Genomic DNA, 57,289 nt, shown 5'->3' with positions numbered 1-57,289 from the left:
TCTCGGCAATGGAGGGTTCGACCACGTCGATCTTCTGGAAGCGCCGTGCCAGCGCGCGATCCTTCTCGAACACGCCACGGTATTCCTGGAAGGTGGTCGAGCCGATGCAGCGCAGCTCGCCGCTGGCGAGCACGGGCTTGATCAGATTGGACGCATCCATCGTGCCGCCCGAGGCGGATCCGGCGCCAATGATGGTGTGGATCTCGTCAATGAACAGGATCGCGCCCGGCTCCTTCTTGAGCTGGGCGATCACCGCCTTGAGACGCTTTTCGAAATCGCCGCGGTACTTGGTGCCGGCGACCAGTGCGCCCAGATCGAGCGCCCAGATCGTGCAGTCGGCCAGCACCTCGGGCACGTCGCCCTCGACGATGCGCTTGGCCAGCCCTTCGGCCAGCGCGGTCTTGCCCACGCCGGCCTCGCCGACGTAGAGCGGATTGTTCTTGCGCCGGCGGCACAGCACCTGGATGGTGCGCTCGACTTCTTCGTTGCGGCCGATCAGCGGATCGATCTTGCCCTGGCGTGCGAGCTCGTTGAGGTTGTTGGCGAATTCCTGCAGCGGATTGCCGCGCGCCTCCTCGCCGCCAGCCTCGCCTTCGGCCTTGCCTTCACCACTGGACGCTGCACTGGCACCGTCGTGGCCGATCTTGGCGATGCCGTGCGAGATGTAGTTGACGACATCCAGCCTTGACACGTCCTGCTGGCCGAGGAAATAAGCGGCGTGAGAGTCCTTTTCACCGAAGATCGCCACCAGCACATTGGCACCGGTGACTTCCTTGCGCCCCGAAGACTGCACATGATAGACGGCACGCTGCAAGACCCGCTGGAAGCCGAGCGTGGGCTGGGTGTCGCGCTCGTCATTGGCCGGCAACACCGGCACCGTTTCGGCGATGATCGAGCGCAAGTCGCGCGCAAGCCGCGCCAAATCGGCGCCGCATGCATTGATCACCGCCACCGCGGCGGTGTTGTCGAGCAATGAAAGCAACAGGTGCTCGACGGTCATGAACTCATGCCGTTGTTCGCGCGCCTGCTTGTAGCATTGGCCGATGCTGACCTCGAGATCCTTGCTGAACATGCCGAAACCTCTCCGCAATCTGTTGTGTAAGGATGTGGGGTTGGTGTGCTGGATATCCAGTCAGGCATCGGCCAAGGTCAGGACTTCTCCATCGTGCAGAGCAAGGGATGCTGGTGCGCCCGCGAGAACTCGTTGACCTGGGTGACCTTGGTCTCGGCCACTTCACGGGTGAACAGGCCGCACACACCCTTGCCGCGGGTATGCACGTGCATCATCACCTGGGTCGCGCGCTCGCGTTCCATGTTGAAGAAGGTTTCCAGCACGATGATCACGAAATCCATCGGCGTGAAATCGTCGTTGAGCAGCAACACCTGATAAAGCGGTGGCCGCTCGATTGCGGCCTCCGGCTTGGCTTCGTGGACTGCGAGGCCAAAGGTGTGTTCTTGTCCGGGTTCGTGCTTGCTTGCCATGTCCTGCTGCCATTCTGCCGCGGCCCGAGTATAGCGCGGCATCGTTCGCGCCAAGGTGGTGGCGGCGGACCCGCTGCGCAAGACCGCCCAAGGCCACGCGGACCGGACTGTTAGAATCCAGTGATGAATCAGCCCGCATTGTCCGGCCAGGACAGCCAGCCGATCTGGCATCCGCACGTTACCGTGGCCACCGTGGTCGCGCACGATGATCGCTTTCTCATGGTCGAGGAAATCGTTCAGGGTCGACGCGTGCTCAACCAGCCGGCCGGCCACCTCGAGCCCGGCGAATCGCTGCCGGCAGCGGCGCTGCGCGAGACGCTCGAGGAAACCGGCTGGCATGTCGAGCTCAGGCACTTTCTCGGCGTGAGCCAATGGACCAGCGGCACGCTGCACTTCCTGCGCTTCGCGTTTGCCGCGAGCGCGCTGCGGCATGAACCCGATCGCGCGCTCGACGAGGGCATCGTGGCAGCCCTTTGGCTGCGCCGCGACGAAATCGCCGCAGCGGGCAATCTGCGCAGCCCGATGGTGCTCGCCAACATCGATGCCTTTCTTGCTCGGCGCTGGTGGCCGCTCGATGCGCTGCAGTACCTGGATCGTCCACGATGAGCGTCGAGGTCATGGTCGGCCTCTCGGGTGGCGTGGATTCTTCGGTCGCCGCCCTGCTGCTGCAACGCGAAGGGGTGGCGATTGCCGGCATGTTCATGCAGAACTGGGAAGACGAGGAGCCGACCAGCGGTTGCAGCGTCGATGCCGATCGCAAGGATGCGGTGGCAGTCTGCGCGAGGCTGCACATCAACTTGCATCTTTGCAATTTCGCGGCGCAGTACCGCACCCAGGTGTTCGAGCATTTCCTTGCCGAACATCGTCGCGGCCGCACACCCAATCCCGATGTGCTGTGCAACCGCGAGATCAAGTTCAAGACCTTTCTCGAACACGCACAAGCGCTGGGTGCACGGCAAATCGCCACCGGCCATTACGCGCGCCTGGATTGCGTGGATGGACTCTGGCGCCTGCTGCGGGCACGCGATACCGACAAGGACCAGACCTACTTTCTGCATGCACTGGGCCAGCAAGCGCTCGCGGCCACGCGTTTTCCGCTCGGCGAGCTGGACAAGCCACAGGTACGCGCCCTCGCGCGCGAAGCCGGCTTGCCCACGCACGCGAAGAAGGACTCGACCGGCATTTGCTTCATCGGTGAGCGCAACTTCCGCAGCTTCCTCAGCCGCTACATCCCCGCCCAACCCGGCGTGATGTGCACGCCCGATGGCATCAGGATGGGCGAGCATGCCGGTGTGTTCCACTACACACTCGGCCAGCGCGGCGGACTGGGCATCGGTGGTCGCAAGGATGGCGATGGTGAGCCGTGGTATGTGGTCGGCAAGGATGTCGCGGCCAACATTCTTTATGTCGCGCAGGGCAATGCCAATCAGTTCCTGCAGTCGCATCGATTGGTTGCCGACGAATTGATCTGGATTGCCGGAGCGCCACCCGCGCAGGCCTTTCGCTGCACCGCGATGACGCGCTACCGGCAGCCGCCACAGGCCTGCAGCGTCAACCTGGTTGGCGATCAGGCACTGGTCGAATTCGACGCTGCACAGCGCGCCGTCACCCCCGGCCAGTCGGTGGTGTTCTACGATGGCCCCGTGTGCCTGGGCGGCGGCGTCATCGATCGCAGCGATGCGGCATTCGGAGGCTGGAGGACGCATGAAGCGTGAAGCACGCGTGATCGCATTCGCGGGCATCCTGCAAGGTTGCCGGCTGGTCCATGACCTCGCCACCCAGGGGCGCGCCGATGCGCACGCCGCGCAGATCAGCATCGCGAGCATTTTCCGCATCGACGCCGCCGATGCTGCCGCCGTGTTCGGTGGCATCGGCGGACTGCGCCTTGGCTTCGAGGCCCTGATCGAACAGGTCGAGGGAAACGGCCGCAATCTGCCGGTCACGCGACTGGTCCTGGGCGTGCTGCGCCTGCAAGGCAAACTCATGCGCAATGCGCGGATGCGCGATGCGCTGCGCACGGGCATCGAGAGCGCGCAGCGCCAAGCCGATCATTTTGGCTGTGGCCACCCGACCGTGCAGGCGCGACTGGCCGAAATCTACGTGGAAACGTTGTCGCAGCTGCGCCCACGCGTGATCGTGCACGGAAATCCGCAGCACCTGTCCAATCCGCAAGTGGTTGCGCAGATTCGTGCCTTGCTGCTGGCCGCGGTGCGCGCTGCCGTACTCTGGCGCCAAGTCGGCGGCAGCCAGTTGCGCCTCCTGGTTCGGCGCCGCGAATACGCGATGCTCGCGCGCGGCCTGCTCGCACGCAGCACGCTCGACAACGGCTGATGGCGCAGCAGCCAGTGGCCGCTCAGCGCCAATCGCCCAAGGCGAGAAACCCAGCCCAGTACCACGGGTGATCGCTCTGCCCGCTCTTGCGCCGCGCGGCGAGTACGGCCCGCTGCGCCGCCTGCATCGCTGCGGGTGTGTCGGCCCGCTCCGTCACCCGCGCGCGATAGAGCGCTTCGCTCCAGATTGAAGTCGCCTGATCCTCAACCGGCCACAGGCTCAGCAACACCGTTCGGGCGCCCGCCAGGCGAAAGGCGCGGCCCAGCCCGTAAATGCCTTCATAGTCGTGGCTTGCACCAGACGCGGTGGAACAGGCGGCAAGCACCGCCCATTGCACCCGCGACAGATCGAGAGAGAGCCGTATTTTCGTTGCCCGCAGTACGGCCGATGGCCAGCTCGACGCCGGCTTCGATGACGCCCTCCCGACGCCCTGCGGGCCATGACGCGCACGGCCCAGTCGGGGCCTGCGCGCACTCCGCGATCCATCTTTGCCATCGCCAGATTCCGTCCAGGTCGGGCAAGGGCCAGCGCCAGGCGCCGGCCCGAGCTTGCCCATGCCGGTCGGATCAGGCGTCGACCCCTGCCGCGGTATCGCGGTACTCCTCGATCTGGTCGAAGTTCATGTAACGGTAGATCTGTTCGCCCTGCGCATTGATCACGCCCATGTCGGCGAGATACTCCTCGCGGGTGGGAATGCGCCCAAGGCGTGAGCAGATCGCCGCCAGTTCCGCCGAGCCGAGATAGACATTGGCGTTGCGACCGAGGCGGTTGGGAAAGTTGCGCGTCGAGGTCGACATCACCGTCGCACCCTCGCGCACCTGCGCCTGATTGCCCATGCACAGCGAGCAGCCGGGCATTTCCATGCGTGCGCCCGCGGTGCCAAAGGTGCCGTAGTGGCCTTCCTTGGTCAGTTCGGCCGCATCCATCTTGGTGGGTGGCGCGACCCACAGTCGGGTCGGAATGTCGCGTTTGCCTTCGAGCAGCTTGGCCGCGGCACGGAAGTGGCCGATGTTGGTCATGCACGAGCCGATGAAGACTTCGTCGATCTTCGCGTTGGCCACGTCAGACAGCGTCCGGGCGTCGTCGGGGTCGTTGGGACAGCACACGATCGGCTCGACGATCTGGTCGAGATCGATCTCGATCACCGCGGCGTACTGCGCATCGGCATCGGCCTCAAGCAATCGCGGTGCCGCGAGCCAGGCTTCCATCTTCTGGATGCGGCGGCGGATGCTCCGCGCGTCTTCGTAGCCTTGCGCGATCATGTTCTTGAGCAGCACGATGTTGCTCTTGAGGTATTCGATGATCGGTTCCTTGTCGAGCTTGATCGTGCAGCCTGCGGCCGAGCGCTCGGCCGAAGCGTCGGCGAGTTCAAAAGCCTGTTCGAGCTTGAGTGTGGGCAGGCCCTCGATCTCGAGGATGCGGCCCGAGAAGACGTTCTTCTTGCCCTTCTTCTCGACCGTGAGCAGGCCCTGCCTGATCGCGTAGAGCGGAATCGCGTGGACGAGGTCACGCAAGGTCACGCCCGGCTGCAACGTGCCCTTGAAGCGCACCAGCACCGATTCGGGCATGTCCAGCGGCATTACGCCGGTGGCCGCGGCGAAGGCGACCAGACCGGAACCCGCAGGAAATGAAATGCCGATCGGAAAGCGCGTGTGCGAATCGCCACCGGTGCCGACGGTGTCGGGCAGCAGCATGCGGTTGAGCCAGGAATGGATGATGCCATCGCCCGGGCGCAGCGCGATGCCGCCGCGCGTGGCAATGAATTGCGGCAGGCTGTGATGGGTGTTGACGTCGACGGGTTTGGGATAGGCCGCGGTGTGGCAGAACGACTGCATGACCAGATCCGCCGAGAAACCCAGACAGGCGAGATCCTTGAGTTCGTCGCGCGTCATCGGCCCGGTGGTGTCCTGACTGCCGACCGAAGTCATCTTCGGTTCGCAATAGGTACCCGGACGCACGCCCTTGCCTTCCGGCAGACCGCAGGCACGCCCAACCATCTTCTGCGCGAGCGTGTAGCCCTTGCCGCTGTCGGCCGGTTGCTGCGGCTGGCGGAACAGCGTCGACGCCGGCAAGCCGAGTGACTCGCGCGCCTTGGCGGTGAGGCCGCGGCCGATGATCAGCGCGATGCGGCCGCCTGCTCGCACCTCGTCGAACAGTACCGGACTCTTGACCTCGAAGGTCGCGATCACCGCACCGTTCTTGAGCGCCTTGCCTTCATGCGGACGCAGCTCGATGACATCGCCATGCTCCATCTGCGAGACGTCGAGCTCGATCGGCAGCGCGCCGGCATCTTCCATCGTGTTGTAGAAGATCGGCGCGATCTTGCCGCCCAGACACACGCCGCCGAAGCGCTTGTTGGGGATGAAGGGGATGTCCTGCCCGGTCCACCACAGCACCGAGTTGGTCGCCGACTTGCGCGAGGAACCGGTGCCCACGACATCGCCAACATAGGCGACCGGATGGCCCTTGTCCTTGAGCTTGAGCAAGTCGCCAATCGGACCGCGCTTGCCGTCTTCCTCGGGCACGAAGGGCGCATCGGGGCGCTTGTTCTTGAGCATGGCCAGACCATGCAGCGGGATGTCCGGGCGCGTGGTCGCATCGGGTGCAGGCGAAAGATCATCGGTGTTGGTCTCGCCGGGCACCTTGAACACGGTGATCGTGAGCGACGCCGGCACTTCGGGCCTGCTGGTGAACCACTCGGCCTCGGCCCAGCTCTTGAGCACCGCCTGCGCATTGGCATTGCCGGCCCTGGCCTTTTCCTCGACATCGTGGAAGGCATCGAACATCAGCAAGGTGTGCTTGAGCGCAGTCGCCGCCTCGGTACCGACCTCGGCATCGTCGAGCAGGCGCACCAAGGGTGCGATGTTGTAGCCACCGAGCATCGTGCCCAGCCACTGCGTGGCGAGCGCGCGTGGAATCAGCGGATTGCGCTCGCCACCCAGCGCCAGTGCAGCCAGATAGGACGCCTTGACCTGGGCGGCCTCGTCGACACCGGCCGGCACGCGCTGGCTGAGCAGTTCAAGCAGGAACTCGGCCTCGCCCGTCGGTGGGTTCTTGAGCAGGGCGACGAGCTCGGTGGTCTGCTGCGCGCTCAGCGGCAGCGGCGGAATGCCGAGCGCGGCGCGTTCGGCGACATGTTGGCGATAGGCTTGCAGCATCGTTGCAACTCCGGAAGGCGGGAAAAGAGACAGCTTCATTTCGACTTGATCCCGACAACACGCCACGCGATCCCCATTGCGCGAGACGGGCTGCCGGGACGATTCGGGATCACTTCAACTGGCGGGCACGATCAATTTCAGTCCCTTGAAATACTGGCGATAGAAATCCCGATCGGCGGTGATCAGGCCATTGCACTGGAGCAGCGCATGCGCACCGATGAGAAAATCCGGCACCGCGCGCCATTGCGCATCGGTGCGCTGGCGATGGCGACGCTGCATCTCGCCGGCACGCAAGGCTGATTTGGCTTCGATCGGCGAAAAGCGCAGGCTCATGTCTTCGAGCGCGGCCAGCGCTTCGGCGCCATCGCGCAGTGCGCTGCAGACCTCGGCCAGCACCACTTCGCACACCACCACCGGGCCCGCGCCCAGGCATTGGCGCAGACAGGCCTCGGCGGCATCGGCCTGCGGCCCATCGGCAAGCAGGTCAACCAGCACCGAGGTGTCGATCGCGATCATTGCCTTCAGTCCTTGAGCGGATCACCCGGCGCACGTCCACGGATTGCGCGCAGGGCATGTGCGGTGGACTCAAACCCATCGAGCTTGAAGCGGCCGCGCGCACGCGAAATCGCGTCATCGACACTCTTGCGCAGCACGATGCGACTGCCTTCGAGCTCAACCTTGAGCGTACTGCCCTTGACCAGGCCCAGCGCGTCGCGCACTGCCTTGGGCAAGGTGATCTGGCCACGCTCGGCAACGCTGACTTCCATCGCTGACTCCACCGAGCCGAAAAAGTATGCATGGATCATACATACCCATCCATTCATACTCAAGATCGCATACTGTGACCGATCCCTGCCAGCAAGCGGTCGGCGGATAATGGCGCGTTGGCGCAGACGCCCCACGCAACCACCACCGCGCCGCCATCCGCGCCAGGCCAAGTCCATTCCAACCCATCCAAGGAGCCAGCCATGAGCCAATCCAGCACCTGTCAATCCGTGATCGAGGTCGATGGCAAGCGCTACCGGATTTCCAGCCTGCGCAAGCTCGGCGAGCGTTTCGACATCCAGCGCCTGCCCTACTCGATGAAGATCCTGCTCGAGAACCTCATGCGCAACGAGGATGGCGTCAACATCACCGCCAGGGAGATCGAGGCGGTGGCGCGTTGGGACGCCAGCAAGGAACCCGACACCGAAATCGCCTTCACGCCCGCGCGCGTGATCCTGCAGGACTTCACCGGCGTGCCCTGCGTGGTCGACCTCGCCGCCATGCGCGATGCGGTGGTCAAGCTCGGCGGGGATGCCACCCAGATCAATCCGGTGGTGCCGCTGGAACTGGTGATCGACCACTCGGTACAGGTCGACGTGTTCGGTTCGGCCGATGCGCTGGAGAAGAACGCGCAGATCGAATTCGAGCGCAACAAGGAGCGCTACACCTTCCTGCGCTGGGGCCAGAAGGCGTTCAGCAATTTCCGCGTGGTACCCCCCGATACCGGCATCGTGCATCAGGTCAATCTCGAGTATCTCTCGCGCGTGGTGATGACCGGCGAGCGCAACGGCGAACTGTGGGCATGGCCCGACACCCTGTTCGGCACCGACAGCCACACCACGATGGTCAACGGCCTGGGCATCCTCGGCTGGGGCGTGGGCGGTATCGAGGCCGAGGCGGCGATGCTCGGCCAGCCCTCGTCGATGCTGATTCCGCAGGTGGTCGGCGTGAAGCTACATGGCCGGCTCGGTGAAGGCGTCACGGCCACCGACCTCGTGCTCACCGTGGCCCAGGCGCTGCGCAAGCTCGGCGTGGTCGGCAAGTTCGTCGAATTCTTCGGCGATGGCCTCAAGCACCTGCCAATCGCCGATCGCGCCACCATCGGCAACATGTCGCCGGAATACGGCGCGACCTGCGCGATCTTCCCGATCGATGCCGAATCACTCAATTACCTGCGCCTGTCTGGCCGCAGCGAGGAGCACATCCGCCTGATCGAGGCCTATGCGAGGGAACAAGGTCTCTGGCACGACGACAGCGCGCCACAATCCGAATACTCGACCATCCTCGACCTCGACCTCGCCAGCGTGCGCCCATCGATGGCCGGCCCCAAGCGGCCGCAGGATCGGGTCGCACTCGAGGACGTCAAGCAGACCAGTCATGCCGTCATCGCGGCACTCACCGCGCACCGCAAGCCGCGTGACGCCGATGTCGCCGACTTCGCCAACGAAGGCGGCGCGGTCGCGATCGGCAACCAGGCCAACGACATCATCAACGGCGGCGTACGGGTCGAGCACAAGGGCCATCAATTCAGCCTCTACGACGGCGCCGTGGTGATCGCCGCGATCACCTCGTGCACCAACACCTCCAATCCCGCGGTGATGATCGGTGCGGGCCTGCTCGCGCGCAATGCCGCCGCGCGCGGCCTCAAGGCCAAGCCCTGGGTCAAGACTTCGCTCGCGCCCGGCTCCAAGGTCGTCACCGATTACCTGGAGAAGACGAACCTGCTGCGCGAGCTGGAGAAGGTCGGCTTCTATCTGGTCGGTTACGGCTGCACCACCTGCATCGGCAATTCCGGCCCCTTGTGGCACGAAATCAGCCGCGGCATCGGCGATGGCGATCTGGCGGTCGCCTCGGTGCTATCGGGCAACCGCAACTTCGAGGGCCGTATCCACCCCGAAGTGAAGATGAACTACCTCGCTTCGCCGCCGCTGGTGGTCGCTTACGCACTCGCCGGCACGCTCGATCTCGACCTCACGCGCGAACCACTGGGTATCGGCAGCGACGGCAAGCCGGTCTACCTCAGGGACATCTGGCCATCCAATCAGGAAATCGCCGACAGCATGCGCGGCGCGATCACGCCCGAAATGTTCAAGAAGACCTACGGCGAAGTCTTCAATGGCGACACGCGCTGGAACAGCCTGACACCGCCCAACGACGCGGTCTACCGCTGGACCGATTCGACCTACATCAAGAACCCGCCCTACTTCGACGGCATGACGATGGCCCTGGCCGCACAAGCCGACATCCACGGCGCACGCGTGCTCGGCCTGTTCGGTGATTCGATCACCACCGATCACATTTCCCCGGCTGGCTCGATCAAGAAGGACAGCCCGGCCGGACGCTTCCTCATGGGCAAGGGCGTGGAGCCCAAGGATTTCAATTCCTACGGCTCGCGCCGCGGCAACGACGACGTGATGGTGCGCGGCACCTTCGCCAACATCCGCATCAAGAACCAGTTGCTCGATGACGTCGAGGGCGGCTACACGCTGCACGTGCCCAGCGGAGAGCAAATGGCGATCTACGACGCGGCCATGAAGTACAAGGGTGATGGCACGCCACTGGTGGTGATTGCCGGCAAGGAATACGGCACCGGCTCCTCGCGTGACTGGGCGGCCAAGGGCACCTTGTTGCTCGGGGTCAAGGCGGTGATCGCCGAAAGTTTCGAGCGCATCCACCGCTCCAATCTGGTCGGCATGGGCGTGCTGCCACTGCAGTTCAAGGACGGTGAAAACGCCAGGTCAATCGGCCTCGACGGCAAGGAAACCTACGACATCAGCGGCCTCGAAGGCGGCAAGGCGAAACAGGTGCAAATCACCGCGACCGCCGCCGATGGCAGCAAGAAGCAGTTCACCGCCAAGGTGCTGCTGCTCACGCCCAAGGAGCGCGAGTTCTACCAGCACGGCGGCATCCTGCAATACGTGCTGCGTCAACTCGCCGGCCACAAGGCCGCCTGAAGCGACCGCACAAGGTCCGCCCTGCGCGCAGCCGCTCCGGCTCGGCGCAGGGCGGTTCCCGCGTCGACCGCCGGCGAGGCGCCACCTGCCCCGCGCAAGGCTACTCGTCGGCGCCCGACCACTTCGCGTTGTTGCACAACCACTCGCCGCCGCTGCGACGCCAGCCGGTGGTGAAATGCAAGGTGGTGGCGCGATCGGGAATCCAGCGTCCGCTGCTGTCGCTGATCAAGACATCAAAGCGCGCGGTTGCACGCTCGCCCCTGACCTCGACCTCGATGCCGCCGACCTGCACCGCGATCGCCCGCGCCACCACGAACTGGCCGCGCAGATGGTTGGCGAGCCCTGCGCGGTCGAGCTCATCATTGCCGATGAAATCATCGCTGACGAGCCCAGCCAGCTCGCCCGCATCACGCTCCTGGATTGCCTGCGCACCGCGTTCGATTGCGGCGCGGATCGCGTCTTCATCCGAAGTGCGTGCGCAGGCGCCAAGCAACAGCGTCACCGCCACGAAAAGCCAGCCCAATCGCCTCATTCGTCCCTCCCCGCGCTGCATCGCCGCTTGCCGCTGCGCGAAAGCTTGTGTTGCAATCGAAACCAGGCGCGCGCCAGACGCGCGCGCGCCTGACCGCTGCGGCGCCCGCCGCGCGACCACTCGCTGGGGGAGCATACATGGACAATTCACAACGCCCGTGGCTGGCCAATTATCCGGCAGGCGTGACTGCGGACATCGACCTCGATCAGTATCCGTCGGTGGCTGCGATGCTCGCCGAGGCCTGCAACCGCTTCCGTCACCGGCCGGCCTTCAGCAACATGGGGCGCACGCTGACCTATGCCGATCTCGACCGGCTGAGCGCAAGCTTTGCCGCATTCCTCGTCAACGACCTCAAGCTCGCCAAGGGCGATCGCGTCGCGATCATGATGCCCAACCTGCTGCAGTATCCAATCGCGATCATGGCGATCCTGCGTGCGGGTCTGGTGGTGGTCAACGTCAATCCACTCTACACGGCGCGCGAGCTCAAGCACCAGCTCGAGGATTCCGGCGCCAGTGCGATCATCGTGGTCGACAACTTTGCCCACACGGTCGCCGAGGTGATCGGCGGCACGCACTGCAAGCACGTGATCTGCACCGGCGTCGGCGACCTGCTCGGCTTCCCAAAATCCTTGCTCACCAACTTCGTGGTGCGCCACGTCAAGAAGATGGTGCCCGACTACTCGCTGCCCAACGCGCTGCGCTTCAACGAAGCGCTCGGTCGCGGCACGCGATCGACCCTGGGCAAGATTGAAATCGGCCCCGAAGATGCCGCCTTCCTGCAGTACACCGGTGGCACCACCGGCGTCGCCAAGGGCGCCGAGCTCACTCATCGCAACATGATCGCGAACATGTTGCAGGCATCGGCCTGGCTCGCGCCCGTGGTGCGCGAGGGCAGCGAAATCATCGTCACCGCGCTGCCGCTGTACCACATCTTCGCGCTCACGGCGAACTTCCTCACCTTTGCGCGCTCGGGCGGTTTCAACGTTCTCATCACCAATCCGCGCGACATGCCCGGCTTCGTCAAGACGATCAAGAACCTGCGCTTCACTGCGCTCACCGGCGTCAACACCCTGTTCGCGGGCCTGCTCAATACGCCAGGCTTCGATCAGGTCGATTTTTCGAATCTGCACCTCACCCTCGGTGGCGGCATGGCCGTGCAGCGCGCGGTCGCCGAGCGCTGGAAGAAGGCAACCGGCTGCACGCTCGCCGAAGCCTACGGCCTCACCGAAACCTCGCCGGCGGTTTGCATCAACCCGCTCGACCTGGCCGAATACAACGGCTCGATCGGACTGCCGGTGCCGTCCACCGTGGTCACGATCCGCGATGACGACGGCAAGATCCTGCCCAACGGTGAAGTCGGTGAACTGTGCGTGCAGGGACCACAGGTGATGAAGGGCTACTGGAATCGCCCCGAGGAAACCGCCAAGGTCATGACCGCCGATGGCGCCCTGCGCACTGGCGACATCGCGCGCATCGACGAGCGCGGCTACGTCTACATAGTCGACCGCAAGAAGGACATGATCCTGGTCTCCGGCTTCAACGTCTATCCCAACGAGATCGAGGATGTCGTTGCCCTGCTTCCTGGCGTGCTCGAAGTCGCCGCGGTCGGCGTGCCCGATGAAAAGTCAGGCGAGGCCGTCAAGCTGGTGATCGTCAAGAAGGATCCGGCGCTGACCGCAGAGGACGTGCTCAAACACTGCAAGGCCAACCTCACCGGCTACAAGCAGCCGCGCCACGTCGAGTTCCGCGACAGCCTGCCCAAGACCAACGTCGGCAAGATCCTCCGCCGCGAATTGCGTGACCCCTCACCCAAGAGCTGAATGCCCGCTCCAGCGCGAACGGGATCAAGCGTGCAAAATGAAATCCCGCCTCCGAGGCGGGATTTCTTTGGGTATCCGGAATCTGGTGTGGGTTCTGGCTCCTTGGGTCTTTGTAGCTATCACTTTCAAAGAATGGATTTTGGTGTTGGACGGCTGAGCGGATGTGCTAGAGTAAAAGTCGGATTTCAGTGTGGGTTCGCCCAAGGTGCTGAGTGACGGACTTTCTCCAGCTGCGAAGCCTGAAGACGCTTGAAATCCTGACCAGCGAGGACAGTTACGTCGTCAAGGCCGAAGGCGTCAATCAGTGGGTGACCTGCCCGCTGTGCAAGACCGGACGCCTGCATGGTCACGGCTCACAGGAACAGTCGTTTCAGGACACACCGACGCACGGCAAACCCGTCGTGATCTTCATCCAGCGCCGTCGCTATCGCTGTACAAGCTGCACCAAGACCTTGTTTGAGCCTGTGGCGGACCTTGATGGAAAACGCCAAGCCACGGCGCGTCTGGTGCGTTATATCCGCGACCAGTCCTTCTCCAAGACCTTTGCGGCCCTTGCCCGGGAAGTAGCCGTGGACGAAAAGACGGTCCGCCACGTCTTCGACGATTTCATCGAGGAGGTCGAGGCCAAGACCCAGTTCCGGACGCCGCGGGTGCTGGGTATCGACGAGCTCAAGATCATCGGCCAGTACCGGGCCATGATCACCAACGTCGAGCGCAAGACCGTGTTCGATATCCGCCCCAGCCGGGCCAAAGCCGAGTTGATGCCCTATTTCCGCGACCTGCGGGACAAGGACTCGGTCGAGTGGGTGGCGATGGACATGTACCACGTTTATCGGCAGGTGGTGCGCGCCACGCTGCCACAGGCCCGGATCGTGGTCGATCGATTCCATATCCAGCGCATGGCGAACGACGCGCTGGAGAAGCTGCGCAAGCGCATTCGCAAGGATTTGTCCACCCGGCAGCGCCTCAAACTCAAGGACGAGCGGTTCCTGCTGCTCAAGCGGCAGCACGACCTGACAGGGAGAGATATGGACCGGATGCGGGAATGGTTCCAACAGTTCCCGCTCCTAAGCGAAGCCCACGCGCTCAAGGAAGGATTTCTGTCGATCTGGGATCAGAAGACCCGCCCAGCAGCAGAAGCCGCCTGCGCGAAGTGGCAGGCCAATATTCCGACCGAATTGGCGGCCACGTTCAAGGACCTGACCACCGCCGTGCACAACTGGCACGACGAAATCTTCGCCTACTTCGAGCAGCCGATTACCAATGCCTATACTGAGTCAGTCAACCGAGTGGCCAAAGACATGAACCGCATGGGCAGGGGTTACAGCTTCGAGGTGCTTCGGGCGCGCATACTCTACGACAAGAAGGCGCGCAAGGATGGCTCGGTTATCGAAACCGTGTTGGTCGATGACGACGACCCAATGACCACGGACTTCGTGTTCCAGCGGATGACCACGGCGGCAACGCGCAAGAAGAAGATCACGCGCGTGGTCGAGTACGGCCCCTATCTCCCGACGCTGGCGCGGCTACTCGAAGAGGGGTATTTCGAATAGTCCTCAGCCCATTGTGCAAGAGGCGGCGCTTCAGCCTGAATTTGTGATTCAGCCGATGAAGCATAGGTAAGAGGCCCAGCCACTACCCCGCGCAACAGGACAGTTGCTTTACGTCCTTGGTGAAGGTTTGTGCCGCGAGTTTCAGCCCCTCGACCATCGTCAGGTAGGGGAATAACTGGTCGGCCAACTCTCGCACCGTCATGCGGTTGCGAATCGCCAGTACTGCGGTTTGGATCAGCTCGCCTGCTTCCGGGGCTACCGCTTGCACGCCGATCAGTCGTCCCGAACCGGCCTCCGAAACCAGCTTGATGAAACCGCGCGTGTCGAAGTTGACCAGCGCCCGGGGCACGTTGTCGAGCGTCAGCGTGCGGCTGTCGGTCTCGATACCGTCGTGGTGCGCTTCGGCTTCGCTGTAGCCCACGGTGGCGACCTGCGGGTCGGTGAACACCACCGCCGGCATCGCCGTCAGATCCAGCGTCGCGTTGCCACCCGTCATGTTGATTGCAGCGCGGGTGCCGGCCGCCGCCGCGACGTAGACGAACTGCGGCTGGTCAGTGCAGTCGCCGGCGGCATAGATGTGCGGCACGGTAGTGCGCATCGCGTGGTCGATGGTGATGGCGCCTTGCGCATTGACCACCACACCGGCCGCGTCGAGGTTGAGCGTGCGGGTGTTTGGGGTGCGGCCGGTGGCGAACAACAGCCGGTCGGCATGCAGTTCGCCGCGTTCGGTGGTGAGCACGAATTCCCCATCCTCATAGGCGACCTGGCTGGCCTGGGTGTGGTCCAGCACTTCGATGCCTTCGGCGCGGAACACGGCCGTGATGGCCTCGCCAATGGCGGGGTCTTCGCGAAAGAACAGTGTGCTGCGCGCCAGCATGGTCACCTTGCTGCCCAGCCGGGCAAAGGCCTGCGCGAGTTCGACGGCCACCACCGACGAGCCGATCACGGCCAGCCGATCGGGGATCGTGTCGCTGGCCAGCGCTTCGGTCGACGTCCAGAAGGGCGTGTCTTTCAAGCCCGGGATCGGTGGAATCGCCGGACTGGCCCCGGTGGCGATGAGGCAGCGGTCGAAACTCACCTCGCGCATCCCGTCGTCAGCGGTTGCCACGGTCAGCGTGTGCGCGTCCTTGAATCGGGCATCGCCGCGCAGCACGGTGATGGTCGGGGTGCTCGTCAGGATGCCTTCGTACTTGGCGTGGCGCAGTTCATCGACGCGCCCCTGCTGCTGAGCCAGCAAGCGCTTACGCAGAATCTTCGGCGAGGCGGCGGCAATGCCGTCATCGAACGGACTCTCGCGACGCAGATGCGCAATGTGGGCAGCGCGGATCATGATCTTGGACGGCACACATCCGACGTTGACGCAGGTGCCGCCGAGAGTGCTGCGCTCGATCAGCGTCACACGCGCCCCTTGCTCGACGGCCTTCAACGCCGCCGCCATCGCCGCGCCGCCGCTGCCGATCACGGCCACGTGCAGTGCAGCTTCATCGTCCTCGCGCTTTGGTTCGCCGCCCAGCCGCTCTTGTGCATTGTTCAGCAGGTCGCTGGGTTGCCCCGGCGCATCGGCAAGCTGCGCTCGGTAACCGAGTGCGGATACCGCCGCGACCAGCGAGGTCACGTCCGCGGCGGTACCTACGCTGGCCTCAATCTCGGCCCGGCGCTGTGGGTAGGACACTGAGGCCGAACGCACGCCGGGCACCTTTTCCAAGGTCTGCTTGACGTGCTCGGCGCACGACCCGCAGGTCATGCCATCGATGTGCAGCGTGATCGCCTCGGTCATGAGCGTGTGCTCACTTCTTGACGGTAGACGGGTAGCCGGCGTTCTCGGTGGCTTTGGTCAACGCGGCCGGAGTGGTCTTGGCATCGTCGTAGGTTACCACCGCCTCCTTGGGCTCCCAGGTCACCTTGGCCTCGATGACGCCTTCGACCTTGGTCAGCGCCTTCTTGACCGTGATCGGACAGGTGGCGCAGGTCATGCTCGGCACCGACAGCGTGACGGTTTTGGTGGCGGCCCAGGCGGGAGCGCTGAGGGCAACGGTCAGAGCGAGCAATGCGACGAGTTTCTTCATGGCAATCTCCTTTCAGTAGAACAGGGGCATGAGGTAGGGGAACACGAGCGCGATCAGCACCAGGGCGGTGACGATCCAGAAGATCACCTTGTAGGCCGTCCGCACCTGGGGCACGGCGCATGCGTCGTCCGGCGCGCAGGCGCGAGCCGGCCGGAAGATGCGACGCCACGCGAAGAACAGCGCCACGAGCGCCACGCCAATGAAGATCGGCCGGTACGGTTCCAGCGCGGTCAAGTTGCCGATCCAGGCGCCGGAGAAACCCAGCGTGATCAGCACCAGCGGACCGAGGCAGCAGGTCGAGGCGAGGATGGCGGCGAGGCCACCGGCGGCCAGTGCACCGCGGCCGTTGCTGGGGTCTGCCATGTGAGGGATCTCCTTCCGAGACGTTGCGTGATGCGCTAAGGTTACTTCCGTAGTCAAGTACGGAGTCAAGCGCGATGGTGAACGATCCGCAAACACTGACCATCGGGGCTTTCGCCAAGGCCGCTGGGGTCAACGTGGAGACCATCCGGTTCTATCAGCGCAAGGGGTTATTGCCAGAACCAGGTCGGCCCGTCGGCAGTATTCGCCGCTACGGATCGGCGGACGTGGCGCGGGTGCGTTTCGTGAAATCCGCCCAGCGGCTGGGGTTCAACCTGGACGAAGTCGGCCAACTCCTACAGCTTGAGGACGGCACTCACTGCAGCGAAGCCGCCGAGCTGGCTGCGCTCCAGCTCACCGACGTGCGCACCAAGATGGCGGACCTGACGCGAATCGAAGCGGTGCTGTCACGGTTGGTCAACGAGTGCCATGCGCAGCGAGGCACTGTGTCGTGCCCGCTGATCGATTCTCTGCACGGGAGCTAGGCGCGTGGCTTAACCCGGTTTTCCGTTCCACTGCGCCTCAAACCCCAGTTCGAGCCGGGGGCAAGGTGACCTGCCACTGATTGTTTCCTTGCACCGACATGCGCCAGACAAAGCCCACACTGAAGGCTAAAAGCGCGTAAGCCTTGCGATACCAGAAACCTACCGAACGAGAGCTGTCAGACAAGAAGGGCTAGTGCGGTCTTCCCACACTAAAATCCGGATACCCATTTCTTTTGCCCTCGCGGCACGGATTGCTCAGGACGAATAGCCCTCGTCCGAGTCGGCATAGCTGCCCAGCAGGTTCCACAACGGGATCTGCTTGTCATCGGGAATGCGTGAGTAGGCAAAACCCAGCTCGTCGCCCTCGATGCGGGCCACGCGCGCAAGCACATGGATGTCGAGCGACTCACCAACCAGAATATCGACGTTGAAGGTGTCGCCGACCTTGCCGGTCCAGCCCGGTGGCCGCGTCGCGCACAAACCCGTCGCCGAAATGTCGAGGATTTCGCTGCTCCAGCTGTCGAGGCCTCGACTGATCAAGGCCGTCGACTGGATCGGCATGCGCGCCGATCGCTTGGGTTCCCGCATGTTCACGCTCATTCACCCCCCCGGGATGGCTTGCAACGGCCCAATTTGGTCGCCTCCGTCACGCTCGTCAACCCATCAAGGGTTCGTATTCCCTCCAGCCGCAACCCGTCGCCCTGCCGCGGCAACGAAGCCCATGCAAGATTCAGGCCTGCGGCCGCATGTAGGGGAACAGCAGCACATCGCGGATCGAGGGCACATCGACGAGCAGCATCACCAGCCGGTCGATGCCCACTCCCAAGCCGCCGGTCGGCGGCAAGCCGACCTCGAGCGCGCGGATGTAGTCGGCATCAAAATGCATCGCCTCGTCGTCGCCCGAGTCCATCGCCGCAACCTGGGCGCGAAAGCGCGCCGCCTGGTCCTCCGGATCGTTGAGCTCGGAGAAGCCATTGGCGATCTCCTTGCCGCCGATGAACAGCTCGAAGCGGTCGGTGACCCCGGGATCCTGATCGTTGGCACGCGCCAGCGGCGAGACCTCGGTCGGGTGGGTGGTGATGAAAGTCGGCTGGATCAGGGTCTGCTCGACCGTCTTCTCGAAGATCTCGAGCACGATCTTGCCCCAGCCGTAGCCGGGCTTGACGTGCACGCCGAGCTTTTCGGCATGCGCGGCGATGCGCGCGCGGTCGCGCAGATCGGAGCGGGCGATCTGCGGATTGTGCTCGAGCACCGCATCTTCCATCTTCCAGCGCCGGAACGCCGGTCCGACATCGATGGCCACGCCTTCCCAGTTCAGGGCCGCCGAGCCGATCACATCCTGCGCGGCGCTGCGGATCATCGCCTCGGTGATGTCCATGATCTCGTTGTAGGTGGCGTAGGCCTGATACAGCTCGAGCATGGTGAACTCGGGGTTGTGCCGGGTCGACACGCCCTCGTTGCGGAAGTTCCGGTTGATCTCGTAGACGCGTTCGAATCCGCCGACCACGAGGCGCTTGAGGTAGAGCTCGGGCGCGACGCGCAGGTAGAGATCGAGATCGAGCGCGTTGTGGTGGGTGATGAACGGGCGCGCAGTGGCGCCGCCCGGGATCACGTGCATCATCGGCGTTTCCACCTCGAGGAAACGTTGCGCGTCGAGGAAGGTACGAATGTGACGCACGATGCGTGATCGCAACTCGAACACGCGCCGCGACTCGGGAGTGACGATGAGATCGACGTAGCGCTGGCGATAGCGCTGCTCGATGTCGGCCATGCCATGCCACTTGTCGGGCAAGGGCCGCAAAGACTTGGTGAGCAGTTGCAACTGCTCCACGCGCACGCTCAATTCCCCGGTCTTGGTGCGCATGAGGCGACCCGTGGCACCGACGATGTCGCCGATGTCCCAGCCCTTGAAAGCTTCGAAGGCCTCGGCGCCGATCGCGTTGATCTGAATGAAGAGCTGGATGCGGCCGCTCATGTCCTGGATGTGGACGAAGGCGAGCTTGCCGGCATCGCGCTTGCTCATGATGCGGCCGGCAACACGCACCAGACGCTGCGCTGCCTCGACCTCCTCGGCGCTGTTGCCTTCGTACTGCGCATGCAGGTCGCCGGCAAATGCATCGGGCGCGAAATCGTTGGGGAAGGCAATGCCCTGCGCACGCAGCGCGCGCAGTTTCTCGCGGCGCTCGGCGATCAGGCGGTTTTCGTCGACTGGAAGAATGTCGGTCTGTTCGCCAAATCGCTCTCCCGCTTGCACGGACGGAACCGCTGTCGATTGTGTTGGCGGTATCTGCTTGCTCATTGCTTGCGTTCCTTCAATCAGGCATCGACGCGCCTGGCGCCGGCTTCCAGGCCCGCCTTGAGGCTGCCTTCGATGAACTCGTCGAGGTCGCCGTCGAGTACCTTCTGGGTGTCGCTGCGCTCGATCCCGGTGCGCAGATCCTTGATGCGCGACTGATCCAGCACGTAATTGCGGATCTGACTGCCCCAACCGATGTCGGACTTGCTCGCTTCCAGCTTGTCCTTTTCGGCGTTGCGCTTTTGTACCTCGATCTCGTAGAGCTTGGCCTTGAGCATCTTCATCGCGCGATCGCGGTTGGCGTGCTGGCTGCGTTCGGTCTGGCAGGCCACCACCACACCCGAGGGCACATGGGTGATGCGCACCGCCGATTCGGTCTTGTTGACGTGCTGTCCGCCGGCACCCGATGATCGATACACATCGGTCTTGAGATCGGCCGGATTGATCTCGATGTCGATGTCGTCATCGACTTCGGGCGAGACGAACACCGAGGTGAAACTGGTGTGGCGGCGGTTGTCCGAATCAAACGGCGACTTGCGCACGAGGCGATGCACGCCGATTTCGGTCTTGAGCCAGCCGTAAGCGTAATCGCCCTCGACGCGGAAGGTCGCGCTCTTGATGCCGGCCACTTCACCCGCGCTGGCTTCGAGCAGTTCGGTCTTCCAGCCCTTGGCCTCGGCCCAGCGCAGGTACATGCGCAGCAGCATTTCGGCCCAGTCCTGCGCCTCGGTGCCGCCGGCGCCGGCCTGAATGTCGACGAAGGCGTTCGCGCTGTCCATCTCGCCGGAAAACATGCGCTGGAACTCGAGTTGCTCAACCTGCCGCGCCAGTCCTTCGACATCGGCATCCACGGCCAGCGCGGTGCCCTCGTCTTCCTCGGCAATGGCAAGATCGAGCAGGTCGCCGGCCTCGCCGAGACTGTCGGTCAGGCTGCGGATGCCGCCGACGATGCGCTCGAGCGAGGCGCGTTCCTTGCCCAGATCCTGGGCGCGCTGCGGGTTGTTCCAGACATCGGGGCTTTCGAGTTCGCGACTGACTTCCTCGAGCCGCTCGGCCTTGGCCGGGTAGTCAAAGAAACCCCCTGAGCGAAGCCACGCGATCCTTGAGATCGGCGATGCGCGCGTGAATTGGATTGGTCTCGATCATGGCGGGGCTGGCGTGCGGAAAAAGATCGTGGAGCATAGCAAATCGGTCGCGCCTACTGCAGCGCAGCACCGAGCCTGCCCGTATGCGGAATCAGCGCCCGCTTCGCCTTGGATGCGGTTTTGCCGAACGCGCGCTCGGCCCACCCTGAACGCTGTTGGCGACATCCTCGCGCAGCGGCCGCGCCGGCAAGGCGCGCACGGTACGCAGCATCCAGGCTGCCATCCACCTCGGTCGCCACATCAAGACGAGCACCGGAATGCCAGCGCACAGCAAGAAGAACCACAGCAGCGGTGACAGCGCCGGATCGGCAATCGCCAGTCGCGGCGACGTCGGCAAGAAATGGACATCAACCCGTTCGGGAACTTCGTCAGCGCGACCCGGCCATGCTCGCTCCAGGCGGATGCGCGTGGCTTCATGCGAACGCCCATCGAGTTCGAACCGATAGCGCTGCGCAAGCAGTCGCAGGTCGAGACCCGGCACGTTGATGCGGCGCCTATGCACTGCATCGAAGCGGACACTGGCCCAAACCTCCGGTTCGCCGATCGCAAGACCCGGCGTCGACGGCAGCGCCGCCGCGATCAGCTGCACCAGTTGATGGGCCACGCAGGCGGCCATCAGCAACGCAAGCAGCGTTGCCGCGGTCAAACGCAGGCAACGCAAGACAGGCCTCATTGAACTGACCCCGATTCCGCTCGCGCGAGTATGGCCGCAGACATCGCGCTCACCCGCTCAGGCCGGCTCGATCTGACGCAGCAGGAGTTGCAGGCTCTCGCGCCCGTTCCATTCGTTGACCTCGAGCTGGAACAAGGCCTTGATGCGCGGCGGTGGTGGCATGCATTCGGCGGCGTCGAACAGGATGGCATCGAACACCGCATCGCCATCGCCTGCGCGCAGCGACAGTTTCAGATGGCGTTCGCCGATCGCACGCCAGGCCTCGACCGTGAACACGGAGTCGAACACCGGCTCGGCAAAGCCCTGCCCCCACGGCCCGCCATCGCGCAACGCCCGCGCGGCCGTGAGCGTGAAGTCATTGACCGCGGGCTCGCCATCGCTCCATACGAAGTGCTCGAGCGCCTGCGCATCGAGCCGCTCGCGCGCAACCGTGTCGAATTCGACCGCCAGTTGCCCGAGCCGCTCGATCGGCACGCTCAGGCCCGCAGCCATCGCGTGCCCGCCGAAGCGCGTGATCAGCCCCGGACAGCGCACATCGACTTCGGCCAGTGCGTCACGCAGATGGAAGCCCGCAATCGAACGCGCCGAGCCGCGCAATTCGCCGCTGCCGGATTCAGCGGGTGCACAGGCGATCACGGGGCGATGCAAGCGCTCCTTGAGCCTTGAAGCGACCAGGCCGACCACACCCGGATGCCAGTCGGGCTCGTGCAGCACGATCCCGCAAGGCAGGCCATCCTCGCCGTGGCGCGCGAGAAATTTCATCACCATTTCTTCTGCCTGCGCGACCATTGCCGCCTGCAACCCTTGTCGTTGGGCATTGATCGCCGACAGTTCTGCCGCCAGCGAGTGGGCACGCTGCGCGTCATCGCTGAGCAGACATTCGATGCCCAGGCTCATGTCTTCGAGTCGCCCCGCAGCGTTCACGCGCGGGCCGAGCGCAAAGCCGAGATCGGCGGCCACCACGCGCGCCGCATCACGCTTGGCTGCGCGCAACAGTGCCGCGATCCCGGCACACGCCCGACCGGCACGAATCCGGCGCAGCCCGGCGGCGACGAGGATGCGGTTGTTGGCATCCAGCGGGACCAGATCAGCGACCGTGCCCAGCGCCACCAGGTCGAGCAGTTGCGACAGATCCGGCCGCGGCGCCGACGCGCGCGCGCACTCCGGCGTGTCGCGCGGAAACAGGCGCGCTCGCAGGGCGAGCAGCAGATAGAACATCACGCCCACGCCGGCGAGATGGCGCAAGGGCGAGGGGCGGCCTTGCGCACGTGCTTCATCGAGCAGCGGATTGACGATCGCCGCAGCCGCTGGCAACTGCGGCCCGGGTAGATGGTGATCGGTGACTATCACCTCGACGCCGAGTGCCTTGGCCGCTGCGACTCCGTCGACACTGGCGATGCCGTTGTCGACGGTGAGGATCAAATCGGGGCGATCCGTGTCAAGCAGTGACTCGACCAGCGCGCGCGACAGGCCGTAGCCTTCACGCGCGCGGTTGGGTACGCGATAGCCGAGATTGCGCGCGCCGAGCAGGCGCAGGCCACGCAAGGCGAGCGCCGTTGCGGTCGCGCCGTCGGCATCGAAATCACCGACCACGCAGACGCGCGCATCGCGCTCGATTGCCGCGACCAGCAGATCGCAGGCTTGCCGGGTGCCCCCCAGCAAGCCGGGCGGCAGCAGATCGGCAAGTCCTGTGCGTTCAAGATCAGGCGGCCGCAAGCCGCGCAGCGCATAGATGCGCGCCAGCAGTGGATGCACGCTGGCCGGCCAGTGCGAGGCATCCACAATGGCACGGCGGCGGATCGCTGCGACCTTCATGCCGGCACGAGGAAGCGCATCGCGGCAGGCACCGCTCCGCGCTCAGGCTTCGTAACGCACCGCCACGATTTCGTAGTTGCGCGTGCCATTGGGCGCGGTGAACTCGAAGCTGTCGCCTTCGTTCTTGCCGATCAGCGCGCGCGCAAACGGCGAGGACACCGAGATCAGGCGCTGCTTGATGTCGGCTTCGAGGTCGCCGACGATCTGGTAGGTGATTTCCTCACCAGAATCCTCGTCGGCGAGTTCGACGATCGCACCGAACACGATGCGCTTGCCCGCATTCAGGCGCGCGACGTCGATCACCTCGGCGGTCGACAATGCCGCTTCGAGTTCCTTGATGCGCCCTTCGATGAAGCCCTGCAATTCACGCGCGGCATGGTATTCGGCGTTTTCCTTGAGATCGCCATGCGCGCGCGCCTCGGCGATCGCGGCGATGATGCGCGGACGCTCCTCGCTCTTGAGGCGCTCGAGTTCACCACGCAGGCGCTCGGCGCCCTTCCTGGTCATCGGCGGACGATTCATGCCAGTTCCTTGTGCAGTTCCTGCAGGCTGTTGACGCCCGGATTGTTGCGGAAATCGAGCGAATGCAACAGCGCCCGCGCGCCGCTGACCGTGGTCGAATAGGTCACGCGCTGCTGCAGGGCCTCGCGCCGGATCGAGAACGAATCGGCGATCGCCTGCTTGCCCTCGGTGGTGTTGACGATGAAGACGATCTCGCCGTTCTTGATCAGGTCGACGATGTGCGGACGGCCCTCGAGCACCTTGTTGATGCGCTCGCAGGCAATGCCGTGGCTGGTCAGATGATCGTGCGTGCCGCCGGTGGCAACGATGCTGAAGCCGCGCCGCAACAAGTCACGCGCGACTTCGAGCAGCAACGGTTTGTCGCCATCACGTACCGACAGGAAGGCCTTGCCTTGCTGCGGCGCCTTGATTCCGGCGGCCTCATGCGCGCGCGCGAAGGCCGCGCCAAAGCTGCGCCCCACGCCCATCACTTCGCCGGTCGAGCGCATCTCGGGGCCGAGAATCGGATCGACGTTCTGGAACTTGAGGAAGGGGAAGATCGCTTCCTTGACGCAGTAGTAAGCCGGCACCACTTCGCGCGTGGCGCCCTGCGCCGCAAGCGAGCGACCGACCATGCAGCGCGCGGCGATCTTGGCGAGCGCCACGCCGGTGGCCTTGGCCACGAACGGCACCGTGCGCGAGGCGCGCGGGTTGACCTCGAGGATGAACACCGTGTCGCCGTCCGCATCCGACTGGATCGCGAACTGGGTGTTCATGAGCCCGACGACGTTCAGCTCGCGCGCGAGCAGGCCGACCTGACGCCGCAATTCATCCTGCGTCGCCTTCGACAGTGAATACGGCGGCAGCGAACACGAGGAATCACCCGAATGCACGCCGGCTTCCTCGATGTGCTCCATGATGCCGCCGATGAGCACGTTGCCATCGGCATCGGCGACGATGTCGACATCGACCTCGCCGGCATGGTCGAGAAAACGGTCGAGCAGCACCGGCGAGGTTTCGGAGACGCGCACCGCATCGCGGATGTAGCGCGAAAGATCGGCATCGTCGTGGACGATTTCCATCGCCCGGCCACCCAGCACGTAACTCGGGCGCACCACCAGCGGATAGCCGATCTCGCGCGCGAGCGCGAGCGCTTCCTCGGCATTGCGCGCGGTGCGGTTGGGCGGCTGGCGCAGACCGAGCTTCTCGATGAGTTTCTGGAAACGCTCGCGATCCTCGGCGAGGTCGATCGAATCGGGGCTGGTGCCGATGATCGGCACGCCCGCGGCCTCGAGCGCGCGCGCGAGCTTGAGCGGCGTCTGCCCGCCGTACTGCACGATCACGCCGCGCGGTTTTTCCTTGTCGACGATTTCGAGCACGTCCTCGAGCGTGAGCGGCTCGAAGTAGAGGCGATCGGAGGTGTCGTAATCGGTCGATACGGTTTCGGGATTGCAGTTGACCATGATGGTCTCGAAACCATCCTCGCGCAGCGCCAAGGCGGCATGCACGCAGCAATAGTCGAACTCGATGCCCTGACCGATGCGATTGGGCCCGCCACCGAGCACGATGATCTTCTCGCGCGCGCTCGGCGCCGCCTCGCATTCTTCCTCGTAGGTCGAATACAGATAGGCGGTCGAGGTGGCGAATTCGGCCGCGCAGGAGTCCACGCGCTTGTATACCGGGCGCACGTTGAAGGCGCGGCGCAAGGCCCGTACGGCGGCTTCATCGGTGCCGACCAGATCGGCGATGCGCGCATCGGCAAAGCCCTTGCGCTTGAGTGCGAACATGCGCGCCGCGTCGATCGCAGCCAGGCCCTCGGCGCGGATCTCGCCTTCGCAGCGCACCAGATCCTCGACCTGGGCGAGGAACCACGGATCTATGTGGGTGAGCGCGAGCACGTCCGCCTGCGTGAGACCGGCACGGAAGGCGTCGGCGACGTGCAGCACCCGATCGGGGCCGGGCTCCTTGAGCTCGCGCTTGAGCGCGGCCATGCTCTCGGGCGTGGCACCATCGTGCTGCCGCGGATTGAGGCCATTGTTGCCGGTTTCCAGTCCGCGCAGCGCCTTTTGCAGCGATTCCTGGAAGGTGCGCCCGATCGCCATCACCTCGCCGACCGACTTCATCTGCGTGGTCAGGCGCGCATCGGTGGCGGGGAATTTCTCGAAGGCGAAGCGCGGGATCTTGGTCACGACGTAATCGATCGCCGGCTCGAACGAAGCGGGCGTCTTGCCGTCGGTGATCTCGTTGCGCAGTTCATCGAGCGTGTAGCCGATCGCGAGCTTGGCGGCGACCTTGGCAATCGGAAACCCGGTAGCCTTCGAAGCCAGCGCCGAGGAGCGCGACACGCGCGGATTCATTTCGATGACGACGACGCGGCCGTTCTCGGCGTTCACGCCAAACTGCACGTTGGAGCCGCCCGTGTCGACGCCGATCTTGCGCAGCACCGCGATCGAGGCATCGCGCAGGCGCTGATATTCCTTGTCGGTGAGCGTCTGCGCCGGTGCCACCGTGATCGAGTCGCCGGTGTGTACACCCATCGGATCGAGGTTCTCGATCGAGCAGACGATGATGCAGTTGTCCGCGCGGTCGCGGACCACTTCCATCTCGAATTCCTTCCAACCCAGGACCGACTCCTCGACCAACACCTCGTGGGTCGGCGAGAGGTCGAGGCCGCGCTTGACGATTTCCTCGAACTCCTCGCGGTTGTAGGCGATGCCGCCACCACTGCCGCCGAGCGTGAAACTCGGGCGGATGATCGTCGGATAGCCGACGCGGGCCTGGATTTCCACGGCCTGCTCGAAACTGCGCGCGACCTCGGCCTTGGGACAATCCAGACCGATTTGCGCCATCGCCTGCTTGAACAGTTCGCGATCCTCGGCCATGCGGATCGCATCACGCGAGGCACCGATCAGTTCGACGCCGAATTTTTCCAGCACCCCGTTGTCGGCGAGGTCGAGGGCACAATTGAGCGCGGTCTGCCCGCCCATCGTCGGCAACAAGGCATCGGGTCGCTCCTTTTCGATGATGCGGGCGACGGTCTGCCAGTTGATCGGTTCGATGTAGACCGCGTCGGCCATGCCCGGGTCGGTCATGATCGTGGCCGGGTTGGAATTGACCAACACGACGCGGTAGCCCTCTTCCTTGAGTGCCTTGCAGGCCTGCGCGCCCGAATAATCGAACTCGCAGGCCTGGCCGATGATGATCGGGCCGGCGCCGATGATGAGGATGGACTTGAGATCAGTTCTTCTTGGCACTGCCCGCATCCTGCTTGGCCGCGGCCGGCTGCTCTTCGGCCGTCTTGGCCGCGACGCTGACGTTGCGCACGGTTTCACGCGGAATGTCGAGTTCGATCGAGCCGTTTTCGGGACCGAGTTGCAGCGTGATCCCCACATTCGTGTACTTGATCAATTTGCCGCGGCGCACGGTATCGAAGGTCGTTTCGACGATCACGGTGTCGCCGACGCGCGTTTCGAGCTCGGGGTATTGGACCAATTTGGCGATCGGCTTGGCCGGCTCGGCGACAGCCAGCGTGTCTGCCGGCGCTTGCTTGCCATGCGCATCGATTTTTGCATCCGCCTTGACCGCGGCCTTGGCCTTGGTGGTACTGGCTGGCGCGGCGGCCTGAGTCTGTGCGGCCAACGCGAGCGGAGCGGTGGCAGCGAGGGCCACGGCAATCAGGATCGAATATGGAATACGGGCCATTGTCGTTTACGCCGCGGCAGCCGCGTGCGCCTCCATGAGTGCAATGAAACGATCGAACAGGCCGGCCACGTCATGCGGGCCGGGACTGGCTTCCGGGTGTCCCTGGAAGCCGAATGCAGGCGCATCGGAAAACGCGAGCCCCTGCAATGTACCGTCGAACAAGGAACGGTGCGTTGCCCGCACATTGGCTGGCAGCGTCGCCGCATCGACGGCAAATCCGTGGTTCTGGCTGGAAATCATCACCCTCCCACTGTCGAGGTCGATCACCGGATGGTTTGCGCCATGATGGCTGAACTTCATCTTGACGGTCTGCGCGCCACACGCCAATCCGAGCAGCTGGTGGCCGAGGCAGATTCCGAACAGTGGAATCCTCGCGCGCAGAAATTCACGTACCGCGGCGATCGCATAGTCGCATGCGGCCGGATCACCCGGGCCATTGGAAAGGAACACGCCATCAGGCCTGAGCGTGAGCACCTCGCTGGCGGGCGTCTGCGCCGGCACAAGGGTGATCTCGCAGCCGCGGTCGGCGAGCATGCGCAGGATGTTGCGCTTGACGCCGAAATCATAGGCGACGATCCGGTAGCGTGGCGCCACGGCGGCAAAACTGCCGCAATCGAGATCGTAGCTGCCATCGCGCCAGATCTGGCGCTCGCGAATCGACACGACCTTGGCGAGATCCGCGCCGGCGATGCCCGGAAACGCGCGCGCCGCTGCCAGCGCGGCCGCTTCGTCGATCTGCGTGCCGGCCACGATGCAGGCCGACTGCGCGCCGCCACTGCTGAGCAGGCGCGTGAGGCGCCGCGTATCGGTCTGTGCGATCGCCACGATGCCATTGCGCTCGAGGTAGGCGGCCAGCGTTTCCTCGCTGCGCCAGTTGCTGGTGGCCAGCGGCAGGTCGCGGATCACGAGGCCGGCGGCGTGCACGCGGTCGGATTCGGCATCCACCGCATTGCAGCCGGTGTTGCCGATGTGCGGATAGGTCAGTGTGACGATCTGCCGGGCATAGGACGGGTCGGTCAGGATTTCCTGATAGCCGGTCATCGCCGTGTTGAACACGATCTCGCCACAGGTCTGGCCGGGCGCGCCAATGGCCACGCCGCGGAACAGGCTGCCGTCGGCGAGTGCAAGCAATGCAGGAATGGTCATGCGTACGCCCGGGTTCAGGAACAAGGGCCGCCGATACCGCGTGCGGCAGAACCCGCGGGCTGGAAAATACCAGTCCGTGGGCCGTATGAAGGAGGAATCGAGGCGAGGCCGCATTTTAGAGACGTGGCGCCGCACTGTCCACCGTGCGCGTATGATCATCCTTGGCAAAAACCTGCGAGCTTGCCCCATGTCGACAGCCGCGCCCGAGATTGCGCCAATGCCCCTGATGGATGAACGCAAGCTGTTGCGCGAGGACAACCTGCTGCGCAGTGAACCGTTTGCATTCATGGTGGCCCAAGGGCAATTGCCGGCCAGCTCAGCCAACGCCCTTGCCAGGGATTTTCCGCACTATGCCGGCGCCGGATTCTTCCCCTGGGACCCGGCCGAGTGCGGGCCGGAGCTCAACCGACTCGTCGAAGAACTCGCTTCGCCGCGCATCGCCAACGCGATCGGTGCGCGCCTGGGCCTCGCCGACCTCGGCAAATCACCTTCGCTGGTGACGATCTGTCGATCGCTCAACAAGCGCCACGGCACCATCCACACCGACAGCAAGTCGAAAATCGTGACCGCCCTGCTCTACCTCAACGAACAATGGCCGGATACCGATGGCGGCTGCCTGCGCTTTCTCAGGCGCATCGACGACATCGACGACATGGTGGTACCGCAGGTGCGTCCGCTGTTCGGCACGCTCGCGGCATTCCGTCGCAGCGACAATTCCTTCCACGGCCACCTGCCCTACGAGGGCGAGCGCCGCGTGATCCAGATTGCCTGGTTGACCAGTGAAGAGGAAAAGCAGCGCAAGACCCGGCGCGGCCGGCTCTCGCGCCTGTTCAAGAAACTGTTCGGCCGCCTCGACCGGCGACTGGGCGCTGGCCGCGACCGCAATGCCGCGCACCGAGACTGAAATCCGCGCTGCGACAAAGCCAAGGATGCACAATCAAGGTTCGACCCCGGGCAGCCCGCTCCCGGATAACATGGAACAACGGACACCGACATTCCGATTCAATGGCTGCGCATGAACGGGCAAGCGGCCGCCCCATGTCAACGACAGGGCGCAGCAAAACTGCAACCGCGGCGATGCGATGCCGCGAAACGTCCACCCTGCGCACGCCAAGGGCAGCGCGACCACGATCTCCGCTTTCCATCCAGAGGCTGACCATGATCCGTTCCACGATTTCCGCTCTTCGCCTGCGCCATGGGCTCCTGTGCGCCCTCGCGCTGGCCTTGTGCATGTCTGCAGCACACGCACGCCAGGGTGAACCGCCGCTCACCCTGCGCGACCACGCCAAGCTCGGCGCAAACATTCCAGTCGAGACCGTGCGCGGCATCGATCCGCTGGCGCGGCGTGCTGAACTTGCCCGCGCAGAGAGTGCCAAGGGCATGCGCAGCAAGCGCGAGCGGGTTGCCGATTTGCAGAGTGTCGATTTCGACAGCGCCGAACACGGGCGCTGGGACGCGCTTGCCGACGGCCTGCGAGTCTGGCGCTTGAGCGTGCGCGCACCCGGGGCGACCGACCTGCGTCTGACGTTCGGCCATTTCGCACTGCCTCGCGGGGCACGGCTCTACGTGATCGGCGCGGACGGCTATTACCAAGGTCCGTACTCCCGCGCCGACGCCAGCGCCGACAGCTTCCATGCGCCACTCGTGCCCGGCGATACGGCGACGGTCGAATTGCAGGTCCCCGCGGCCATCGCCCAAGGCGACGACTACCTGCGCATCACCGCGGTTGGCGCAGGCTTCCGCGACCGCTTCGGCCGCAGCAAGGGCTCGACCGGTCCCGGAACCTCGGGCAGCTGCAACATCAATGTCGTATGTCCGCTCGGCCAGCCGTATCCGGACCAGATTCGCGCAGTCGGCCAGTACGAGTTCAATTCCGACGGCGGCACCTACATCTGCAGTGGCACCCTGCTCAACGACGTGCCCGGTGATCGGCGCAACTTCTTTCTTACCGCGGCGCACTGCATTTCCACCAGCGCCGAAGCGCAATCGATCACCGTCTTCTGGAACTACCAGTCAACCAGTTGCAGCAGCCTGATTCCGCCCAGCGGCGGCTACTTCAATGACGACCAGCACGGTGCGACCTTGCGCGCCACGCGCGAAGACGTGGATGCGACCCTGCTTGAACTCAGTGGTACACCCGAGGCCTCGTGGAATCTCCACTACGCAGGATGGGATGCCACCGGCGCCACGCCCAGCGGCACGGTCGGCATTCACCATCCAATGGGCGACGCCAAGAAGATCACCGCCGGCCCACAACCATCGACCACCAACAACTGCATTGGCGGCACCGGCAACAACACACATTGGCTCACCGGGCCCTATTCGCAAGGCACCACGGAAGGCGGCTCCTCGGGTTCGGCACTGTTTTCCAAGGCCGGCAATGCCAACGGCAGCGAGCGGCGCGTGATCGGCACGCTGTCGGGCGGCGACGCCCTGTGCAGCACCAGTGCGCCGACCCAACCCAACGACGGCCACGATTGCTATGGCAAGTTCTCGGTGGCCTGGTCGGGCAGCGGCAACTCGAGCGCAAACCGCTTGCGCGACTGGCTCGATCCGGGCAACACCAACACCTTGTCGATCAACGGTCTCGACCAAAACGCTACCAGCTCGTCATCGGACGGCCACTCGCGGCACGCAATGCCGCCGGACATCGGCGCGCGCATCGGCGGCCGCTGATTCGATGCTGGTCGATTCGCACTGTCATCTCGATGCGGCGGAATTCTCCGCCGATCGGGAGACCGTGCTCAAGCGCGCGCGCAAGGCCGGCGTGATCGCCCAGATCGTGCCGGCGATCCGGCTTGCCGATTTCGCCGACTTGCGTGAACTGTGTGCGCAGCATGCCGACCTGCATGCTGCCTACGGACTGCATCCGATGTACCTCGCAGATCACGCGCCAGCGCATCTGCAGGCACTGCGCGAATGGATCGAGCGCGAACGGCCGATTGCGATTGGCGAGTGTGGACTCGACTTCTACATCGACGGCCTCGACGCCACCAGCCAGCGCGACTACTTCAAGGCCCAGCTTGAGCTGGCGCGCGAGTTCGACTTGCCGGTAATCGTGCACGCCCGCCGCGCGGTCGAGGAAGTGATCGCCACAGTGCGAGCGACAGGCGGCCTGCGCGGCGTCGTGCACAGCTTTTCGGGCAGCGACGAGCAGGCGCGCCAGCTTTGGAATCTGGGATTTTCCATCGGTCTCGGCGGTCCGGTCACCTATGAGCGTGCCCGGCGTCTGCGTGCGCTTGCCAGCAGCATGCCGATCGAGTTCCTGCTGCTGGAAACCGACGCGCCCGACCAGCCCCTGGCGTCACAGCGCGGTCAGCGCAACGAACCCGCGGCCTTGCTTGAAGTGGCGCAGACGATTGCGCAATTGCGCGGCATCAGCCTCGAAGCCCTGGCTTTGGCAACCAGCACCAATGCGCGGCGGCTGTTCGCGTTTCACTGAACCAGGCTCAGTCAGGTGACGGCGCAAGCAGTTTCGCCAATGCGCGCGATACGGCCGCGAAAGCGAACGCGCCGGTCACATGGGTGGCCGCGCCGAGCCCCGCGCCACAATCGAGCTTGAGCGCATCGCCCTCGGCCGGACGCGTCCCGCAGACACTGCCATCGGCTTGTGGATAGCGCACGTTCTCGCGCGAGTACACGGCCTGCACACCGAAATAGCGCTTCGGGCCACGCGGAAAATTGAACTCCTCGCGCAGCTTCTTGCGCACCAACGCGAGCAGTGCATCGTGTTCGGTGCGCGACAGGTCGCGCACGCTGACCAAGGTCGGATCCGTGCGGCCGCCGGCCGAACCCACCGTCACCAGCGGCAGTTTGCGGCGTCGACACCAGGCGATCGTCACCACCTTGACGCGAAACGCGTCGCAGGCATCAATCACCAGCGCATAGCCACGATCAAGCAAGCGCTCGAGATTGGATGGCGTGAGGAACTCCTCGATCGCATCGACCTCGAGCGCGGGATTGATCGCCTGCAGGCGTCGCGCCATCACTGCGACCTTGGGCTTGCCGTATTCGCCATCGAGCGCATGCAATTGTCGATTGGTGTTGCTCAGGCAGATTTCATCGGCATCGATCAGGCTCAGACGACCGATGCCGCTGCGTGCGAGCGCCTCGGCAACCCAGGAGCCGACGCCGCCGATGCCGATCACGCAGACGTGGCTTTGCGCGAGCCGCGCAATGCTGCCGCGGCCGTACAGGCGGTCGATGCCGCCGAAGCGATCAAGGGCTGTGTGCTGGCTCATGCGGCGCGCAGGGTATCATCGACACCATCACGCGCCGAACCCGCGCATCCGGTGTGACCCCATGCGTTACCTGATCGTCCTTGCCATCGGCCTGCTCGCGGGCTTCCTTGCAGCGTCCTCGCTGAGCAATGCACTCGCCCACCGCAATGCCTGGCCGCGCGCGCTGATGCAGGTGATGAAGCACGATCTCGGCCAGTCGCGTGCCAGCGCCCGCGGCACACAGTGCGCAACCAGCCAGATGAACGATGCCGCCGCGCGCTTGCGCCTGATCGGCGGCGAATTGACTCCGGCGCTGATGCCCGCAGGAAGCAGCGACCGCGTGCTGGCCCAGTACATCGAACGTTTCCAGACCGAAGTTTCAGGCTGGAACACGCAGGCCGATTGCACGACTCAAGCCGCTGCACTCACCCGCATCGATGGCGCCTGCGACGCGTGTCATCGCGACTATCGCTAGTCGTTGGCCACGCCCGGCTCCGGCCCGGACCTGTGCCCGAGTCTGTTCGGCTTGCACCGTAGCTGGCACGAAAAAACGCTTGCACGCAATTACAAAACTACTTAGTATCCTAATTCACAAAGGGTAACGGCGGCGCGTGTTGCCGAGCCCTGTGCAAAGTTCCGAACTTCGCCCGCTGCCCAGCGGGCGTTTTGATTCCGCCACCTTGAGCGCCAGCCGATGAGTCGACCGATCCGCAGCCTCGCCGCCGTCGCCTGCAGCTGCGCGCTGCTGGTGGCCTGTGCCATTCCGCCCAAGGCGGACTTGCCTGCGCTGCGCAGTGAAGCGCCGCTGGCTGGTCTGGCCGTGCCCGCGCAAGGCCAGTGGCCCGATGCACACTGGTGGAAATCCTTTCACGACCCGCAACTCGACGCGTTGGAAGAACGCGCACTCGCTGCCTCGCCTGATCTCGCACAGGCGCAGCGCCGCCTCGAAACCATGCTGCAAACCGTCGAGAGCGCGCGAGCCGGTGCGGGTCTGGCTGCCCAGGGCACCCTGCAGGCACAACGTCAGCGCCTCAGTGAAAACGGCCTGATCCCGCCGCGCTTTCTCGGCTTCACCTGGTACAACCAGGCCGACCTCAATGCCCAGTTCCGTTACGACTTCGACTTCTTCGGCAAGACGCGTGCAGCGGTCGAAGGTGCGCTCGATCAGGCACGCGCCGCGGCCGCCGAGCGCAGCGCGGCGAGCGTGGCACTGACTGCTGCGGTCGCCGACACCTACTACGGTTGGCAAGCCGATCAGGCGCGTCTCGCCCTCGCCAAGGACAGTCAATCCCGCCTCGTGCGCCTGGGTGAGCTGGCCAAAAAACGCATTGCACGCGGCATCGATCGTCCTGATGCCCTGCATCAGACCGAGCAGAAGATCGCCGCCGCACGCGAGTTGCAGGCGGCCTATGCCGGCTCGGCGCAGTTGCGACTGGCTGCGCTCGCGGCCCTCCTGGGCGTTTCGCCGGCGCAATTGCCCGCGCTCGTCGCCCGCCCTTTGCCGAACATCGACCAGCACCTCCCCGATGCGGTCGGTATCGATCTGATCGCGCGCCGCCCCGACATCGCCGCGGCGCGCTGGCGCGTCGAAGCGGCCTTGCGCCAGACCGACCAGGTACGCGCGCAGTTCTATCCCGACATCAGCCTCGGCGGAATGATCGGCTTGCAGTCGCTCGATCTCGACAAACTGTTTTCGGCCGGCAGCCGCACGCTCGGCTTCGGGCCGGCGCTGCATCTGCCGCTGTTCGAACGTACCCAGCTCAAGGCCGCGTGGGGCGTGTCCAAGGCGCAGCTCGAAGCTGCCGCGGCACAATACGACGCGAGCGTCGTGAACGCCGCGCGCGACGTGGCCACACAGGCCTTGCTGCTCGAGCAGACCCGCGCCCGCCGCAGCGAGCGGCAAGGACAACTCGATGCCGCACGCAGCCTGCAACAACTTGCCGACGCGCGCAGTCGCGAGGGCGTGGCCGATGCGCGCGCCGAGTTCCTTGCCCAGATCGAAGTCCTGCAGCAGCGCGACGCGCTGGCGACGCTCGATGCGCAGGCGATCAGCAACCGGATCGGCCTGATCAAGGCACTCGGTGGCGGCTGGCAACGCGATGTCGACCCTGCAATCACGACCCTTCCGAACGCCTCCGCACAGGAACCCGCCCGATGAGCGATCCCATCTCCACCACGCCGGTCAATGACAAGAACGGCAACGGCAAGCGCCGCGCGATCCTCACCTTCATCGCCCTCGTGTTCGTGGCGATCGGTGTGGCGTGGTACCTGCTGTGGCTGTTCGTGCTCTCGCAGCGCGAGATCACCGATGATGCCTACGTCGGCGGCAACCAGGTCGTGGTTTCGGCACATGTGCCCGGCACGGTGATCGAAATCCTCGCCGACGACACCCAGCGCGTCGAGGCGGGTCAGGTGCTGGCCAGGCTCGATCCGGTCGATGCCCAGCTCACGCTCGCCAAGGCGCGCAGCGCGCTGGCCGGCGCCGTGCGCCAAGTGCGGCAACTCGGCGAATCAGCGGCGCAGGCCGATGCCGCCGTGGCGGTGCGCCGGCTCGACCTCGGCCGCGCCAGGGCCGATCTCGCGCGTCGCACGCCCCTGCTCGCCGACAAGGCGGTTGCGCCCGAGGAAGTTGCGCATGCACGCAGCGCCGTCGATGCGGCGCAGGCTGCACTCGAGCTCGCGCAGCGCCAGGCCGCCGCCGCGCACGCACCGATCGATGGCGTCGTGCTGGCCGAGAACCCCGCCGTGCTGCAGGCCAAGGCCGCGTTCCGCGAAGCCTGGATCAATGCTCGGCGCAACGCGATCCTCGCGCCCGCAAGCGGCTATGTCGCGCAGCGCAATGTGCAGGTCGGCAAGCGCGTGCAGCCGGGACAGCCGCTGCTGACGATCATCGGCCTGCATGACCTGTGGATCGACGCCAATTTCAAGGAAAGCCAGCTCGCCCACATCCGCATCGACCAGCCGGTGAAAATCGAAACCGACATCTACGGCGGCAAGGTCGAATTCGATGGCCGGGTGGTCGGGCTCGGCGCCGGCACCGGTGCTGCGTTCGCGTTGCTGCCGCCACAAAACGCCTCGGGCAACTGGATCAAGGTGGTGCAGCGCGTGCCGGTGCGCATCGCGCTCGATCCGCGCCAGCTGGAACAGCATCCGCTGCGCATCGGCCTGTCGACCACGGTCAAGGTCGACACCCACAAGCGCGATGGCCGCATGCTTGCCTCGGCGCCAGCCACTGCCGCGGTCGCGCAGACCGATGTCTACGCTGGCGACCTCGCCAAGGCCGACGCCGAAGCCGAAGCGATCATCAACGCCAACCTGCCTGCCGCACGCTGAGCCAGCCGATGGCCACCACGCCGCAAGATTCGGCCCCGCTGCCGCCGCTCCACGGCGCGCCGCTGGCGCTCTTGACCGTCGCGATCGCCTTCGCGACGTTCATGGAAGTGCTCGATATCACCATCGTCAACGTCTCGGTTCCGCACATCGCCGGCAGCCTCGGCGTGAGCCCGCAGGAAGGCACCTGGGCCATCAGTTCCTATTCGCTCGCCAGCGCGATCATGCAGCCATTGTCGGGCTGGATCGGGCGCCAGTTCGGCGAGGTACGCGCGTTCTGCATGTCGGCCTTCCTGTTCGTGTTGATGTCGATGCTGTGCGGCTTTGCCACCAGCATGCCGATGCTGGTGATCGGCCGCCTGCTGCAGGGCGCGGGCTCGGGCCCGATGGTGGCGTTGAGCCTGAGCCTGTTGCTCAACAACTATCCGAACGAGAAGAAGGGCCTGGCGCTCGCGCTGTGGGCAATGACGGTCGTGGTCGCGCCGATCTTCGGCCCGATCCTCGGCGGATACCTCACCGACAACTATTCCTGGCCGTGGATCTTCTACATCAATGCACCGGTCGGCCTGCTCGCCGTGATCGTCACCTGGTACCTGTTGCGCCGCCGCGAGTCGAAGATCGTCAAGACGCCAATCGACAAGGTCGGTCTGGCCCTGTTGGTGATCGGCGTCGGCTGCCTGCAATTCATGCTCGACAACGGCAACGACAAGGACTGGTTCTCCTCGCCGCTGATCACCACCCTGGCGATCATTGCCGTGGTCTGTCTCACCTTCCTGATCGCCTGGGAACTCACCGACAAGCACCCGATCGTCGACCTCAGCCTGTTCCGGAAACGCAACTTCGTGATCGGCGTGAGCGTGATGTCCTTCGGCATGGTCGGCTTCTTCGGCATCAACGTGGTCTATCCGCTGTGGCTGCAGGTGGTGCTCGGCTACACCGCGAGTTGGGCGGGCCTGGCCACCGCGCCGGTCGGCGTGCTCGCCTTCCTGCTCTCGCCACTGATCGGTCGCAACATCGACCGCCTCGAACTGCGCAGCGTGGTCACCTTCGCCTTCATCGTGTTTGCCGCCACGTCCTACTGGTTCTCGCTGTTCCCCGACAACGCCTCGTTCAACCAGCTGCTGTGGCCGCGCTTCATCATGGGCATGGCGATCCCGGCCTTCTTCATCCCGCTCAATCAGGTGTTCCTGTCCGGACTCAAGCCGCACGAGATCGCCTCGGCATCGGGTCTGGCCAACTTCTGCCGCACGATCGCGGCGAGCATCTCGACCGCGGTCACGGTGACGATGTGGCAACACCGCGGCGACTATCACCACGCCGTGCTGGCCGAACACATCACCGGCACCAGTGCGGCGACACAGAGCTGGGTGCAGGGTTTGGGTGGTGATGCGCGTGCCTGGCAGGTGATCGAAGACCTCATCGCCCAGCAATCGCTCACGCTCGCGGTCAACGACGTGTTCTGGGCCTGCGCGATCCTGTTCGTGCTGATGATTCCGCTGGTCTGGTTGGCCCGACCGCCGTTTGGCAATGTCGCCGCGGGCCCGGGCGCGCATTGATTGCGCGTTGCAGCACGAGCAGCTTCGTACCTTCGTACAAGTGGAACCGCCGCAGCACGGCGCTAAGGTGCGCGGGCAATGCGCAGCCCTGCCCGCTTCACCCACGCCCGGAGGACTTCGATGAAGACGATTGCGCTACTGGTGCTTGGCGGCCTGTTTGCATGCTCGACACCCCTGCATGCCACCTGCCGCGACAACGTGGTCCTCGTCCACGGCAATGCCGGCTCGCCGTCGGACTTCGACAACACGCGCGCCGAGCTGCTCGCGCGCGGCTACGGCGCCAGCCAGATCTTTGCTCCCGATTGGGGCAGCAAGTTCTGCCCCGCCTGCAACGATCATTCGGGTAGCGAGGAAGTCCCGGTCGAGAGCGCGATGATCGATGCGATCGCCTCCTCATGCACGGGCAAGATCGACGTGATCGGCCATTCCATGGGCGTGACGCTGGCCGCGCGCGAAATCGACCGCCTCGGCATGAAGCGCTACATCGACAGCTTCGTCGGCATCGCCGGCGCCTGGCGCGGTTTGCGTTCCTGCGGGGTCTATCCGTGGAACGTGATGACCACGACCTGCGGCGCGCAGGGCCTGTCGATCGGCAGTCCACTCATCACCAGCCTGGCCGGCAAGAAACCGGCGGCACGCGCGTACTCGATCAAGTCCTGGTACGACCAGATCGTCTGCTACGGCGGTTTGTGCACCGTCGGTGGCGTGCACAGCTCGACAATCCCGGGCGAGGACGCCAGCTACACCTACGTCACCGGCCACTTCGGTCTGCTCACCGGCACCGCGGTCAAGCAGGTCGATCTGATCCAGTAGCGATTCGGCAGCGGGGCGGCGGCATCAAATGCCCTATCCACGTGCAGCCATCGCCACCGCAACATCATCCCGGCCCCACCAACGTACCCAGCCTCGCGCAAGCCGGCGCCCCAATTCGATGCCGGGGCGCTCAACCCAGTGATGGACGAGCGTGGCCACGCCTGCCGCCAGCAAGGCGTTGGCGAACAGATAGACGCCAAGATGCTGATTGCGCCAGATCGAATCGGCAGGCAGTCGCAGCAGCCCCCACAGCATGATCATGAACACCACCGGATGGAACAGATAGAGCGAATAGCTCACGCGCCCAAGCCAGTCGGTCAGGCGTGAACGGATCCGCACCACACTGATGCCGACGACAAACAGCGCAACCCCCAACGCATAGGGAATCGCGGCATTGTTCCCCACGCCGATCACCACGCTTGTGCCCACCGGCAGGACAAGCAGATGCCAGAGCAGCAAGGCGATGACTCCCTTGCGCACCAGCGGGTCGTCGCCGGCTTCGATCCAATGGCTGCGCGCGAGCGCGCCAAGCAGCATCAAGGAAAGATTGAGCAGCTGAAAGGCCACGACGGAACCGATTCCTGCCACCCCACTTGCCCAGTGGTATAGCATTTCGGCGAACCAGGCGAGCATCAGCACCAGCGACAGCAGCAACCAGTGCCGCGGCTTGGCGAAACTGCCGACCAGCAACAGGATCACGCACAACAGATAGAACATCCACTCGACCAGCAACGTCCAGTACAGGCCCAAGGCACCGGGAACGCCGAACAGATCCTGCAGCAAGCTGAGGTTGACGAGAAACTCGCGGGCGCCGAATGCGCGTTGCCACAACCACCAGGTGGCGAACGCCCCCAGCGGTATCGACAGCCAGTAGGCGGGAAAAATACGCCAGAAGCGTTTGATCAGAAAGCTGCCGATCGGCGCCGGCCGTTCGGGGTGGATGCTGAAGGGAATCACGTAACCGCTGATCAGGAAGAACGTGACCACGCCGATGCGGCCAAAGTCCAGGTCCGCGCCGAGCTCGGAGATCCAGCGCCCGCAGACCCCGGGACCGAGCGTCACAAAGGCATCGGCGACGTGCCGCCAGAGCACGAGCAAGGCAGCAATCCCGCGCAGCGCGTCGATGTGACGCAAGCGCTGGTCGGGCGCCACGCCCATCGGCGCCGCTTGCGCGCTCATGCCTGCGGCCTCACCAGCGGATGCGGCCACGCAGGAAATCCACGTACATCACCCAATCACCGGCAAGGCTGTAGAACGGATGGCGAAACGTCGCCGGACGGTTCTTCTCGAACATGAAATGACCGATCCATGCGCAGCCGTAACCGACCACGGGCACGAGCCACAGCCAGCGCAGGTCACGACTTGCCAGTGCGACGGCAAGCACGATCAGCACCAGCGTGCTGCCGATGAAATGCGCGCGCCGGCAGTTGGGCGTGGCGTGCTCGGACAGGTAGTACGGATAGAACGTGCGGAAGCTCGAGAATGTCTGCATGGTCCGACCTCGACGCGCAGGATAGCCGAATCGTATCGGCCGCCCACGATGGACCGCACGTGGACGCGGCATCGATGCAAACCCCGTGCATCAATGCCACACCCGGCCCGTGCGACCCAGCTCAAGCCTTGACCATGAACGCGCTCGCAAGAGTCGCCTTGTCGAATCCCTGGCCCGCATCGCCGACGGTCGCATAGCGATACAGTGCGGCGGCATAGACCCCATGCAGCGCAGCCTGGACCAGGGCGAGCAACAGCAAGGCAACCACGACGGCAATGCCCAGGCTGATTGCAAGCACAACGGCACCGTTGATGGCGGCCATCACGACCAGACCGGCGCCAATCAACAGCGTCGCGGTGAAGATCAATCCGAACACCAGTCCGATGCCGCCGTTGCCGATGAGGTTCTGGCCCCAGGACTTCTTGAGCAGTTCCGCGCTGCGCTTGACCGCATCGAGTGGACCGATGTCCTGACTCACCAGCACCGGCACGACGAGGAAGGTGGCCACCGTCCAGGCCAGGCCGATGAGACCGACGACGAAGCGTCCGATGAAGCCGGCACGCTCCTGCAACGCGCGCAGCGCTACGCCCACAGTCGCCGAAATCACCGCGTAACCCAGGATCGCCGGCAGCTTCGACATCGCGATGCGAAAGCCATCGGCTACCGTGGGATCACCGCCTTCGAGGCGGATCAGGGCCGCACCGATCAACGCGGAATTGAAGAAGATGATGACGAAATATTGCACGATGTAGAACGCGAACATCAGCACGTATGCCATCGGACTGACATGATCGCGATCCCCGCCTTCGAACAGGCCGCCCATGATCGCCGGCACGAAGAAACTTGCCGCAACGATCATGCAGCTGATCGCCGAGATCAATGGGAACACCAGCAATTCCTTGTCGGAACGCAGCACCGATGCGCTGGCCTTGATCAACGCCCAGCTCTGCGAGAATTTTTCGAACATGTGGCAACCCTCATGGCGGTATGGCGCCGCCGGTGGCGGCGCGGGCGAAGTATAGGCGCAATCCCGGCGGCAACCGTGCAGGCGCCCCCGCCGGGCTCAGCTTTCAGGCAAGGGGATGAACTCGCTCTCGCCGGGCACCTGGCCCAAACGCTGCGCCAGCCAATCGGCCTTGGCACGCTCGATGCGCGCACGATCACTGGCGACGAAGTTCCACCACAACACGCGTTCACCGTCGAGCGGCGCACCACCGCACAGGAACAGGTGTACAGCGCTGCGCGCAGACAATTCGATCGCTGCGGCGTTATCGACGACCAGCATGCGTTGTGGCGGCAGCGGCGCGGCATCGACGTGCAACTCGCCATCCAGCACGTAGATCGCGCGCTCGGCATGCTCGGCCGGTACGCTCAAGCGTGTTCCCGCGCGCATGCGCACTTCGACATACAAGGTCGGCGCAAACACCCGCACCGGAGATTGCATGCCGAACGCACTGCCCGCAATCACGCGCAGTTGCACGCCGTCACGCTCGACCTGCGGCAAGCTGTCGGCTTCGTAGTGAAGAAACCCGGGTGGCACCTCGGCCTGCTCGCGCGGCAAGGCCACCCAGGTCTGCAGGCCATGCAGGCGATGACCGGCTGCGCGCTCGAGCGCCGGCGTGCGCTCGGAATGCACGATGCCGCGCCCCGCAGTCATCCAGTTGACGTCGCCGGGGCGGATCACGACATCGCTGCCGAGACTGTCGCGGTGCCGGATCGCACCGTCAAAGAGATAGGTCACCGTGGCCAATCCGATATGCGGATGCGGACGCACGTCCATGCCGCGACCGGGAGCGAGATCGACCGGGCCGATATGGTCGAAGAACACGAACGGACCGACATGGCGGCGCTGCCGGAACGGCAACACGCGACGCACAAGAAAACCGTCGCCAAGGTCGTGCAGGCGGGGTTCGATCTGCAGTTGGCCGTCACGATTCATCACGCACTCCTATCAGGCAACACCGGCCAAGCCTACGCCACGGCCGCACAAGGCTGCGGGTTGGGGCACTTGTGCGGCGGCGTGGAACTACGTACATTCGTACGCATGAACGATGCCACCCTCACTCCGAACCAGCGCCGCGTGCTGGTTTGCATCCAGTCCTGGCTGGCACAGCACGGCCGCGCGCCGACGCTCAGGGAAATTTCGCAGAATCTGGGGCTTGCAAGTCATTCTTCAGCGCAGGATTATGTAGAGGCGCTGGTTCGCAAGGGTGTGCTGGAGCGTCTACCACACCATCGCGGACTGCGGCTCCCGCATCAGTCACGGGCGTCGGCGGCGACCTTGCTTCCCCTCGTCGGGCGGGTCGCCGCCGGCAGCCCCATCCTCGCTGCCGAGAACGTCGAAGCACAGCACGCGGTCGATCCCGAACTGTTCCGTCCACGCGCCGACTATCTGTTGCGCGTGCAGGGCCTGAGCATGCGTGATGCCGGCATCCTCGACGGCGACCTCATCGCCGTGCATCGCAGCGCCACGGCCGAACACGGTCGCATCGTCGTCGCCCGCATCGACGACGAGGTCACTGTCAAACGCCTGCAACTGGATGGCGAACGCATCCGCCTGCTGCCGGCCAATCCCGACTTCGCACCGATCGAGGTCGATGCACAGCGCCACACGTTCGCGATCGAAGGCCTCTACGTCGGCCTGATCCGTCCCGATTCCTCATCCGCACGGAGATAGGCGGTCATGTTCAATGCCGTTCCCGCAACCTGCCTCGAGCCGGTCGATGCCGCGTCCGCGAGCTGGCCCGCGGCGCCGACATCCGGCGCAACGAATCCTGCGCACGCTCGCGATGTGATGTCACGCAACGAGGCCGCGCTCACCGACCTGCTGCGCCATCCCGGCATCTGGCGCCGTCGCAGCGCACCCGCAGCGACGATCGCCACGCAGCCGAGCGGGCATGCCGCGCTCGATACCCTGCTGCCCGGTGGCGGCTGGCCACAGGGCGCGCTGTGCGAACTGCTGGTCGAACACGATGGCCTGGGCGAATGCTCGCTGCTGCTGCCCACGCTCGCCGCACTGACGCAGGCAAGGCGGCGCGTCGTGCTGGTCGCGCCCCCCTTCATCGCCTATGCGCCGGCACTGGCTGCCGCCGGCATCGACCTGCGCCAGCTCGTGCAACTCGATGCCACCGGCAACGACACCCACTGGAGCATCGAGCAATGCCTGCGCTCGGGTTGCTGCGGCGCCGTGCTCGGTTGGCTGCCACGCACCGATTACCGCGAGCTGCGCCGCCTGCAACTGGCGGCGGAAACCGGCGGCACGCTCGGCTTCGTGTTTCGTCCGCTCGCCGCTGCCGACAGCGCCAGCCCGAGCGCACTGCGCCTGCGCATCGGCACCGTGCAGGGCGAACCACGACTGGAACTGCTCAAGTGTCGTGGCCGCGTCGGCGGCATGGTCGGCATGCGGCTGCGCGCATGATGCAACGGGCTGCGCATGTTGTGGCTCTGCCTGCGCTTTCCACGCCTGGCGCTCGATGCGCTGCAGACGGCCGCGCCCGCTGGCGATACCCGGCCCTGCGCGGTCATCGACGGCCCGATGCCGTCGCGCCACATCGTGCTGGCCGATGCCGCGGCGCAGGCAGCCGGCGTACGCGCGGGCCAGCCGCTCGCCAGCGCCCAGGCACTGTGCCCGCGACTGCGCACGCTCGCGCGTGACCGCGCCGCCGAACAGCAGTCGCTGCAGGCCCTGGCCACGCTCGCCTGGCGCTACAGCGCCGAGTTGTGCGTGCATGCACCTGATTCGATCCTGCTCGAGGTCGGCGCCAGCCTGAAACTCTTCGGCGGTTGGCCGGCGCTGCAACGTCGCCTGCGCAGCGAACTCGCGCACAGCGGCTTTGCCTGCCAGTTCGCCGCCGCACCGACCGCAAGTGCGGCACAGGTGCTGGCCTGCACACACGGCGACATCGCGGTGACCACGATGCCGGCATTGCACAGCGCGCTCACGGCCCTGCCGATCGCGCACAGCGGTCTCGATGACAAGACCATCGACGCACTGCAGGGCATGGGTCTGCGCCGACTCGGCGACTTGTTCCGCCTGCCGCGTGCGCAGCTTGGTCGTCGTCTGGGTGCGGCCCTGCTGGCCCGGCTCGATCGTCTGCGCGGGCTGCTCGCAAGCGATTGTGCACGCTGGCAGCCGCCCGCCTGTTTCCATCGCCGCATCGAGTTCGACAGCGAAGTCACCTCGACCACCGCCCTCGCCTTCGTGTTGCAACGCCTGATCCGCGAACTGGCGCTGTTCCTGCTCGCGCGCGACGGTGGCGTGCAGCGCTTCGAACTGGTGATCGGCCATGCGCGCGATGCCCGCACCCGCATCGACGTCGGCCTGCTTGCACCGCAGCGTGATGCCGCGAGTCTGTTCGAACTCGCACGCGCGCGCCTGGAACGCTGCGCATTGCCGGCGCCCGCGCTTTCGCTCGCCCTGCATGCCGATGACCTGCCGCCGCTGGTGCCGGCGCATCAGGATCTGTTCGAGGCGCACGCACGCAGCCTGCTCGACTGGCCCGCGCTCGCCGAGCGCCTGCGTGCGCGGCTCGGCGATGACGCCCTGCATGGTCTCACCTGCCACGCCGATCATCGGCCTGCGCGCGCCTGGCAGCGCAGCGCACCCGTGCTCGATACGCGCACGGAACCGCCGCGCAATTCGCGCAGCGACCCGTCAACCGGCGCAACGTCTTTCACCAGCGCGCCACGTCCGTTCTGGCTGCTGCAGCGGCCGCTTGCATTGCGACAGGCGCCGCAGCGCATCCTCGCCGGGCCCGAACGCATCGAAAGCGGCTGGTGGGATGGCCACGACCAGCGCCGCGACTACTACATCGTCGAACTGCGCAGCGGCCAGCGCGCCTGGGCCTTCGTCGAAGCCGGCACCCGCGCACCGTGGACCTTGCATGGCTGGTTCGCATGAGTCCCTCGCCACGCCTGCCCGCGGCGGCGCCCGCCGCATATGCGGAACTGCATTGTCTGTCCAGCTTCTCGTTCCTGCGCGGCGCTTCGAGCGCCGAGGAATTGTTCGCACGTGCGAAGAAACTCGGCTATGCCGCGCTCGCGATCACCGACGAGTGCTCGCTTGCCGGCGCCGTGCGCGCACTTGTCTCCGCCGAGGCGCATGACGTCAAGCTCATCGTCGGCAGCGAAGTGCTCCTCGACGACGGTCTCAAGCTCGTGCTGCTGGTATGCGATGCGAGCGGATACACCGATCTGTGCCGACTCATCACCCGCGCGCGCCGACGCGGCGCCAAGGGCAGCTACACACTCGAGCGCAGTGATCTCACCGAGCTCGGCGCCGGTGTGCTCGTGCTGTGGCTCGCCGATGCCCGTGCGCGCGACCAAACCGAGCGCCTCGACGAACAGGCGCAGTGGCTCGCCGAGCGGTTTCGTGGTCGCCTGTGGATCGCGGTCGAACTGCATCGCGGCAGCGACGATGCGGCGCGGCTGGCCGCACTCACGGCGCTGGGCGCGCGTCACGAGCTGCCGCTGGTCGCCACTGGCGACGTGCACATGCACCTGCGCCGGCGACGCGCCCTGCAGGACGTGCTCACCGCGACGCGCCTGCGCTGCACGCTTGCGCAGGCCGGCCATGCGCTGTTCGCCAACGGCGAGCGCCATCTGCGCCGCATCGAGGATCTGCACGCACTCTATCCAGCGGCGCTGCTTGCCGAAACACTGCGCATCGCCGCGGCGTGCCGCTTCAGTCTGCGCGGCCTCGATTACCGCTATCCGGATGAACTCGTACCCATCGGCCGCAGCGCGATCGAACACCTGCGCGAGCTGACCTGGCGGGGTGCACGTGCGTTGTGGCCGCAGGCCATTCCCGCGGCCGTGCATGCGCAGCTCGAGCGCGAACTACTCTTGATCGAGCAACTGCGCTACGAACACTTCTTCCTCACCGTCGAGGACATCGTACGCTGGGCGCGCACGCGCGAGCCGCCGATCCTGTGCCAGGGCCGCGGCTCCTCGGCCAATTCGGCAGTCTGCTATTGCCTGGGCATCACCGCGGTCACGCCCGAGAACGGCAATCTCTTGTTCGAGCGCTTCCTGTCGAAGGAGCGCGACGAGCCGCCCGACATCGATGTCGATTTCGAGCACGAGCGGCGCGAGGAGGTCATCCAGTACATCTACGCCAAATACGGCCGTGAACGCGCCGCGCTCGCCGCGACGGTGATCCGCTATCGCGGTCGCAGCGCGCTGCGCGACGTCGGCCGCGCGCTCGGTTTCGCCGACGAGCAGATCGCCCTGCTCACCGCGGCCCTGGTCCACGCACGCGGCGGCGGCGATCTCGCGGCCGCGCTGCGCGAGCGCGGTTTCGATCCAGACAGCCGCAACGTGCAGCGCTTGTTCGCGCTGGCCGACGAGTTGCGCGGCTTTCCGCGCCATCTCTCCCAGCATGTCGGCGGCTTCGTGATCTCGCAGGCGCCGCTGCACGAACTGGTGCCGGTCGAGAACGCGGCAATGCCCGCGCGCACGATCATCCAGTGGGACAAGGACGATCTCGAGGAAATGCGCCTGCTCAAGGTCGACGTGCTCGCGCTGGGCATGCTCAGCGCGCTGCGCAAATGCCTCACGCTCCTGCATGCGCACGAGCTGTGGACGCTGCCTTGCCATGGCGCACGGCCGGGCCTGCACGACATTCCCGCGCCGGGCGCCGAGCCATCCAATACCGCGGTGTTCGACATGATCTGCGCCGCCGACACCGTCGGCGTGTTCCAGATCGAATCCCGCGCGCAGATGTCGATGCTGCCGCGCCTGAAGCCGCGCAACTTCCACGATCTGGTCGTGCAGATCGCGATCGTGCGGCCCGGCCCGATCCAGGGCGACATGGTGCATCCCTACCTGCGCAGGCGTCAGGGTCTGGAAGCGGTGACTTACCCGCAGTCGCGCTTCGAACTCGAGGCCGGTCACGGCGAGTGCGCGATACGCGACGTGCTGGCACGCACGCTGGGCGTGCCGATTTTCCAGGAACAGGTGATGAAGCTGATGCAGGTCGTCGCCGGCTTCACGCCGGGCGAGGCCGACCAGTTGCGTCGCGCGATGGCGGCGTGGAAGCACGCGGGCGATCTGGAACCCTTCCGCGACAAGATCCGCGCCGGCATGCTCGAGCGCGGCTACGAGGAGGCGTATTTCGAGCGCCTGTTCGCGCAGATCAAGGGTTTTGGCGCGTATGGCTTCCCCGAATCGCATTCGGCGAGCTTCGCCAATCTCGCCTGGGCCTCGTGCTGGCTCAAGCATTTCCATCCGGCCGCCTGGACCTGTGCCCTGCTCAATTCGCAACCCATGGGTTTCTACGCGCCGGCGCAACTGGTGCAGGATGCGCGCCGGCACGGCGTGCGCGTGTTGCCGGTCGATGTGTGCGCGAGCCAGTGGGATTGCACCCTCGAATCCTTGCCGACGAAAGCCGGACATGCGCGTCACACCCATGCCCTGCGTCTTGGGCTGCGTCAGGTCAAGGGGATCGGCGAGGCGCTCGCGCAGCGCATCGTCGCCGCCCGCTCGCAAGCAGCCTTCGCCCATCTCGCCGACTTCTGCGCGCGTGCCTGCGTCAGCCCGGCCGAACGCGCACGTCTAGCCGATGCCAATGCATTGCGCTCGCTCAGCGGTCATCGCCACCGCGCGCGCTGGGACAGCGCCGGCATCGATCTGGCTGCGCCGCTGTTCGCCTCCCTGCCAGCGGATCAGGCCCGAGTCGTACTGCCTGTCCCGACACGCTGCGAGGACGTGCTCGGCGACTACGCCACGCTCGGCCTGTCACTGCAGGCCCACCCACTTGCCCTGATCCGCGCGCAACTGCGTCGGCGCCGCGTGCTGAGCGCAGCCGAGCTGATCCGCATCACCCAGACCGATCTGCCGCTGCGCTGCGCCGGGCTGGTCACCGTGCGCCAGCGCCCGCTCACCGCCAATGGCGTCACCTTCGTCACGCTCGAGGATGAAACCGGCACGGTCAACGTGGTGATCTGGCAGGCGCTCGCACAGCGCCAGACCCGTATCCTGCTCGAAGCCACGATCCTGCTGGTCGATGGCGTGCTGCAACTCAGCGGCGATGGCGTGCGCCATCTGGTCGCGCGCCGTCTGCACGACGGCAGTGCCTTGCTGCCGGCACTTGACTGCGCCGCCCGCGAGTTCCACTGAAAGCACTCATGACATCGCCCGTGGGACCCGCGCGCGGGCATCGACACTTCGGATCAGTTGCCGCACGCAACACCACCCACGCGCCCCATGAACGGCCGGTAGTAGCGCAGTTCAGCGATCGAATCGCGCACGTCGCTGAGCGCGGTGTGGGCCGATTCCTTGGTGAAGCCGTGCGCGACATCGGGCGCCCAGCGCCGCACGAGCTCCTTGACCGTCGACACATCGAGGTTGCGGTAATGGAAGAAGCGCTCCAACCGTGGCATCAGCCGATACAGGAAGCGCCGGTCCTGACAAATCGAGTTGCCGCACATCGGCGACTTGCCCGCCGGCAGCCACTTGACCAGAAATTCCATCGTCAAGGCCTCGGCGGTGGCGATGTCCACCTGCGAGTCGAGCACGCGTTGCCACAAGCCGGATTTGCCGTGCTGGTTGCGATTCCAGTCGTCCATTGCCTGGAGTCGCGCCAGGGGATGCGCAATCGCGAACTCGGGCCCTTCGGCCAGCAGGTTGAGGTCCTTGTCGGTGACGACGGTGGCGATTTCGAGGATCGAATCCCGATCGGGATCCAGCCCCGTCATTTCCAGGTCAATCCAGATCAGGTTGTGCTCATCAGGTTGTGTCATGGCGTCACGTGGCATCTGCGTCGACTCCGAGTCTAGCAGCCGACTTGATATGCTCAGGCGATGACCGCGAGCTTTCTCTGGCATGACTACGAAACCACCGGCACCGATCCACGCCGGGACCGCCCGGCGCAATTCGCGGCGCTGCGCACCAACGCCGAACTGGAGCCGGTCGGCGATGCCGTGACGCTGTTCTGCCAGCCTGCACCCGACATCCTGCCGCATCCGCAAGCCTGCCTGATCACCGGAATCACGCCGCAGCGCATGCAGCGCGAAGGCTTGATCGAGGCCGAATTCGCCGCGCGCGTGCACGAGCTCATGAGCACCCCGCAAACCTGCACGGTCGGCTACAACTCGATCCGCTTCGACGACGAATTCACGCGCAACCTGTTTTACCGCAATTTCCACGATCCGTACGAGCGTGAATACAAGGCCGGCAATTCACGCTGGGACCTGATCGATCTCGCGCGCATGTGTTACGCGCTGCGCCCTGCCGGCATCGAGTGGCCGCGACATGCAGACGGCAGCCCGAGCTTCCGGCTCGAAGATCTCGCTCGCAGCAACCAAATCGAACAGCAGCGCGCACACGATGCGCTGTCGGATGTGCTGGCCACGATCGGTCTGGCGCGACTGCTGCGCCGGGAGCAGCCGCGACTGTTCCAATTCCATTTCGAGCTGCGCAGAAAGCAGCGCGCGTTCGAACTGCTCGACGTGGCACGGATGACACCGCTGGTCCACGTGTCATCGCGCTACCCCGCGAGCCGCGGGTGTCTGGCGGTGATCGCGCCGATCGCCATGCATCCCTCGCAGACCAATGCCGTGATCGTCTGCGATCTCGATACCGATCCATCGATCCTGCTCGACCTTGCTGCCGACGAGATCGCCGACCGCGTGTTCACGCCACGCGTCGACCTGCCCGACGGCATCGAACGCATCCCGCTCAAGCTGATCCACGCCAACAAGTCACCCGCACTAGCGCCCTTGAGCGTGCTGCGCGATGTCGATCACGCCCGCATCGGCCTCGATCTGCCACGCGCACTCGCCCACGCCGCGCGCCTGCGCGCAATGGGCGGGGTTGCCGACAAGGTCCGCCAGGTATTCTCATTGGCCGATGGCCGCGCCGAACCCCCGGACCCGGAACTGGCGATCTATGCCGGATTTGCCAGTGACGCCGACAAACGCCTGTTCCGGCAGGTGCGCGGCACGCCGCCGACGCAGCTCGGCCAGCGCCGTTTCAGCTTTGCTGATCGGCGCTACGACGAGTTGCTGCTGCGCTATCGGGCACGCAATTGGCCGGCCACGCTCGATGCCCGGGAGGCGGCACGCTGGAGCGAATTCCGCACGCGCCGACTCGATACCCAGACCGATCTCACCACGCTCACGCGCGAGCAGTATCGCCAGACCATTGCGGCGCTGCGCGGCGCACCGCACACCACACCACAACAATGTGCCCTGCTCGACGAACTCGCGCAGTGGGAACTTGCCCTGGACTGACCCGTGCCATGTCGACCACTTATTTCTCGCCCGCGACTTTCAAGTTTCTGCGCGCACTCGCGCGCAACAACAATCGCACCTGGTTCACTGCCAACAAGGCCAGCTATGAACGCCATGTGCGCGAGCCCTATCTGCAACTGATTGCGGACCTGCAGGCGCCGCTGGCGAAGATCAGTCCGCATTACCGTGCCGATCCGCGCCGCCAGGGCGGATCGCTGTTTCGCATCCATCGTGACGTGCGCTACGGCAACGACAAGACGCCCTACAAGACCTGGGCCGGCGCGCGTTTCGCACACGAGCGTCGGCGCGAGATCCAGGCGCCGTCCTTCTACATGCAGCTGCAGCCAGGTGACTGCTTTGCGGGCGGCGGCATCTGGAGTCCGGAAAGCGCGACGCTGAAGAAGATCCGCGGTTTCCTCGCCGACAATCCTGCCGCCTGGAAGCGCGCCGTCCATACGCGCGCCTTCCGCGAGCGCTTCGAGTTCTGGGGTGAAAAGCTCAAGCGACCGCCACAGGGCTTCGATCCGGCTCACGAACTGATCGAGGACCTCAAGCGCAAGCACTTCGCCGCCGGCCACGGCTTTGCCGAAGCGCTCGCCTGTTCGGAAGAATTGCGGCCCAGCCTCGTCGACACCTTCAAGCGCATCGCGCCATTGATCGACTATCTGTGCGCGGCGGTCGATCTGGAGTTCTGAGCCGGACCACGAATGCCGCAATTTGCTGCAAGCGCAGATTGACACCGTTGCCGCCGCAGCCGCAGCATCCAATACGCTGCCGTACGGTGCGGGGAGACGACACCGTCGGCAAGCATGACCTTGATGCCCGAACCGATCGCCTTCGGCCGCAGGGATGTGTCCAGCGGACGCCCGGCACGGGCCCGAATCAGCCGCGCCTCCTGTGGCGCGTGCCTTTGGGAGAGAACATGCTGCGCATCGTCATGACGCTGCTGCTCGTGGCAGCGACTTCCACGGCCTTTGCGGCCACCGCCACCACCGGTGTCGCCTTCGTGCACGGCACCGGCAGCCAGACCAATGCCTACGCCGACTATTGGCAGGCACCAATGGTCGACACGGTACGCCAGGGCCTGGTCAATCGCTCCAACTACGTCGTCATCAACTGTGATTTCACCCAATACATGTGGGACAGCCGCGCGGCCGGCTGTCTGGCCGGCCAGCTCAAGAGCTTCATCGACAGCCGCGGCATCACCGACCTGGTCGTGATCACCCACTCCAACGGTGGCAACGTGATGCGCTGGATCATGTCCAACCCGACCTACGACAGCCGCTATCCCGCGATCATTTCCAGGATCCGCTGGGTAAACGCGTTGGCGCCATCGAGTGCGGGTACACCACTCGCCAATGCGGTGATCGCCGGCAATGTGTTCGAAAACGCACTGGGCTGGCTGCTTGGTTATCAAAGCGACGCGGTACGCCAGCAGCAGACCAGCTGGATGGCCTACTACAACCAGAACAACTTGTTCGGCACCAGCGGCCGCCCGGCCCTGCCCAAAGGCTTCTGGAGCGTCGTCGGTACCGACGTCGTGAGCGCGGTCTGGAACTCCGATGCCTATTGCGGTGGCTACTCGCAGAGCGTGGGTCTGGAAATCACGCAAAACTGGTTGTCCAGCTGTTCGGATGGCTTCATCGAATGCAGCAGCGCCCGCGCCGCAGGCAGTCTGTGGTTCAACGACAAGACGCGCACGGGCGGCAAGGTACTCAACCACAATCAGAGTCGCCGAGCCTGCTTTGGTTTGCAGAACATCCTGAAGAACGACCTGTGAGGAGCGCGCCAATGAATCCCTTCAAATTCCGACCGCTGCCCCTGCTTGTCGCCCTGTCGCTCACCGTTGCCGCCGCTCCTGCGGCAGCTGGCGACACACTGCAACTGCTCGCGGCCACGCCACAGGACCTTGTCGCATCACGTCTTGTCATGCCCAAGTCAACACCGGCGAGCGTCGCCACGCTCGAACGCGCACCGGTTGCGGTGAGCTGGCCGCTCGACGGTACGCGCGCCCTCGATGCGGAGCCGCAGATCAACGTCACGCAAAGCCGCGAGTACTGGATCGACGCGACGGAGGCCGAAATCCAGAACGGGGTCCGCCTGCCATTGAGCGCGACCGGTGCGCTCGTGCGTTTGAGTCCGCATGACGGCAAGTCGGCGATTGCCGAAGCCGACGTGCAGATCCGCGTGAACGGCAAACGCATCGACAACGCCAAGGCCATCGACACGCTCGCCAATTCCGACGACCTGCATGCCGCCGGCATGGATGTGCCCGGCGGCAGCGTGATCTTGCGCATGGGCAAGTCCGTGCGCGGCGATCTGCAACTGTCCGTACCAACTGCACGCGGCGCCTATCTGGTGCATGTGTTCGAGCCGGCAAGTCCGGTTGTGCTCGCACTCAAGGCCGAACGTGACAGCATCGTCGGCGGTGATCCTGTTGCTTTCCGCGCCACCATCGAAGGCGCCACGCTCGAGCGCATCGGCGGCCTGCTCAGCGCACCCGATGGCGCGAGTCAGAACGTCGACTTCACGCGCCAGGCCGATGGCAGTTACGTCGGCAGCGTCACACCCGATCTCGCCCACGCCGGCGCTGAAGGTTTGTGGGAAATCCATGCCTTCGGCGTCAGCACCGGCAAGGACGGCGTGCCGCGCGATGCCAGAAGCGCCTTCGCGGTCAGCGTGCCGGTGGCACGACTCGATGGCCGCGTGAGCCAGTCCAAATCGAACGCGCAGGGCGGCGCCTTGAGCTTGCGCATCGGCGTGGAGGCACGCACTGCAAGCCGTTACGCGCTGTCGGGCGTGCTCTACGGCACCGATGCCGACGGCAAGTTGCAGCCGGTGGCGATGGCGCAATCGGCGGCGTGGCTGCCGGCGGGTCGGGGCACGATCGACCTGCGCTATGACGCCGCTTCCTTGTCACTCGGCGCGCCGTGGGAAGTGCGCGATCTGCGTCTGCTCAATCAGGCTGATTTCAGCCTGCAGGAACGCCGCGCACGCGCGCTCGCCTGGCGCTGATCCGACGTGGCGGAGCCGCCGCAGCGGCGGCTCCGCCTCATCGCTGGCGGGCCGCACACGCTCAGGCCTGTGCAAATCCGAACGCGAGCACCTCGCGGATATCTTCCGTCCGCAAAAGGCTCATGAGCAGCCGCTCAACACCCAGGGCAACGCCCGCGCAGGCCGGCAAGTTCGGCAAGGCGGCAAGCAGGCGCTCGTCGATCGGCAATTCGTCTTGCCCACGCGCCCGGCGCCGCGCATTGTCGCGCTCGAATCGCTCGCGCTGTTCGACCGCATCGCCGAGTTCGTGATAGCCGTTGGCGAGTTCGTTGCGCCCAAGGTACAGCTCGAAGCGCTCGGCCAGCGGTACTTCGCCGGGGCGGATCCGCGCCAGCGCCGCCTGCGACGCCGGGAAATCGAAGATCACGCTGATGCGATCGGCCGGGAACTTCGCTTGCAGGCGATGGGTGATCAGCAGATCAAGCCAGTCATCGCGCGTGAGTCCCTCGGCGTCGATGCGCACGTCGGCCAGCGGCGCGGCAAGTTGCTCGAGCGTCGCAAGAAAGGGGTCGAGACCCAGTTCGTCGCGGAACCAGTCGCCGTAACTGCGCACGTCCACCGCAGCATGTCGGCCGACCAGTGACAGCGCGAGCTGCACGACCTCGACCGTCTCCTCGATCAAGCGGTGGTGATCCCAGCCGACGCGATACCACTCGAGCATCGTGAATTCCGGATTGTGCCGCTGGCCGGCCTCGCCGTTGCGGAACACGCGGCCCAATTCGTAGCAGTCGCCGACTCCGGCGGCGAGCAGGCGCTTGAGCGCATATTCGGGTGAGGTGCGCAACCAGCGCTCGCGCGCACCCGCATCGACATGACCGCGAAAGCGCGTGCTGAAACCCTCGATGTTCGGCTCGGTGTTGCCCGCCGCCGACAGGATCGGCGTCTCCACCTCGAGCACCCCGCGCTCGGCAAACCAGCTGCGCAGACTGGCGTTCAGGCGCGCACGCAGGTGCAGCGCAGGCAGGGAGGGCAGAGTCGGCAAAGGCATGTTGGACATCGAGCAATGCGCCGGCGAACCGGAAAGGAAGCAAAGTGTACGGGCAGGCGCCGCAGCGGGTAGCTGCCGTGAAAACAGCTACGCGGCCCTTTCCATAGGCATGCTCTATCGATTGTATTCCAACAATCAATTTTACCGAATCGACGACTTCCCCTACCCTGCCGATGTCGATTCCTTCCAACCCAAGCAGGAGATGCACCCATGTCACTCATCAACACCACGATCAAGCCGTTCAAGGCGCAGGCTTTCCACAACGGCAAGTTCGTCGAAGTTTCCGATGCCAGCATGAAGGGCAAGTGGGCGGTGGTCATCTTCATGCCCGCCGCATTCACCTTCAATTGCCCGACCGAAGTCGAGGACGCGGCCGAGCATTACGCCGAGTTCCAGAAGGCCGGCGCCGAAGTCTACGTTGTCACCACCGATACGCACTTCTCGCACAAGGTCTGGCACGAAACCTCGCCGGCCGTGGGCAAGGCGAAGTTCCCGCTGGTCGGTGATCCGACCCATCAGCTCACGCGCGCCTTCGACGTGCACATCGAGGAAGCCGGCCTCGCCTTGCGCGGCACCTTCATCATCAATCCCGAAGGCGTGATCAAGACGCTCGAGATCCACGACAACGCGATCGCGCGTGACGTCACCGAAACGCTGCGCAAGCTGCGCGCCGCGCAGTACGTGGCCGCACATCCGGGCGAAGTCTGTCCGGCCAAGTGGAAGGAAGGCAACAAGACGATCGCGCCGTCGATCGATCTGGTCGGCAAGATCTGAGGCCCTTGCGTCGCACGCCGCTTCCCGGAAACCCCGGGAAGCGGTGGGCGGCAGACCACAGTCCGCCATCGCGGCTTGTGCTCTGCCTCCCCATTTTTCCGCCTGCGCCTTGCGCGCACGCACCAATTCGCCCTTCGCGGAGATCGACGCCATGTTGGATGCCAATCTCAAGACTCAGCTCAAGAGCTATCTCGAACGACTGCAACAGCCGGTCCAGTTGATTGCGGCATTTGATGACAGCGAAACCAGCCAGCAGATGCAGGCCCTGCTTGCTGACATCGCAGCGCAGTCCGACCTCGTCAGCATCGTCGAAACCACTGAACCCGACGTGCGCCGTCCCTCGTTCGCGATCACACGCAGCGATGGCAGCGTGCACTTGCGTTTCGCCGGCCTGCCCCTCGGCCACGAATTCACTTCGCTGGTGCTCGCGCTGCTGCAGGTCGGTGGGCATCCGTCGAAGGAAGACCCGACCCTGCTCGACCAGGTGCGCGCGCTGCCGGGCGGCTACCGGTTCGAAACGTATTTCTCGCAGTCCTGCCAGAGCTGCCCCGACGTGGTGCAGGCGCTCAATCTCATGGCAGTCCTCAACCCGCGCATCGAACACGTTGCGATCGATGGCGCCGCCTTCACCGAGGAAGTCGAACGCCTGGGCATCATGGCGGTGCCGGCGATCTTCCTCAATGGCAAACCCTTCGGCAACGGCCGCATGGGCCTGACCGAAATCCTCGCCCAGCTCGATACCGGCGCGGCCGCACGTGAAACCGAGAAGCTCAAGACCAAGGCAACCTTCGATGTACTCGTCGTCGGCGGCGGCCCTGCCGGCGCAGCGGCGGCGATCTATGCCGCGCGCAAGGGCATCGCCACTGGCCTCGTCGCCGAGCGCTTCGGCGGCCAGGTGCTCGATACGCTCGCGATCGAGAACTTCATCTCGGTGCAGCACACCGAGGGTCCGCAGTTCGCCGCGGCGCTCGAGCGTCACGTGCGCGACTACGAGGTCGACGTGATGAATCTGCAGCGCGCCGAGCAACTGCTGCCTGCCGGCGACCATTTCGAGTTGAAACTCGCCAGTGGCGCTTCGCTCAAGGCGAAGTCGGTGGTGCTGGCAACCGGTGCGCGCTGGCGCCAGATGAACGTGCCTGGCGAGAACGAATACCGCAACAAGGGCGTGGCCTACTGCCCGCACTGCGATGGTCCGCTGTTCAAGGGCAAGCGCGTCGCGGTGATTGGCGGCGGCAACTCCGGCGTCGAAGCCGCGATCGACCTTGCCGGGATTGTCAGCCATGTCACCCTGATCGAATTCGACGCCAAATTGCGCGCCGACGAAGTCCTGCAGCGCAAGCTGCGCAGCCTGCCCAATGTCAGCGTGATCGTTTCGGCACAAACCACCGAAGTGCTCGGCGATGGCCAGCGCGTCAATGCCCTGCTCTACAAGGATCGCAGCAACGGCGAGAGCCACCGCATCGATCTGGAAGGCATCTTCGTGCAGATCGGCCTGTTGCCCAACACCGACTGGCTCAAGGGTACGCTCAAGCTCAGCAATCGCGGCGAGATCGAAGTCGATGCCCGCGGCGAAACCTCGCTGCCTGGCGTGTTCGCCGCGGGTGACTGCACCACGACACCCTACAAGCAGATCGTGATCGCGGTCGGCGAGGGTTCGAAGGCCGCGCTCAGCGCCTTCGATCATTTGATCCGCACATCCGCACCGGTGCAAGCGGCCGCCTGAAACAGGTCGCAGATCGTACCGCCGCGCGCCGGGGCGGCATGCGCAAGACCGTGGGTATTGCCTTGTCTTGATTCGCTGCGCGAGAACCGACTCGCGACCTGGCGTGTTCGTCTCGCATTCCTGCGGTCGGGGACTCGGCGCGCGCCGAAGTTTTGTGTTGTCCTGAACGTGTTCGGCTGCGCGAGAACCGACTCACGTCCGTATGGGTTCGTCCCGCATCCCTGCGGTTGGGAATTTCGGCTTGCGCCGAAAGTTGGCCTCGGTAGCCTCCGCTGCGCCGACGCGAGAACCGACTCACGTCCGTATGGGTTCGTCCCGCATCC

General features: G+C 65.1%; 51 protein-coding genes (1 of these 51 cut by a window edge). 25 read left to right on the top strand and 26 right to left on the bottom strand.

Features of this window, described 5'->3' with window-relative positions; translation table 11 throughout:
* Together clpA and clpS are read right to left on the bottom strand one after the other, a co-directional pair.
* Positions 1–1,072, bottom strand: the 5' end (the start) of a protein-coding gene (clpA, locus tag KF759_RS11220) for an ATP-dependent Clp protease ATP-binding subunit ClpA (protein WP_291225517.1). The gene continues 1,208 nt to the left of window position 1, outside the view; only the first 1,072 of its 2,280 coding nucleotides appear in the window; its start codon is at positions 1,070–1,072; its stop codon lies beyond the left edge, outside the window.
* 77 nt (positions 1,073–1,149) lie between these two features.
* Complete coding sequence (clpS, locus tag KF759_RS11215; protein ID WP_291225515.1) at positions 1,150–1,482, bottom strand: ATP-dependent Clp protease adapter ClpS; 333 nt, start codon at positions 1,480–1,482, stop codon at positions 1,150–1,152.
* A gap of 123 nt (positions 1,483–1,605) precedes the next feature.
* On the opposite strand from clpS, the gene KF759_RS11210 reads away from it, so the two are divergent.
* From KF759_RS11210 to hflD, 3 genes are read left to right on the top strand one after another with little or no spacing between them, the layout of a single operon-like run.
* Positions 1,606–2,088: an NUDIX hydrolase gene (locus KF759_RS11210; protein WP_291225513.1), complete on the top strand. Its 483-nt coding sequence runs from the start codon at positions 1,606–1,608 to the stop codon at positions 2,086–2,088.
* Positions 2,085–3,197, top strand: a complete 1,113-nt coding sequence (gene mnmA, locus KF759_RS11205; protein ID WP_291225511.1) for a tRNA 2-thiouridine(34) synthase MnmA — start codon at positions 2,085–2,087, stop codon at positions 3,195–3,197. The genes KF759_RS11210 and mnmA overlap by 4 nt, the downstream gene beginning before the upstream one ends.
* Positions 3,187–3,813, top strand: coding sequence for a high frequency lysogenization protein HflD (hflD, locus tag KF759_RS11200; RefSeq protein WP_291225510.1), 627 nt, complete (start codon positions 3,187–3,189; stop codon positions 3,811–3,813). The genes mnmA and hflD overlap by 11 nt, the downstream gene beginning before the upstream one ends.
* A gap of 22 nt (positions 3,814–3,835) precedes the next feature.
* Here the strand turns inward: hflD and KF759_RS11195 are convergent, their stop codons facing one another.
* From KF759_RS11195 to KF759_RS11180, 4 genes are all read right to left on the bottom strand, one after another.
* A complete protein-coding gene (locus tag KF759_RS11195; protein WP_291225508.1) occupies positions 3,836–4,369 on the bottom strand; it encodes a CHAT domain-containing protein in 534 nt (177 codons plus the stop codon).
* A 10-nt stretch (positions 4,370–4,379) separates the two neighbouring features.
* Positions 4,380–6,971: a bifunctional aconitate hydratase 2/2-methylisocitrate dehydratase gene (gene acnB / locus KF759_RS11190; protein WP_291225506.1), complete on the bottom strand. Its 2,592-nt coding sequence runs from the start codon at positions 6,969–6,971 to the stop codon at positions 4,380–4,382.
* A gap of 114 nt (positions 6,972–7,085) precedes the next feature.
* Complete coding sequence (locus KF759_RS11185) at positions 7,086–7,487, bottom strand: type II toxin-antitoxin system VapC family toxin (RefSeq protein ID WP_291225504.1); 402 nt, start codon at positions 7,485–7,487, stop codon at positions 7,086–7,088.
* Positions 7,488–7,492: 5 nt separating this feature from the next.
* Positions 7,493–7,738, bottom strand: a complete 246-nt coding sequence (locus tag KF759_RS11180) for an AbrB/MazE/SpoVT family DNA-binding domain-containing protein (RefSeq protein ID WP_291225525.1) — start codon at positions 7,736–7,738, stop codon at positions 7,493–7,495.
* 201 nt (positions 7,739–7,939) lie between these two features.
* On the opposite strand from KF759_RS11180, the gene acnA reads away from it, so the two are divergent.
* Entirely contained in the window at positions 7,940–10,690 is a 2,751-nt protein-coding gene (acnA, locus tag KF759_RS11175; RefSeq protein WP_291225502.1) for an aconitate hydratase AcnA, read from the top strand.
* Between the two features lie 100 nt (positions 10,691–10,790).
* Here the strand turns inward: acnA and KF759_RS11170 are convergent, their stop codons facing one another.
* Complete coding sequence (locus KF759_RS11170; protein ID WP_291225500.1) at positions 10,791–11,222, bottom strand: nuclear transport factor 2 family protein; 432 nt, start codon at positions 11,220–11,222, stop codon at positions 10,791–10,793.
* A gap of 137 nt (positions 11,223–11,359) precedes the next feature.
* Between KF759_RS11170 and KF759_RS11165 the strand changes: the two genes are divergently transcribed.
* The gene (locus tag KF759_RS11165) at positions 11,360–13,042 is read left to right on the top strand and encodes a long-chain-fatty-acid--CoA ligase (protein ID WP_291225498.1); all 1,683 of its coding nucleotides are present in this window, start codon (positions 11,360–11,362) and stop codon (positions 13,040–13,042) included.
* Positions 13,043–13,254: 212 nt separating this feature from the next.
* A complete protein-coding gene (locus KF759_RS11160) occupies positions 13,255–14,595 on the top strand; it encodes an ISL3-like element ISStma11 family transposase (RefSeq protein WP_054665575.1) in 1,341 nt (446 codons plus the stop codon).
* An 82-nt stretch (positions 14,596–14,677) separates the two neighbouring features.
* On the opposite strand, the gene merA is transcribed toward KF759_RS11160, so the two are convergent.
* The 3 genes from merA to merT are packed head-to-tail and all read right to left on the bottom strand — an operon-like array spanning position 14,678 to position 17,024.
* Positions 14,678–16,372: a mercury(II) reductase gene (gene merA / locus KF759_RS11155; RefSeq protein ID WP_012480191.1), complete on the bottom strand. Its 1,695-nt coding sequence runs from the start codon at positions 16,370–16,372 to the stop codon at positions 14,678–14,680.
* Between the two features lie 10 nt (positions 16,373–16,382).
* Positions 16,383–16,661 (bottom strand): mercury resistance system periplasmic binding protein MerP, encoded by a 279-nt coding sequence (gene merP / locus KF759_RS11150; RefSeq protein WP_012480190.1) that lies wholly within the window; start codon positions 16,659–16,661, stop codon positions 16,383–16,385.
* A gap of 12 nt (positions 16,662–16,673) precedes the next feature.
* A complete protein-coding gene (gene merT, locus KF759_RS11145) occupies positions 16,674–17,024 on the bottom strand; it encodes a mercuric ion transporter MerT (protein ID WP_019183730.1) in 351 nt (116 codons plus the stop codon).
* Positions 17,025–17,098: 74 nt separating this feature from the next.
* Here merT and merR point away from each other — a divergent pair, with 74 nt between their 5' ends.
* Entirely contained in the window at positions 17,099–17,506 is a 408-nt protein-coding gene (merR, locus tag KF759_RS11140; protein ID WP_012480188.1) for an Hg(II)-responsive transcriptional regulator, read from the top strand.
* Between the two features lie 255 nt (positions 17,507–17,761).
* Here merR and KF759_RS11135 read toward each other — a convergent pair whose 3' ends face one another.
* The 9 genes from KF759_RS11135 to carA form a co-directional block, all read right to left on the bottom strand.
* Positions 17,762–18,094, bottom strand: a complete 333-nt coding sequence (locus KF759_RS11135; protein WP_291225470.1) for a PilZ domain-containing protein — start codon at positions 18,092–18,094, stop codon at positions 17,762–17,764.
* Between the two features lie 142 nt (positions 18,095–18,236).
* Positions 18,237–19,805, bottom strand: a complete 1,569-nt coding sequence (lysS, locus tag KF759_RS11130; protein WP_291225468.1) for a lysine--tRNA ligase — start codon at positions 19,803–19,805, stop codon at positions 18,237–18,239.
* A 17-nt stretch (positions 19,806–19,822) separates the two neighbouring features.
* Positions 19,823–20,948, bottom strand: a protein-coding gene (gene prfB, locus KF759_RS11125) for a peptide chain release factor 2 (protein ID WP_291225466.1) whose coding sequence is annotated in 2 segments (ribosomal slippage) — positions 19,823–20,872 and positions 20,874–20,948 — 1,125 coding nt in all. Because the reading frame shifts where the segments join, the coding sequence is not laid out codon by codon here.
* Between the two features lie 90 nt (positions 20,949–21,038).
* Complete coding sequence (locus KF759_RS11120; RefSeq protein WP_291225464.1) at positions 21,039–21,620, bottom strand: hypothetical protein; 582 nt, start codon at positions 21,618–21,620, stop codon at positions 21,039–21,041.
* Positions 21,621–21,677: 57 nt separating this feature from the next.
* A complete protein-coding gene (gene recJ / locus KF759_RS11115; RefSeq protein ID WP_291225462.1) occupies positions 21,678–23,435 on the bottom strand; it encodes a single-stranded-DNA-specific exonuclease RecJ in 1,758 nt (585 codons plus the stop codon).
* Between the two features lie 42 nt (positions 23,436–23,477).
* Positions 23,478–23,957, bottom strand: a complete 480-nt coding sequence (gene greA, locus KF759_RS11110) for a transcription elongation factor GreA (RefSeq protein WP_291225460.1) — start codon at positions 23,955–23,957, stop codon at positions 23,478–23,480.
* Positions 23,954–27,190, bottom strand: coding sequence for a carbamoyl-phosphate synthase large subunit (carB, locus tag KF759_RS11105; RefSeq protein ID WP_291225459.1), 3,237 nt, complete (start codon positions 27,188–27,190; stop codon positions 23,954–23,956). Before carB ends, greA begins: the two co-directional genes overlap by 4 nt.
* Entirely contained in the window at positions 27,174–27,638 is a 465-nt protein-coding gene (locus KF759_RS11100) for a hypothetical protein (protein ID WP_291225457.1), read from the bottom strand. Before KF759_RS11100 ends, carB begins: the two co-directional genes overlap by 17 nt.
* Positions 27,639–27,644: 6 nt before the next feature.
* Positions 27,645–28,784, bottom strand: coding sequence for a glutamine-hydrolyzing carbamoyl-phosphate synthase small subunit (carA, locus tag KF759_RS11095; RefSeq protein ID WP_291225455.1), 1,140 nt, complete (start codon positions 28,782–28,784; stop codon positions 27,645–27,647).
* A gap of 226 nt (positions 28,785–29,010) precedes the next feature.
* On the opposite strand from carA, the gene KF759_RS11090 reads away from it, so the two are divergent.
* The 3 genes from KF759_RS11090 (at position 29,011) to KF759_RS11080 (ending at position 32,226) form a co-directional block, all read left to right on the top strand.
* Complete coding sequence (locus tag KF759_RS11090) at positions 29,011–29,688, top strand: 2OG-Fe(II) oxygenase (protein ID WP_291225453.1); 678 nt, start codon at positions 29,011–29,013, stop codon at positions 29,686–29,688.
* 254 nt (positions 29,689–29,942) lie between these two features.
* Positions 29,943–31,460, top strand: coding sequence for a hypothetical protein (locus tag KF759_RS11085; protein ID WP_291225451.1), 1,518 nt, complete (start codon positions 29,943–29,945; stop codon positions 31,458–31,460).
* A 4-nt stretch (positions 31,461–31,464) separates the two neighbouring features.
* A complete protein-coding gene (locus KF759_RS11080; protein WP_291225449.1) occupies positions 31,465–32,226 on the top strand; it encodes a TatD family hydrolase in 762 nt (253 codons plus the stop codon).
* A 7-nt stretch (positions 32,227–32,233) separates the two neighbouring features.
* Here KF759_RS11080 and tcdA read toward each other — a convergent pair whose 3' ends face one another.
* Positions 32,234–33,025, bottom strand: a complete 792-nt coding sequence (gene tcdA, locus KF759_RS11075) for a tRNA cyclic N6-threonylcarbamoyladenosine(37) synthase TcdA (RefSeq protein WP_291225447.1) — start codon at positions 33,023–33,025, stop codon at positions 32,234–32,236.
* A 61-nt stretch (positions 33,026–33,086) separates the two neighbouring features.
* Here tcdA and KF759_RS11070 point away from each other — a divergent pair, with 61 nt between their 5' ends.
* The 5 genes from KF759_RS11070 (at position 33,087) to KF759_RS11050 (ending at position 38,703) form a co-directional block, all read left to right on the top strand.
* On the top strand, positions 33,087–33,479 hold the full coding sequence (locus KF759_RS11070) for a hypothetical protein (protein WP_291225445.1): 393 nt from the start codon (positions 33,087–33,089) through the stop codon (positions 33,477–33,479).
* Between the two features lie 219 nt (positions 33,480–33,698).
* Positions 33,699–35,162, top strand: a complete 1,464-nt coding sequence (locus KF759_RS11065; protein WP_291225443.1) for an efflux transporter outer membrane subunit — start codon at positions 33,699–33,701, stop codon at positions 35,160–35,162.
* The gene (locus tag KF759_RS11060; RefSeq protein WP_291225441.1) at positions 35,159–36,337 is read left to right on the top strand and encodes an efflux RND transporter periplasmic adaptor subunit; all 1,179 of its coding nucleotides are present in this window, start codon (positions 35,159–35,161) and stop codon (positions 36,335–36,337) included. Before KF759_RS11065 ends, KF759_RS11060 begins: the two co-directional genes overlap by 4 nt.
* 8 nt (positions 36,338–36,345) lie before the next feature.
* On the top strand, positions 36,346–37,890 hold the full coding sequence (locus tag KF759_RS11055) for a DHA2 family efflux MFS transporter permease subunit (RefSeq protein ID WP_291225439.1): 1,545 nt from the start codon (positions 36,346–36,348) through the stop codon (positions 37,888–37,890).
* Between the two features lie 120 nt (positions 37,891–38,010).
* Positions 38,011–38,703 (top strand): alpha/beta fold hydrolase, encoded by a 693-nt coding sequence (locus KF759_RS11050; RefSeq protein WP_291225438.1) that lies wholly within the window; start codon positions 38,011–38,013, stop codon positions 38,701–38,703.
* Positions 38,704–38,736: 33 nt separating this feature from the next.
* Here the strand turns inward: KF759_RS11050 and KF759_RS11045 are convergent, their stop codons facing one another.
* The 4 genes from KF759_RS11045 to KF759_RS11030 all read right to left on the bottom strand — a co-directional run bounded on the left by KF759_RS11045 (position 38,737) and on the right by KF759_RS11030 (position 42,134).
* On the bottom strand, positions 38,737–39,912 hold the full coding sequence (locus tag KF759_RS11045; RefSeq protein WP_291225436.1) for an acyltransferase: 1,176 nt from the start codon (positions 39,910–39,912) through the stop codon (positions 38,737–38,739).
* A complete protein-coding gene (locus KF759_RS11040; RefSeq protein ID WP_291225435.1) occupies positions 39,893–40,195 on the bottom strand; it encodes a DUF962 domain-containing protein in 303 nt (100 codons plus the stop codon). The genes KF759_RS11045 and KF759_RS11040 overlap by 20 nt, the downstream gene beginning before the upstream one ends.
* A gap of 121 nt (positions 40,196–40,316) precedes the next feature.
* Positions 40,317–41,162, bottom strand: a complete 846-nt coding sequence (locus KF759_RS11035; protein WP_291225433.1) for a DUF6159 family protein — start codon at positions 41,160–41,162, stop codon at positions 40,317–40,319.
* Positions 41,163–41,258: 96 nt separating this feature from the next.
* Positions 41,259–42,134 (bottom strand): pirin family protein, encoded by an 876-nt coding sequence (locus tag KF759_RS11030; RefSeq protein ID WP_291225431.1) that lies wholly within the window; start codon positions 42,132–42,134, stop codon positions 41,259–41,261.
* Between the two features lie 105 nt (positions 42,135–42,239).
* On the opposite strand from KF759_RS11030, the gene lexA reads away from it, so the two are divergent.
* Genes lexA through KF759_RS11010 form a run of 4 tightly spaced genes read left to right on the top strand, consistent with a single transcriptional unit; the run spans position 42,240 to position 48,313 of the window.
* Entirely contained in the window at positions 42,240–42,872 is a 633-nt protein-coding gene (gene lexA / locus KF759_RS11025; RefSeq protein WP_291225411.1) for a transcriptional repressor LexA, read from the top strand.
* A gap of 6 nt (positions 42,873–42,878) precedes the next feature.
* Positions 42,879–43,613, top strand: a complete 735-nt coding sequence (imuA, locus tag KF759_RS11020) for a translesion DNA synthesis-associated protein ImuA (RefSeq protein WP_291225409.1) — start codon at positions 42,879–42,881, stop codon at positions 43,611–43,613.
* Between the two features lie 15 nt (positions 43,614–43,628).
* Positions 43,629–45,095: a DNA polymerase Y family protein gene (locus tag KF759_RS11015; protein WP_291225407.1), complete on the top strand. Its 1,467-nt coding sequence runs from the start codon at positions 43,629–43,631 to the stop codon at positions 45,093–45,095.
* Positions 45,092–48,313, top strand: a complete 3,222-nt coding sequence (locus tag KF759_RS11010) for an error-prone DNA polymerase (protein ID WP_291225405.1) — start codon at positions 45,092–45,094, stop codon at positions 48,311–48,313. Before KF759_RS11015 ends, KF759_RS11010 begins: the two co-directional genes overlap by 4 nt.
* A gap of 53 nt (positions 48,314–48,366) precedes the next feature.
* Here KF759_RS11010 and orn read toward each other — a convergent pair whose 3' ends face one another.
* Entirely contained in the window at positions 48,367–48,936 is a 570-nt protein-coding gene (orn, locus tag KF759_RS11005; protein ID WP_291225403.1) for an oligoribonuclease, read from the bottom strand.
* A 60-nt stretch (positions 48,937–48,996) separates the two neighbouring features.
* Between orn and sbcB the strand changes: the two genes are divergently transcribed.
* The 4 genes from sbcB to KF759_RS10985 all read left to right on the top strand — a co-directional run bounded on the left by sbcB (position 48,997) and on the right by KF759_RS10985 (position 53,442).
* On the top strand, positions 48,997–50,427 hold the full coding sequence (sbcB, locus tag KF759_RS11000; protein ID WP_291225401.1) for an exodeoxyribonuclease I: 1,431 nt from the start codon (positions 48,997–48,999) through the stop codon (positions 50,425–50,427).
* Between the two features lie 8 nt (positions 50,428–50,435).
* Positions 50,436–51,122: a DUF2461 domain-containing protein gene (locus tag KF759_RS10995; protein WP_291225399.1), complete on the top strand. Its 687-nt coding sequence runs from the start codon at positions 50,436–50,438 to the stop codon at positions 51,120–51,122.
* Positions 51,123–51,349: 227 nt separating this feature from the next.
* Positions 51,350–52,207: a hypothetical protein gene (locus KF759_RS10990; protein WP_291225397.1), complete on the top strand. Its 858-nt coding sequence runs from the start codon at positions 51,350–51,352 to the stop codon at positions 52,205–52,207.
* Between the two features lie 11 nt (positions 52,208–52,218).
* Positions 52,219–53,442 carry a DUF4785 domain-containing protein gene (locus tag KF759_RS10985; protein ID WP_291225395.1) on the top strand — a complete coding sequence of 408 codons (1,224 nt, stop codon included), beginning with the start codon at positions 52,219–52,221 and terminating at the stop codon, positions 53,440–53,442.
* Positions 53,443–53,503: 61 nt separating this feature from the next.
* On the opposite strand, the gene epmA is transcribed toward KF759_RS10985, so the two are convergent.
* Positions 53,504–54,478, bottom strand: a complete 975-nt coding sequence (epmA, locus tag KF759_RS10980) for an EF-P lysine aminoacylase EpmA (RefSeq protein WP_291225393.1) — start codon at positions 54,476–54,478, stop codon at positions 53,504–53,506.
* 201 nt (positions 54,479–54,679) lie between these two features.
* On the opposite strand from epmA, the gene ahpC reads away from it, so the two are divergent.
* Together ahpC and ahpF are read left to right on the top strand one after the other, a co-directional pair.
* Positions 54,680–55,243, top strand: a complete 564-nt coding sequence (gene ahpC / locus KF759_RS10975; RefSeq protein WP_291225391.1) for an alkyl hydroperoxide reductase subunit C — start codon at positions 54,680–54,682, stop codon at positions 55,241–55,243.
* A gap of 151 nt (positions 55,244–55,394) precedes the next feature.
* Positions 55,395–56,966 carry an alkyl hydroperoxide reductase subunit F gene (gene ahpF / locus KF759_RS10970; protein WP_291225389.1) on the top strand — a complete coding sequence of 524 codons (1,572 nt, stop codon included), beginning with the start codon at positions 55,395–55,397 and terminating at the stop codon, positions 56,964–56,966.
* Positions 56,967–57,289: the final 323 nt, after the last annotated feature.

The organism is Dokdonella sp. (assembly GCF_019634815.1).
Lineage (GTDB): Bacteria > Pseudomonadota > Gammaproteobacteria > Xanthomonadales > Rhodanobacteraceae > Dokdonella_A.
The sequence above is the reverse complement of the archived record's forward strand: the minus strand, read 5'-3'. Positions and strand labels throughout refer to the sequence as shown.

Bases quoted from the DNA above. Each gene is read 5' to 3' on its own strand.
- KF759_RS11120 (WP_291225464.1), bottom strand. From the start codon at position 21,620: ATGAGGCCTGTCTTGCGTTGCCTGCGTTTGACCGCGGCAACGCTGCTT.
- KF759_RS11085 (WP_291225451.1), top strand. From the start codon at position 29,943: ATGATCCGTTCCACGATTTCCGCTCTTCGCCTGCGCCATGGGCTCCTG.
- KF759_RS11185 (WP_291225504.1), bottom strand. From the start codon at position 7,487: ATGATCGCGATCGACACCTCGGTGCTGGTTGACCTGCTTGCCGATGGG.
- KF759_RS11100 (WP_291225457.1), bottom strand. From the start codon at position 27,638: ATGGCCCGTATTCCATATTCGATCCTGATTGCCGTGGCCCTCGCTGCC.
- clpS (WP_291225515.1), bottom strand. From the start codon at position 1,482: ATGGCAAGCAAGCACGAACCCGGACAAGAACACACCTTTGGCCTCGCA.
- KF759_RS11090 (WP_291225453.1), top strand. From the start codon at position 29,011: ATGGATGAACGCAAGCTGTTGCGCGAGGACAACCTGCTGCGCAGTGAA.
- KF759_RS11015 (WP_291225407.1), top strand. From the start codon at position 43,629: ATGTTGTGGCTCTGCCTGCGCTTTCCACGCCTGGCGCTCGATGCGCTG.
- tcdA (WP_291225447.1), bottom strand. From the start codon at position 33,025: ATGAGCCAGCACACAGCCCTTGATCGCTTCGGCGGCATCGACCGCCTG.
- merP (WP_012480190.1), bottom strand. From the start codon at position 16,661: ATGAAGAAACTCGTCGCATTGCTCGCTCTGACCGTTGCCCTCAGCGCT.
- KF759_RS11050 (WP_291225438.1), top strand. From the start codon at position 38,011: ATGAAGACGATTGCGCTACTGGTGCTTGGCGGCCTGTTTGCATGCTCG.
- imuA (WP_291225409.1), top strand. From the start codon at position 42,879: ATGTTCAATGCCGTTCCCGCAACCTGCCTCGAGCCGGTCGATGCCGCG.
- carA (WP_291225455.1), bottom strand. From the start codon at position 28,784: ATGACCATTCCTGCATTGCTTGCACTCGCCGACGGCAGCCTGTTCCGC.
- KF759_RS11170 (WP_291225500.1), bottom strand. From the start codon at position 11,222: ATGAGGCGATTGGGCTGGCTTTTCGTGGCGGTGACGCTGTTGCTTGGC.
- merT (WP_019183730.1), bottom strand. From the start codon at position 17,024: ATGGCAGACCCCAGCAACGGCCGCGGTGCACTGGCCGCCGGTGGCCTC.
- lysS (WP_291225468.1), bottom strand. From the start codon at position 19,805: ATGAGCAAGCAGATACCGCCAACACAATCGACAGCGGTTCCGTCCGTG.
- KF759_RS11070 (WP_291225445.1), top strand. From the start codon at position 33,087: ATGCGTTACCTGATCGTCCTTGCCATCGGCCTGCTCGCGGGCTTCCTT.
- KF759_RS11080 (WP_291225449.1), top strand. From the start codon at position 31,465: ATGCTGGTCGATTCGCACTGTCATCTCGATGCGGCGGAATTCTCCGCC.
- KF759_RS11180 (WP_291225525.1), bottom strand. From the start codon at position 7,738: ATGGAAGTCAGCGTTGCCGAGCGTGGCCAGATCACCTTGCCCAAGGCA.
- KF759_RS11210 (WP_291225513.1), top strand. From the start codon at position 1,606: ATGAATCAGCCCGCATTGTCCGGCCAGGACAGCCAGCCGATCTGGCAT.
- acnA (WP_291225502.1), top strand. From the start codon at position 7,940: ATGAGCCAATCCAGCACCTGTCAATCCGTGATCGAGGTCGATGGCAAG.
- recJ (WP_291225462.1), bottom strand. From the start codon at position 23,435: ATGAAGGTCGCAGCGATCCGCCGCCGTGCCATTGTGGATGCCTCGCAC.
- KF759_RS11040 (WP_291225435.1), bottom strand. From the start codon at position 40,195: ATGCAGACATTCTCGAGCTTCCGCACGTTCTATCCGTACTACCTGTCC.
- KF759_RS10985 (WP_291225395.1), top strand. From the start codon at position 52,219: ATGAATCCCTTCAAATTCCGACCGCTGCCCCTGCTTGTCGCCCTGTCG.
- KF759_RS11165 (WP_291225498.1), top strand. From the start codon at position 11,360: ATGGACAATTCACAACGCCCGTGGCTGGCCAATTATCCGGCAGGCGTG.
- KF759_RS10995 (WP_291225399.1), top strand. From the start codon at position 50,436: ATGTCGACCACTTATTTCTCGCCCGCGACTTTCAAGTTTCTGCGCGCA.
- KF759_RS11010 (WP_291225405.1), top strand. From the start codon at position 45,092: ATGAGTCCCTCGCCACGCCTGCCCGCGGCGGCGCCCGCCGCATATGCG.
- KF759_RS11195 (WP_291225508.1), bottom strand. From the start codon at position 4,369: ATGGGCAAGCTCGGGCCGGCGCCTGGCGCTGGCCCTTGCCCGACCTGG.
- ahpC (WP_291225391.1), top strand. From the start codon at position 54,680: ATGTCACTCATCAACACCACGATCAAGCCGTTCAAGGCGCAGGCTTTC.
- KF759_RS11060 (WP_291225441.1), top strand. From the start codon at position 35,159: ATGAGCGATCCCATCTCCACCACGCCGGTCAATGACAAGAACGGCAAC.
- hflD (WP_291225510.1), top strand. From the start codon at position 3,187: ATGAAGCGTGAAGCACGCGTGATCGCATTCGCGGGCATCCTGCAAGGT.
- merR (WP_012480188.1), top strand. From the start codon at position 17,099: ATGGTGAACGATCCGCAAACACTGACCATCGGGGCTTTCGCCAAGGCC.
- KF759_RS11030 (WP_291225431.1), bottom strand. From the start codon at position 42,134: ATGAATCGTGACGGCCAACTGCAGATCGAACCCCGCCTGCACGACCTT.
- KF759_RS10990 (WP_291225397.1), top strand. From the start codon at position 51,350: ATGCTGCGCATCGTCATGACGCTGCTGCTCGTGGCAGCGACTTCCACG.
- sbcB (WP_291225401.1), top strand. From the start codon at position 48,997: ATGACCGCGAGCTTTCTCTGGCATGACTACGAAACCACCGGCACCGAT.
- acnB (WP_291225506.1), bottom strand. From the start codon at position 6,971: ATGCTGCAAGCCTATCGCCAACATGTCGCCGAACGCGCCGCGCTCGGC.
- orn (WP_291225403.1), bottom strand. From the start codon at position 48,936: ATGACACAACCTGATGAGCACAACCTGATCTGGATTGACCTGGAAATG.
- KF759_RS11055 (WP_291225439.1), top strand. From the start codon at position 36,346: ATGGCCACCACGCCGCAAGATTCGGCCCCGCTGCCGCCGCTCCACGGC.
- lexA (WP_291225411.1), top strand. From the start codon at position 42,240: ATGAACGATGCCACCCTCACTCCGAACCAGCGCCGCGTGCTGGTTTGC.
- epmA (WP_291225393.1), bottom strand. From the start codon at position 54,478: ATGTCCAACATGCCTTTGCCGACTCTGCCCTCCCTGCCTGCGCTGCAC.
- mnmA (WP_291225511.1), top strand. From the start codon at position 2,085: ATGAGCGTCGAGGTCATGGTCGGCCTCTCGGGTGGCGTGGATTCTTCG.
- KF759_RS11065 (WP_291225443.1), top strand. From the start codon at position 33,699: ATGAGTCGACCGATCCGCAGCCTCGCCGCCGTCGCCTGCAGCTGCGCG.
- merA (WP_012480191.1), bottom strand. From the start codon at position 16,372: ATGACCGAGGCGATCACGCTGCACATCGATGGCATGACCTGCGGGTCG.
- KF759_RS11135 (WP_291225470.1), bottom strand. From the start codon at position 18,094: ATGCGGGAACCCAAGCGATCGGCGCGCATGCCGATCCAGTCGACGGCC.
- KF759_RS11035 (WP_291225433.1), bottom strand. From the start codon at position 41,162: ATGTTCGAAAAATTCTCGCAGAGCTGGGCGTTGATCAAGGCCAGCGCA.
- ahpF (WP_291225389.1), top strand. From the start codon at position 55,395: ATGTTGGATGCCAATCTCAAGACTCAGCTCAAGAGCTATCTCGAACGA.
- greA (WP_291225460.1), bottom strand. From the start codon at position 23,957: ATGAATCGTCCGCCGATGACCAGGAAGGGCGCCGAGCGCCTGCGTGGT.